54 protein-coding genes and 1 other annotated feature (1 of these 55 cut by a window edge) are annotated in these 56,140 nt (G+C 62.2%); of the genes, 18 read left to right on the forward strand and 36 right to left on the reverse strand.

Annotated features, from left to right (window positions below):
- Window positions 1–207, forward strand: a 207-nt coding sequence (locus tag ACI3KW_RS05825; protein WP_404847304.1) for a hypothetical protein, incomplete at its 5' end; no start/stop codon positions are given.
- A gap of 167 nt (window positions 208–374) precedes the next feature.
- Window positions 375–1,442 carry a glycosyltransferase family 2 protein gene (locus ACI3KW_RS05830; protein WP_404847305.1) on the forward strand — a complete coding sequence of 356 codons (1,068 nt, stop codon included), beginning with the start codon at window positions 375–377 and terminating at the stop codon, window positions 1,440–1,442.
- Here ACI3KW_RS05830 and ACI3KW_RS05835 read toward each other — a convergent pair.
- The 11 genes from ACI3KW_RS05835 to ACI3KW_RS05885 form a co-directional block, all read right to left on the reverse strand.
- Window positions 1,424–2,494 (reverse strand): NAD-dependent epimerase/dehydratase family protein, encoded by a 1,071-nt coding sequence (locus ACI3KW_RS05835; protein ID WP_404847306.1) that lies wholly within the window; start codon window positions 2,492–2,494, stop codon window positions 1,424–1,426. The two genes, ACI3KW_RS05830 and ACI3KW_RS05835, sit on opposite strands and share 19 nt — an antisense overlap.
- On the reverse strand, window positions 2,491–3,525 hold the full coding sequence (locus ACI3KW_RS05840) for a Gfo/Idh/MocA family protein (RefSeq protein WP_404847307.1): 1,035 nt from the start codon (window positions 3,523–3,525) through the stop codon (window positions 2,491–2,493). The genes ACI3KW_RS05835 and ACI3KW_RS05840 overlap by 4 nt, the downstream gene beginning before the upstream one ends.
- A complete protein-coding gene (locus ACI3KW_RS05845; protein WP_404847308.1) occupies window positions 3,522–4,520 on the reverse strand; it encodes a glycosyltransferase in 999 nt (332 codons plus the stop codon). Before ACI3KW_RS05845 ends, ACI3KW_RS05840 begins: the two co-directional genes overlap by 4 nt.
- Window positions 4,517–5,434: a glycosyltransferase gene (locus ACI3KW_RS05850; RefSeq protein ID WP_404847309.1), complete on the reverse strand. Its 918-nt coding sequence runs from the start codon at window positions 5,432–5,434 to the stop codon at window positions 4,517–4,519. The genes ACI3KW_RS05845 and ACI3KW_RS05850 overlap by 4 nt, the downstream gene beginning before the upstream one ends.
- Window positions 5,431–6,333, reverse strand: a complete 903-nt coding sequence (locus tag ACI3KW_RS05855) for a glycosyltransferase (protein WP_404847310.1) — start codon at window positions 6,331–6,333, stop codon at window positions 5,431–5,433. Before ACI3KW_RS05855 ends, ACI3KW_RS05850 begins: the two co-directional genes overlap by 4 nt.
- Entirely contained in the window at window positions 6,334–7,203 is an 870-nt protein-coding gene (locus ACI3KW_RS05860) for a glycosyltransferase family 2 protein (protein WP_404847311.1), read from the reverse strand. It abuts the gene before it with no gap.
- On the reverse strand, window positions 7,196–8,155 hold the full coding sequence (locus ACI3KW_RS05865; RefSeq protein WP_404847312.1) for a polysaccharide deacetylase family protein: 960 nt from the start codon (window positions 8,153–8,155) through the stop codon (window positions 7,196–7,198). Before ACI3KW_RS05865 ends, ACI3KW_RS05860 begins: the two co-directional genes overlap by 8 nt.
- On the reverse strand, window positions 8,152–9,732 hold the full coding sequence (locus tag ACI3KW_RS05870; RefSeq protein ID WP_404847313.1) for a glycosyltransferase: 1,581 nt from the start codon (window positions 9,730–9,732) through the stop codon (window positions 8,152–8,154). The genes ACI3KW_RS05865 and ACI3KW_RS05870 overlap by 4 nt, the downstream gene beginning before the upstream one ends.
- Before the next feature lie 169 nt (window positions 9,733–9,901).
- Entirely contained in the window at window positions 9,902–11,152 is a 1,251-nt protein-coding gene (locus ACI3KW_RS05875; protein ID WP_404847314.1) for a polysaccharide ABC transporter ATP-binding protein, read from the reverse strand.
- Between the two features lie 8 nt (window positions 11,153–11,160).
- Window positions 11,161–11,997: an ABC transporter permease gene (locus ACI3KW_RS05880; protein WP_404847315.1), complete on the reverse strand. Its 837-nt coding sequence runs from the start codon at window positions 11,995–11,997 to the stop codon at window positions 11,161–11,163.
- A 61-nt stretch (window positions 11,998–12,058) separates the two neighbouring features.
- On the reverse strand, window positions 12,059–13,009 hold the full coding sequence (locus tag ACI3KW_RS05885; protein WP_404847316.1) for an NAD-dependent epimerase/dehydratase family protein: 951 nt from the start codon (window positions 13,007–13,009) through the stop codon (window positions 12,059–12,061).
- 214 nt (window positions 13,010–13,223) lie between these two features.
- Between ACI3KW_RS05885 and ligD the strand changes: the two genes are divergently transcribed.
- Genes ligD through ACI3KW_RS05910 form a run of 5 tightly spaced genes read left to right on the forward strand, consistent with a single transcriptional unit; the run spans window position 13,224 to window position 19,090 of the window.
- Window positions 13,224–15,650, forward strand: coding sequence for a DNA ligase D (gene ligD, locus ACI3KW_RS05890; RefSeq protein ID WP_404847317.1), 2,427 nt, complete (start codon window positions 13,224–13,226; stop codon window positions 15,648–15,650).
- Between the two features lie 41 nt (window positions 15,651–15,691).
- On the forward strand, window positions 15,692–16,594 hold the full coding sequence (locus tag ACI3KW_RS05895; RefSeq protein WP_404847318.1) for a Ku protein: 903 nt from the start codon (window positions 15,692–15,694) through the stop codon (window positions 16,592–16,594).
- Between the two features lie 6 nt (window positions 16,595–16,600).
- Window positions 16,601–17,677: a tetratricopeptide repeat protein gene (locus tag ACI3KW_RS05900; RefSeq protein ID WP_404847319.1), complete on the forward strand. Its 1,077-nt coding sequence runs from the start codon at window positions 16,601–16,603 to the stop codon at window positions 17,675–17,677.
- 1 nt (window position 17,678) lies between these two features.
- Window positions 17,679–18,323, forward strand: coding sequence for an alpha/beta family hydrolase (locus ACI3KW_RS05905; RefSeq protein ID WP_404847320.1), 645 nt, complete (start codon window positions 17,679–17,681; stop codon window positions 18,321–18,323).
- Complete coding sequence (locus ACI3KW_RS05910; protein ID WP_404847540.1) at window positions 18,320–19,090, forward strand: exodeoxyribonuclease III; 771 nt, start codon at window positions 18,320–18,322, stop codon at window positions 19,088–19,090. Before ACI3KW_RS05905 ends, ACI3KW_RS05910 begins: the two co-directional genes overlap by 4 nt.
- Before the next feature lie 42 nt (window positions 19,091–19,132).
- Here the strand turns inward: ACI3KW_RS05910 and ACI3KW_RS05915 are convergent, their stop codons facing one another.
- The 10 genes from ACI3KW_RS05915 to ACI3KW_RS05960 all read right to left on the reverse strand — a co-directional run bounded on the left by ACI3KW_RS05915 (window position 19,133) and on the right by ACI3KW_RS05960 (window position 30,889).
- Complete coding sequence (locus ACI3KW_RS05915; protein ID WP_404847321.1) at window positions 19,133–19,516, reverse strand: rhodanese-like domain-containing protein; 384 nt, start codon at window positions 19,514–19,516, stop codon at window positions 19,133–19,135.
- Between the two features lie 107 nt (window positions 19,517–19,623).
- Window positions 19,624–21,237: a GMC family oxidoreductase gene (locus tag ACI3KW_RS05920; RefSeq protein ID WP_404847322.1), complete on the reverse strand. Its 1,614-nt coding sequence runs from the start codon at window positions 21,235–21,237 to the stop codon at window positions 19,624–19,626.
- Window positions 21,234–22,736: an FGGY-family carbohydrate kinase gene (locus ACI3KW_RS05925; RefSeq protein ID WP_404847323.1), complete on the reverse strand. Its 1,503-nt coding sequence runs from the start codon at window positions 22,734–22,736 to the stop codon at window positions 21,234–21,236. The genes ACI3KW_RS05920 and ACI3KW_RS05925 overlap by 4 nt, the downstream gene beginning before the upstream one ends.
- Before the next feature lie 25 nt (window positions 22,737–22,761).
- Window positions 22,762–23,601 carry a class I fructose-bisphosphate aldolase gene (locus ACI3KW_RS05930; RefSeq protein ID WP_404847324.1) on the reverse strand — a complete coding sequence of 280 codons (840 nt, stop codon included), beginning with the start codon at window positions 23,599–23,601 and terminating at the stop codon, window positions 22,762–22,764.
- Window positions 23,577–25,301, reverse strand: a complete 1,725-nt coding sequence (locus ACI3KW_RS05935) for an FAD-dependent oxidoreductase (RefSeq protein ID WP_404847325.1) — start codon at window positions 25,299–25,301, stop codon at window positions 23,577–23,579. The genes ACI3KW_RS05930 and ACI3KW_RS05935 overlap by 25 nt, the downstream gene beginning before the upstream one ends.
- Window positions 25,301–26,290 carry an aldo/keto reductase gene (locus tag ACI3KW_RS05940; RefSeq protein ID WP_404847326.1) on the reverse strand — a complete coding sequence of 330 codons (990 nt, stop codon included), beginning with the start codon at window positions 26,288–26,290 and terminating at the stop codon, window positions 25,301–25,303. Before ACI3KW_RS05940 ends, ACI3KW_RS05935 begins: the two co-directional genes overlap by 1 nt.
- Window positions 26,287–27,264 (reverse strand): sugar-binding transcriptional regulator, encoded by a 978-nt coding sequence (locus tag ACI3KW_RS05945; RefSeq protein WP_404847327.1) that lies wholly within the window; start codon window positions 27,262–27,264, stop codon window positions 26,287–26,289. Before ACI3KW_RS05945 ends, ACI3KW_RS05940 begins: the two co-directional genes overlap by 4 nt.
- Window positions 27,265–27,275: 11 nt before the next feature.
- Window positions 27,276–28,199 carry an ABC transporter permease gene (locus tag ACI3KW_RS05950; RefSeq protein ID WP_404847541.1) on the reverse strand — a complete coding sequence of 308 codons (924 nt, stop codon included), beginning with the start codon at window positions 28,197–28,199 and terminating at the stop codon, window positions 27,276–27,278.
- A gap of 73 nt (window positions 28,200–28,272) precedes the next feature.
- Window positions 28,273–29,793, reverse strand: a complete 1,521-nt coding sequence (locus ACI3KW_RS05955; RefSeq protein WP_404847328.1) for a sugar ABC transporter ATP-binding protein — start codon at window positions 29,791–29,793, stop codon at window positions 28,273–28,275.
- 64 nt (window positions 29,794–29,857) lie between these two features.
- Entirely contained in the window at window positions 29,858–30,889 is a 1,032-nt protein-coding gene (locus ACI3KW_RS05960) for a substrate-binding domain-containing protein (RefSeq protein ID WP_404847329.1), read from the reverse strand.
- 293 nt (window positions 30,890–31,182) lie between these two features.
- On the opposite strand from ACI3KW_RS05960, the gene ACI3KW_RS05965 reads away from it, so the two are divergent.
- Window positions 31,183–32,442 carry an MFS transporter gene (locus ACI3KW_RS05965; RefSeq protein WP_404847330.1) on the forward strand — a complete coding sequence of 420 codons (1,260 nt, stop codon included), beginning with the start codon at window positions 31,183–31,185 and terminating at the stop codon, window positions 32,440–32,442.
- An 11-nt stretch (window positions 32,443–32,453) separates the two neighbouring features.
- On the opposite strand, the gene ACI3KW_RS05970 is transcribed toward ACI3KW_RS05965, so the two are convergent.
- From ACI3KW_RS05970 to ACI3KW_RS05980, 3 genes are all read right to left on the reverse strand, one after another.
- Entirely contained in the window at window positions 32,454–32,822 is a 369-nt protein-coding gene (locus ACI3KW_RS05970; RefSeq protein WP_404847331.1) for a VOC family protein, read from the reverse strand.
- Window positions 32,822–36,277: a DNA polymerase III subunit alpha gene (gene dnaE / locus ACI3KW_RS05975; RefSeq protein WP_404847332.1), complete on the reverse strand. Its 3,456-nt coding sequence runs from the start codon at window positions 36,275–36,277 to the stop codon at window positions 32,822–32,824. The genes ACI3KW_RS05970 and dnaE overlap by 1 nt, the downstream gene beginning before the upstream one ends.
- 363 nt (window positions 36,278–36,640) lie before the next feature.
- Complete coding sequence (locus tag ACI3KW_RS05980) at window positions 36,641–38,122, reverse strand: SulP family inorganic anion transporter (RefSeq protein ID WP_404847333.1); 1,482 nt, start codon at window positions 38,120–38,122, stop codon at window positions 36,641–36,643.
- A gap of 57 nt (window positions 38,123–38,179) precedes the next feature.
- Window positions 38,180–38,237: a sequence feature (sul1 is cis-regulatory element that is thought to sense ions involved in sulfur or methionine metabolism; They are found in Alphaproteobacteria), on the reverse strand.
- Between the two features lie 114 nt (window positions 38,238–38,351).
- Between ACI3KW_RS05980 and ACI3KW_RS05985 the strand changes: the two genes are divergently transcribed.
- Together ACI3KW_RS05985 and ACI3KW_RS05990 are read left to right on the forward strand one after the other, a co-directional pair.
- On the forward strand, window positions 38,352–38,843 hold the full coding sequence (locus ACI3KW_RS05985; RefSeq protein ID WP_404847334.1) for a hypothetical protein: 492 nt from the start codon (window positions 38,352–38,354) through the stop codon (window positions 38,841–38,843).
- A gap of 22 nt (window positions 38,844–38,865) precedes the next feature.
- Window positions 38,866–39,519 (forward strand): YoaK family protein, encoded by a 654-nt coding sequence (locus ACI3KW_RS05990; protein ID WP_113122117.1) that lies wholly within the window; start codon window positions 38,866–38,868, stop codon window positions 39,517–39,519.
- 49 nt (window positions 39,520–39,568) lie between these two features.
- Here ACI3KW_RS05990 and ACI3KW_RS05995 read toward each other — a convergent pair whose 3' ends face one another.
- Both ACI3KW_RS05995 and ACI3KW_RS06000 read right to left on the reverse strand, forming a co-directional pair.
- Window positions 39,569–39,895: a hypothetical protein gene (locus ACI3KW_RS05995; protein ID WP_404847335.1), complete on the reverse strand. Its 327-nt coding sequence runs from the start codon at window positions 39,893–39,895 to the stop codon at window positions 39,569–39,571.
- A 318-nt stretch (window positions 39,896–40,213) separates the two neighbouring features.
- On the reverse strand, window positions 40,214–40,606 hold the full coding sequence (locus ACI3KW_RS06000) for a helix-turn-helix domain-containing protein (RefSeq protein WP_404847336.1): 393 nt from the start codon (window positions 40,604–40,606) through the stop codon (window positions 40,214–40,216).
- A 72-nt stretch (window positions 40,607–40,678) separates the two neighbouring features.
- Between ACI3KW_RS06000 and ACI3KW_RS06005 the strand changes: the two genes are divergently transcribed.
- Together ACI3KW_RS06005 and ACI3KW_RS06010 are read left to right on the forward strand one after the other, a co-directional pair.
- Window positions 40,679–41,314, forward strand: a complete 636-nt coding sequence (locus ACI3KW_RS06005) for a cation transporter (RefSeq protein ID WP_404847337.1) — start codon at window positions 40,679–40,681, stop codon at window positions 41,312–41,314.
- 236 nt (window positions 41,315–41,550) lie between these two features.
- A complete protein-coding gene (locus tag ACI3KW_RS06010; protein WP_404847338.1) occupies window positions 41,551–42,051 on the forward strand; it encodes an SRPBCC domain-containing protein in 501 nt (166 codons plus the stop codon).
- Window positions 42,052–42,198: 147 nt separating this feature from the next.
- Here the strand turns inward: ACI3KW_RS06010 and clpA are convergent, their stop codons facing one another.
- The 3 genes from clpA to maiA all read right to left on the reverse strand — a co-directional run bounded on the left by clpA (window position 42,199) and on the right by maiA (window position 45,720).
- Window positions 42,199–44,538, reverse strand: coding sequence for an ATP-dependent Clp protease ATP-binding subunit ClpA (clpA, locus tag ACI3KW_RS06015; protein ID WP_113122113.1), 2,340 nt, complete (start codon window positions 44,536–44,538; stop codon window positions 42,199–42,201).
- A 9-nt stretch (window positions 44,539–44,547) separates the two neighbouring features.
- Window positions 44,548–44,904 carry an ATP-dependent Clp protease adapter ClpS gene (gene clpS, locus ACI3KW_RS06020; RefSeq protein WP_244445810.1) on the reverse strand — a complete coding sequence of 119 codons (357 nt, stop codon included), beginning with the start codon at window positions 44,902–44,904 and terminating at the stop codon, window positions 44,548–44,550.
- A gap of 180 nt (window positions 44,905–45,084) precedes the next feature.
- Window positions 45,085–45,720, reverse strand: a complete 636-nt coding sequence (gene maiA, locus ACI3KW_RS06025) for a maleylacetoacetate isomerase (RefSeq protein ID WP_404847339.1) — start codon at window positions 45,718–45,720, stop codon at window positions 45,085–45,087.
- Window positions 45,721–45,940: 220 nt separating this feature from the next.
- Here maiA and ACI3KW_RS06030 point away from each other — a divergent pair, with 220 nt between their 5' ends.
- The 3 genes from ACI3KW_RS06030 to ACI3KW_RS06040 all read left to right on the forward strand — a co-directional run bounded on the left by ACI3KW_RS06030 (window position 45,941) and on the right by ACI3KW_RS06040 (window position 49,115).
- On the forward strand, window positions 45,941–47,527 hold the full coding sequence (locus ACI3KW_RS06030) for an SPOR domain-containing protein (protein WP_404847340.1): 1,587 nt from the start codon (window positions 45,941–45,943) through the stop codon (window positions 47,525–47,527).
- Window positions 47,528–47,606: 79 nt separating this feature from the next.
- The gene (locus ACI3KW_RS06035; protein WP_035102719.1) at window positions 47,607–47,876 is read left to right on the forward strand and encodes a hypothetical protein; all 270 of its coding nucleotides are present in this window, start codon (window positions 47,607–47,609) and stop codon (window positions 47,874–47,876) included.
- Between the two features lie 219 nt (window positions 47,877–48,095).
- Entirely contained in the window at window positions 48,096–49,115 is a 1,020-nt protein-coding gene (locus ACI3KW_RS06040; protein ID WP_404847341.1) for a serine hydrolase domain-containing protein, read from the forward strand.
- Between the two features lie 12 nt (window positions 49,116–49,127).
- On the opposite strand, the gene ACI3KW_RS06045 is transcribed toward ACI3KW_RS06040, so the two are convergent.
- Window positions 49,128–49,967: a division plane positioning ATPase MipZ gene (locus tag ACI3KW_RS06045; RefSeq protein WP_262167545.1), complete on the reverse strand. Its 840-nt coding sequence runs from the start codon at window positions 49,965–49,967 to the stop codon at window positions 49,128–49,130.
- A gap of 93 nt (window positions 49,968–50,060) precedes the next feature.
- Window positions 50,061–50,888 carry a division plane positioning ATPase MipZ gene (locus ACI3KW_RS06050; RefSeq protein WP_404847342.1) on the reverse strand — a complete coding sequence of 276 codons (828 nt, stop codon included), beginning with the start codon at window positions 50,886–50,888 and terminating at the stop codon, window positions 50,061–50,063.
- A 258-nt stretch (window positions 50,889–51,146) separates the two neighbouring features.
- Between ACI3KW_RS06050 and ACI3KW_RS06055 the strand changes: the two genes are divergently transcribed.
- Window positions 51,147–51,764, forward strand: coding sequence for a glutathione S-transferase family protein (locus tag ACI3KW_RS06055; RefSeq protein WP_404847343.1), 618 nt, complete (start codon window positions 51,147–51,149; stop codon window positions 51,762–51,764).
- On the opposite strand, the gene ACI3KW_RS06060 is transcribed toward ACI3KW_RS06055, so the two are convergent.
- From ACI3KW_RS06060 to mgtE, 4 genes are all read right to left on the reverse strand, one after another.
- Window positions 51,765–52,190: a DUF1489 family protein gene (locus ACI3KW_RS06060; RefSeq protein ID WP_262167541.1), complete on the reverse strand. Its 426-nt coding sequence runs from the start codon at window positions 52,188–52,190 to the stop codon at window positions 51,765–51,767.
- Window positions 52,187–52,864: a glutathione S-transferase family protein gene (locus tag ACI3KW_RS06065; protein ID WP_404847344.1), complete on the reverse strand. Its 678-nt coding sequence runs from the start codon at window positions 52,862–52,864 to the stop codon at window positions 52,187–52,189. The genes ACI3KW_RS06060 and ACI3KW_RS06065 overlap by 4 nt, the downstream gene beginning before the upstream one ends.
- Window positions 52,865–53,220: 356 nt before the next feature.
- On the reverse strand, window positions 53,221–53,796 hold the full coding sequence (locus ACI3KW_RS06070; protein WP_404847345.1) for a chloramphenicol phosphotransferase CPT family protein: 576 nt from the start codon (window positions 53,794–53,796) through the stop codon (window positions 53,221–53,223).
- Complete coding sequence (mgtE, locus tag ACI3KW_RS06075; protein WP_262167535.1) at window positions 53,797–55,212, reverse strand: magnesium transporter; 1,416 nt, start codon at window positions 55,210–55,212, stop codon at window positions 53,797–53,799.
- 132 nt (window positions 55,213–55,344) lie between these two features.
- Here mgtE and ACI3KW_RS06080 point away from each other — a divergent pair, with 132 nt between their 5' ends.
- Together ACI3KW_RS06080 and ACI3KW_RS06085 are read left to right on the forward strand one after the other, a co-directional pair.
- Window positions 55,345–55,716 carry an MmcQ/YjbR family DNA-binding protein gene (locus ACI3KW_RS06080; protein WP_404847346.1) on the forward strand — a complete coding sequence of 124 codons (372 nt, stop codon included), beginning with the start codon at window positions 55,345–55,347 and terminating at the stop codon, window positions 55,714–55,716.
- A 101-nt stretch (window positions 55,717–55,817) separates the two neighbouring features.
- On the forward strand, window positions 55,818–55,982 hold the full coding sequence (locus ACI3KW_RS06085) for a hypothetical protein (protein ID WP_162740262.1): 165 nt from the start codon (window positions 55,818–55,820) through the stop codon (window positions 55,980–55,982).
- A gap of 50 nt (window positions 55,983–56,032) precedes the next feature.
- Here the strand turns inward: ACI3KW_RS06085 and ACI3KW_RS06090 are convergent, their stop codons facing one another.
- Window positions 56,033–56,140, reverse strand: partial view of a LysE family translocator gene (locus ACI3KW_RS06090; protein ID WP_404847347.1) — the final stretch only. The gene runs 540 nt beyond the window's last position; 108 of the gene's 648 nt are visible here — the last part of the coding sequence; its start codon lies off the right edge, out of view; it ends in the stop codon at window positions 56,033–56,035.

Raw genomic sequence — 56,140 nt, forward strand, 5'->3', positions numbered from 1 at the left:
CAAGAATGGTACCGCCTGAACCGGACCCTGCATAAAAAGCGGATCGTGACGGGCGGCCATTGGCCCACTCTATCTGTTTCGGAAGGTCCAATGGCCGCCCGTTACCGTATAACCGCGACGCCACACCGGCCGGGCGGCATTTTTGGCTGTCCGGTCTGGAGCCTAGGCGTTGGAGGCCGTTTGTGCGTGGGCTATGCCGACCAGTGATGCGGCCGCGAGGGCCGGCGGCGGCCAATAAACCTCTGCGGGTGAGACCTGATGTATTATTCAACGCGGCGCACGCTTTTGGTCCAGCGAAATCAATATATTCGCAAGCAGATTTGAAATATTGTAGCAGCCGAAAGTGGTTCTAACGACAGCATCGTGGTTACAATTTGCACAGACCGTCAATCTCTGTAGTCATTCCTGCATACAATGCAGAATCTACTCTCCCGGAAACCGTGGAAACGGTTCGCACACAAACGCTTCCGAATATTGAGATAATCGTGGTCGATGACGGCTCGATAGACGGCACCCGTTCCCTTGCCCAACAGCTTGCGACGCGGGACCAGCGCATTAGGGTGATCTCGACACGCAATGGCGGGGTCGCCGCTGCGCGCAATGTGGGGATTGAAGCGGCGCAAGCAGCCTATATTGCTCCGGTCGATGCCGACGATCTGTGGCATCCTGACAAGCTCTCGCGCCAATTGGCAATTCTGGAAGCGCGGCCGGAAGTCACGCTGGTCTATTCCAGCCGGCGGAATATCGACGAGGCCAGTATCGTCACCAAGACGATTGCGCAGGCGACGCTCGCCGGCTGGGCTTGCCATCGCCTGACGGCATTCAATGCAGTGGGCAATGGCAGCGCCATCATGTTCCGCAGGGCGGACGCGCTGCAGGTAGGCGGCTACGATCGGCGGCTCAAGGAGCGCGGCGCGCAGGGCTGCGAGGACTTCCTGTTTCAGATCCGGCTGGCGATGCTTGGCGAGATTGCAGTGGATGAAGGTTATCTCGTCGGCTATCGAAAGCGGGCCGATGCCATGTCCAACGATGACGGCGCCATGCTGCGCTCGCGGCTGCTGGCACTCGACATTGTGGAACAGGAATTACCGGAACTGGCGACCACCGCCCGCGCGACCTACAAGAAGCACCAGTTTTTTCTGGGGCTGAAAGTGTTGGCAGAGGGCGACTGGCGCCAGGCAGGAGCATTGCTCGGCAGCTGGACAAAAGGCGCAAGCCTGGCGTCACTCGCGGACGGTCTGGGTTACGTGATGCACCGCCAGCAGACCCGCAAGGGTGTGATCGAGGCCGACAAGGAGCGTCGGCTCTTTGCGGATTACGCGGCCGGTGAGAATGCCGCGGCTGGTTTAAGCCGGCATTTGCAGCGCATTCTGAACGAAGTCGAGCCCCGCGACATTGCTTATGCCCACCTGCAAGACGCGCTTCAGCGGGCGACGGCATAGCCTGCGAACTCCAGCCAGCCTAGCGTTCGGCGCTGAGCCTCCGGGAAATCGATGATCGGCACATAGCCTAACTCGCGCGCCGCCTTATCGTGCGGCAATTTCCAGGTGCAGCGGTGCAGCAGGCTTCGTTCCAGGCTGGCGACCGGACGTCTGGGACCGGAGGCAGCCTCACCCGGCGTAGGCCGTACTTCGCGCATACCCGCTCGCAATGCTGCTTTGAGCGGACGCGGCAACGCCTTGGCAACGCGGCGCAATTGGCGAATGGTTTTCAAGCGAGCCATCAGACCGGCTCGGCGCTCCATCTGGGGCTGGGGAAGATCGTCTAGCGACAATCCCAAAGCCCCGGCGACCGGCCGCAGCAGGTCGGCCCAGCTATAGGTTTCGTCATCGCCAAGCAGATAGGCTTGGCCATCCGCGGTTGGCGTCTTGAGGGCGAGCGTCACGGCATGGATGAGATTGTCGACATAGATGCCATTGCATACCCCGGCGCCGCCATCGACCAGATAGGCCTCGCCCGCCAGCAATTCGTCTGCAAAGCCGCCGATCCAATAGGAGCGCGGCCCGTATACGATGCCGGGGCGCAGGATGGTGACCTCCACGCTCCCCTGTTGCCGCAAGCTCATCAGCAGCCGTTCAGCACGCACCTTGGCATTGTTGTATTCGATGGGTTGGCGATCCGAGAGCGGACTCTGTTCGGCCGTGCCTGGGGCCGGCGATTGCCCGTGAACGGACGCAGAGCTGAGATAGATCAACCGATTTACCCCAGCCGCCGCAGCGGCCCGGTAGACCGGCTCGATGGCCGCCACGATGGTTTGGGGATCACCAGCCATGGCATAGATAACGGCGCTGCAACCGTCAAAGGCGGCCTCAAGCGCCACTTGATCACGGCCATCCGCGATGCGGCCATCGAGTGCAAACCGGCTGGCCAATGCCAGCGATTGCGCCGCACGCACCACGGGCCGGACCTCATAACGCCCGCCAAGCGTCAGCAATTCGACGGCTCGATTGCCGATGAAGCCTCCGGCACCCAGAATGGCGACGCGCTCAGTCATGATGGCCTCGACAGCGCGCGGGCGCGGGCGAGTTCGTCTGCGCCCAACCATGGCAGGGCCATCGCGGCGCGATTGGCGTAGCAGGCCTCGATCATGGCGATGGTTGGCAAGATGTCGGCAGCACTGACGGCGTTCTTGTCGTTGTCCAGCGCGGCTTCGATCTGTCTTGCGAAGGCCTGGTGGAAGTCATCGCCCGGCGGCGCCCGCATCTGGGTGTCGGCGGTGTCGCCACCCGATAGGGCAAAGCGGAAATTGCGTGGGTCATTCACCGGCCACTCCAGCCAGCCCTTAGCCCCGACGATGCGATAGACATTGGGCTGCGCCCAATCACGGCTAAGACGAATCTTGGCCTGGAAGCCAGGGTAATCCAACGTAACAAGGCAATTTGCCTCGACGCCGCCGAACGCGTCATCCTCATAGGCAATCTGGTCTGGTTCGCCGAGCCACCAGGTCAGCAGATCCAGGCAGTGACTGCCGATATCCTGCAGCACGCCGCCACCAGAGGATGAGCGAGAGAAATATCCCGGCCCGGAAACGGGCCAGGAAAACGGGCCGCCTTCAAAGCAGGTGACAGCAGAAATTTGGCCCAACAGCCCCGACCGCACAATGTCGCGGATGGCATTGGTTGCGGGAAACTGCCGCCGGACGTGCCCAGCGAATAGAAGCCTGTCATTACGTGCTGCCGCCTCGATCATTTGCCGCGCCTGGACGCTGCCGATGGCGAGCGGCTTCTCGCACAGCACGTTCTTTCCGGCGTCCAATGCGGCAATGACCTGATCGGCATGGGCCATAGGGGGTGATGCCACGATCAGCAGGTCGCCGGGCGAGGACACTAGCGCATCGAAGCTTTGGGATACCTCTGTGCCGCTGATCAGGCCAGCAAACGCGCGAGCGCGTGCGGCGTCTGGGTCGAAGGCCACCACGCGGCCAATCCGACCCTTCTGTTGCAGAATGGCGAGGGCGGGCGCGTAATAAAGCGTACTAACGGCGCCGCATCCAGCGATGGCGATGTTTGCCTGTGGTGCGGTCATGGTTGGGACGCTCCCGCGAGCGTTCGCGCCATGATCTTGATGGCGGGCCAGACAATGGCTGGCGAGGCATCGAGGCGAATGGCCTGCCAGAGCTGGGCCCGCGCGGCCGACATGTCGCCCAGGCGCAGCATGCGGTCGGCCATGCCAAGCGAGGCACGGGCATAGATTCGCTTTGCTGCGGGTATGACGGCCTGCCGCGTCGCTGGCGGCAGATAGTCGGCAAAGATATCGATGGCCTGGCGGGTATAGGCCATGTCGTCGCCCGTGCGGACATGGCGCCCGGTATTGGATTGCAGATGCATGCGGTATTTCGCCAGCGGCCGCGGCTCGTACCAGACGGGATAGCGCGCGGCGATACGAACCCACATTTCCCAATCCTCGCTGCAGACCAGACGCTGGTCAAATCCCCCAAGCGCGACATAGGCGCTGCGGCGCACGGCAATGGAGGGCGTCATGATGCGCTGCTCGCGCGCCAGCCGCGCCAGGTGGTCAGGCAGCGGACCGGCATGGTCCTCTTCCTGCTCGGTCAAGCCGAGATCGCGGCCATCCTCATCAACGAAGCGCGCCCGGCAGAATGCCGCGCCAATTTCGGGCACAGCGTGGAAGCCATGCTCCAGCGCTTCGTAGAAGCCCGGCTCGACCAGGTCGTCGCCATGCAGCAAGTGCACCACCTGCCCGCGAGCGCGCTGCAGACAGGTGTGGAAATTGGCGATGTGGCCGACATTGCGTAACTGGCGGGTGAACTGCACGCGGCCTTTGCCAAGCTCGGCAACGATTGCGGCGGGGTCGTCGTTGTCGGAGGCGTCGTCGATAACCTCGATCTGCATCCGCTCTGGTCCCTGGTCCTGCGCCAAGACGCTGGCCAGCGTTTGCCTGAGATAATCGCCGCTGTTGAAGGTGGGGATCATCACCGACCAGAATGGAACAGATTGGTCAGGCGGAGGCCGGCTCACTGCATCGCGATAGCGCATGTCGAGGATAGAGGACCGGCTCATTGAAGCACCGAGGCTTTGGCGAGCCGCAGGCCGAGCCGGCCAAATGCGCCCCAGCGCACGGTCTGGCCTACGCCACCGCCGCGCAGGGCAAAAGCATAGGCCTGCCGTGACAATTGCGGTTGGCCCTTACTCAGATAGTCCTCGGCCCATTCGTAGAACAGCCGCGAACAGCCGGCGCGGGCCATGTCGTGGTATTGTCCCCCAAGGCATCGATCCATGCTGGTGAGGAAGGCGAAAGTACTGTCCAGCTTGCTCGCCTCCGATTGCGGGCTGAACATGCCGCCTTCATGCAGCCGGTAAAGCGCGACCGGCTCGGGATCGAACGCCAATAGGCCCGAAATGGCACAGAGTATGTAGAGCGGCCAATCGGTGCGCGGGAAGAAGCCGTGGTACCAGGCGGGTACATTGCGGATCGGGGCGAGGCGCAGCATTCCCGCGGCAGTTGCATAGGGATTGCCGTGCCAGATTTGCGCTAGATCGACACGGCGCGCCTGCGTTTGCGGCGTCCATAGGGCATCGGTCGGCGCCCAGCCCCGGACAATCGTGGCGTTGAAGAAATGGGCGGCGCAATCGGGATTGTTCAGGAGGAAATCGGCCTGTCGCTGCAGCTTGTCGGTGGCCGTCCAGCAATCGTCGCCATCAAGCAGGGCAACGAACTCGCCTTGGGCGGCGCGCAAGCCGCGGGCCACGGTTTCGTTGCTGTGCAAATTAGTCTCTGACAGCATCAGACGGATACGGCCGGGAAAGCGGGCCGCATAATCCTCGACAATTGCCCTTGTACCGTCGGTCGAGGCGTCTTCGCTGATTATGATCTCGACCTCGAAATTCGTTTGCTGGGCAAGTGCGCTATCGATGGCCGCGGCGATGAAGCCCACGTGATTGTAGGTAACAATAAGCACGGTCACGAGCGTCATTGCCGCCACCGCCGAATGGAGCGCTCAACGCGGCGCGTCGCCTGCTTGGCGCGCAGATAGACAAGGTCGGCGCTGCGTTGTAGGCCGGGCTGCGCATAGGGCGCCCGCGCGAGCCGCAAGGCCCGCCTTAGGGCTGTTTTGCCACCCAGATATTGCGCGACCCAATCGAGAAAGGCCGCGCGGGAGCGATGCTCGGCATGGCGCTGATATTGCCCAGACCTGATGGCCTCGGCGGAAACGGAGTGCTCGTGCTGGCGATATCGCGACAGGCAATGATCGTGGATGAAAACGGGATAGCGCAGGAACAGCTTGGTCCAGAGGGTCTGGTCTTCATAGAGGGTGAATTGCTCTTCGAAACCGCCGATTTCGGCAATGGCCGCGCGGCGGATCAGCACGGAACAGGTGCAGGGCACGTGCCAATCGAGTGACAGGATAACCTTGGAAACCAGTGCCGGCGGCCGATGCAGGCGATTGGCCTGGCGCTGCATCGGCTCAACCCAGCGCCAGGGCCGCTCCCCGTCGCGCCACCACAGCGTGGGACCATAAACCATCGCAGCTTCGAGATAGGCATCCAGCAGCGCCAGTTCGGTTTCGAGCTTTTGCGGCTCGTAAAGATCGTCGGCATCGAGAAAGGCAACAAACTCGCCCTTTGCCAGCGCGAGGCCTGCATTGCGCGCCGCAGCGGCACCGTGTCGCGCATTGGCGGGCCGCGACACCGTGCGGACGCGGGCATCGCTGGCGGCGGCAATCGCGGCGATTTCCGGGCTGGCATCAGTCGAGCCGTCATCGATCAGCAGGAGTTCCCAGTCGGTCTCGGTCTGGGCCAGTACGCTATCTATGGCCGCCTGCAGGAAGCGCTCAGCGTTCAGGACCGGCGTGATAATGGAGACCTTTGGCATCTAGCGGACCCTCAACCAGGAGGGGCGGCGAGGTTTGATCATGGCCCAGCATGTTTGCGCCGCGAGGCGGGCAAGCTGGGTGAGAACGCCCAATCGGGCGGGTGCCCGGCGAACGACATACGTAGCGAACCAGAAGAGGAATGCCAGATACGCCTGGCCATCGCCGCCATTGCCGGCTGATTTGGCCGAGAAGCTGTCCTTGTGCTGGCGATAGTGCGCCCAATTGTGCGAGGAAATGTAGGTCGGCGCCTCCAGCAAGGCCTTGGCGAAAAATACCTGATCCTCGAACATGCCGCGAAACCGGCTCTCAAAGCCTCCCAGGTCGCGGAGGAAGGCGCTGCGCATCAGCGCATTGCAGGTCGTGGGTGTCTGGCTCTGGTTTTCCAGCAGAATGGTCAGCAGGCGGGGCGGCAGCACCAAACGGTCCGGCGCGGTCCCGAGATCGTAGAAGAAATCGTCGGCGGTCTCGCCAGTTCGCCAGGAATGCCAGATCAGAGTGCGGCCGTAGATCATCTGGGCGTTGGGGTGGCGGTCCAGCAGGTCGACCTGTTCGGCCAGTTTGTGCGGCAGCCAGATATCGTCGCAATCGAGAAATCCGATCAGCGGGGCACGGGCGGCGGCAATGCCCAGATTGCGCGTGGCGCTCATGCCATGATTGGCGCCATCGGCGTGAGCAATGCTGCGGATGCGTCCGGGATGGCGGGCGGCATACTCACGGGCGATTTCGAGGCTACGGTCGCTCGAACCATCGTCGGCGATGATCAATTCCCAATCGAGGAAACTCTGCGCCACCACGCTGTCGATCGCCTCGGATAGGTAGCGGTCGCCATTGTAGACGATGATGATGGCACTGACCCGGGGCTCAGCCATGGCTGGCGATCAGGCGTTCGAAGCTGGCAGCATCCAGATTGCCGACGGCGACACGCGGCAGGGCAAAGCGATCGGCGCGGCGCCTTACGGCGTCCGGAACGGTGGTGCAGGCAAACTGCACGCCGCTCGATCGCGCCGCGGCCAGCGTCTCCTTGTTGTAATCGCCGAAAGGGAAGGCGAGCCCATGGGGTTGGATGCCGAGTGTTTCCACGATCCAATTGCGGCTGCGGCTGATTTCCTCGGCCTGCTCCAATGCAGAGAGCTGTGGCAACGACGGATGGTTCATGGTGTGGGCGCCGAAGTCGAGAACGCCCGGCTGAGAGAAATTCCGCAACTGCTCCTCATCCATGCAGCGATCGCTGGCGGGCGCATCAGCTGAGATGCCGGCCCATGCCACCAGGGTGGCAAGGTGCCCTGCCCGCTCCCCGTTGCCCATGAATTTGAGCACCGTCCAGACTTCGTCATGGACCTTGCGGCGTGTACCGGCTCGAAGATCCCAGACCGTGCTCCCGCCGGCGTGGTCGAGTGTCAGTTGCACAGGCAGATCCGGCGTTGCCAGAAAAATCCGTGTCAGAATATCCCACCAGAAACCGCCGGGTTGGCCGACAAAGGCAGGCGGCAGGAAAACGGTGGCCGGGCAGGTATAGCGCGCCAGCAAAGGCTTGGCATTGTCCAGCAGATCGACATAGCCATCGTCGAAAGTAATGGCGACAGCACGGGGAGCCGATTGGCCCCGCTCGAGCCGCTCCACTAACCAGGATAGGGGCACCACGTCCCGCTTGGTGCGCAAGATCTCGAGCTGAATCGCGAACCGGGTCGGCGATACGGCCAGCTCCCATGGATCGTGCTCGAGGTCGGCAATGCGGTGATACATCAGGATCAGCGGACGCTCGGTGCCCAGCAGGCGGCGGACAGTGCGCGCCATCGCGCCCAATGCGCTGCGGGCGCTCATAGGGCCTTCCTGGCACTGGCCGCGACGATGACCGGGCAAAGCGGATCATCCACGTCGAGGTCCTGGGGACGCACTTCATGCTCGGCATAGCCATAGAGGAAGGCCGACGCGGCAAGGACGTTACCATAGGCGTTGACGGCGATGTCGCTGGCGGCAAACCGCGTTTCGAGCAACTTGCGCAGCCCGGCTGGCGAGATGGCCCAATACCAAGTCGCATTCCATTCGCCCTTGTCGATCGAGGAGATCCAGGGAACGGTGACGAGGACGGAGCCGCCGGGCTTTAGTGCCTTCCAGATCGTCGCGATAGCCGCGGGCATGTCGAAGATCAGGTGCAGCGTCTGGGTGAGGACCATGCAATCGAACGTGTTGTCTGGTAGGTTATGCACGCCGGATATGTCCCCGACATAGGTCACCCCCGGCTGCCCGGCGAAGCGGTGAAACGCCTCGGCTGAAACCACGCGGTCGCCGCCGAATTGGACCGTATAGGCCGTGTCGCCGATTTCGAGCACATGCCCGTGGATCAGTTGCGCGTGGCGCGCCAGAAAATCCTCCACATAATGCCGATCCAACGGCTTGCCGCGATCATAACCAAATTCGGTGCTGACCCGTTCGGTGCCGAGGCCGGAAAAGGGACCACGCGCAGCCGGACCATCGCCCTTGGCCCTGCGCCGCATGAGGCGCTGGAGGTCGGAACCGATAAGCCGGATTGCCGGGCCGGGAAACGGCAGCATGAACGAAGCGGTCTGGGAGAGTGATCTGCCAACCTGCCGGCCCGACCGGACGGCGGCTTTGAGGCGGCCCAGCTGCGCTGTACCATAATAATCAAACCAGTAACGCAAGCCGCGCTGGCGGGCGGCTTTCCAATGTTGGTTGGTGTCGGCAATTGCCTTCTGCTTGTTCAGCACAAGGTGGACGGCCTTGTTCATACGGGCCAAGTCGGACGACATATTGCTGCCGTGCTGACGGTATTCGGCGAGCACTTCCGGCCCGCAACTGACGCCGTGCTTTTGAGCCATGCGGAGATACACGTCATAATCCTCGCAGGCTGGCAGGGTGGTGTCGAACCCGCCAATCGCGGCCAGTAATTCCCGCCGATACAACACCGTTCCATGCATGCGAATACAGTTTTGGGTGAGCAGGGTTTGATAAGGATCCCGCCCCGTCGGGCGCAGTGTGTATTCCTTGCTCCAATCGGGTTCGGTGCCGAACTGGCGATAGGCACCATAGACGAAGCCGCAACCGGGATGTGCCTTGATACGACGGAGCAGTGTGTCCAGAGCGATTTCCGTGAGGCGGTCATCCGCGTCAAGGAACAGGATATATCGACCCCGCGCCGCCCTGAGTCCGGTATTGCGCGCGGCCGAGAGCCCCTGATTGGCCTGGCGGATGAGCTCGACCCCAGTAAACTCCGCGGTCACCGTCTCGGGGTGATCGCTGGAGCCATCATCGACGACGATGATTTCGTCTGCCGGATGGCTTTGCCCCCGAATGCTCTCGATCGCGTCCCGCAAATATCTGGCGTGGTTATAGGTGGTGACAATGACGGAAATTTCCGCGCCGCCTGCCCCGCTTATCATTTCCGTCCGGGCTCCCACGCGCAGATTATCCACTAACAACGCGCCTCTGCTATTTTTCAAGTTTAAGCTTTATGATCGACCGTTTCTTCTACTCAATCTGCATTGAGCTATGAAATACTGCAATCGAAAGCCAAGATATAAGTAAATTTCACAGAGTTGATTTATACAATCAGAGGATCGCTTCGCTGGTCCATTCAAGGCGCGGCCGGACGACACCTTGCCATTTGCCGTACCAACCAAAACGTCCCTCCGGATTGTCGAGGATTTCGAAGGTGAGAAGGTCGGGAACCGATAGCAGCAGCTCGCCCTCCTCCCACACTTCGAACGTCACCCGGTAGGTGCCGTCATTCATGAGATCGCCGGGCACGACACAACGCTCACGGCGACGGCCAATTGTTGCCGCACTTGGTTCTTCAGTGGGACCGGCATTGAAGACCACGACGCCCTCTTCATTGGTGACCAGAAGGCTGGCGTTGAAAATGGCGCCATCGCGCAGATTGTCGTATTCAAAGCTCATGGCAAAGCTCTGCCGGACGTCCAGGGGGGCGCCGGGTTCAGCGCCGATCGCCTCGATACGCGCGCTACGCAGGCGCATGGCCGCATTGCCGGGGGCCTTGTCTGCGTCAGGCCAGTCGCGAGCGATACCGCCGCTGGCATGGTCCGTTCCAGCATAGCGCGCGATGACTCCGGCGGTCGGACCGTCGGCTGCTATCACACCATGGTCGAGCCATAGCGCGCGATGGCAGATAGCCTGGATGGCGATCAGACTATGGCTGATGAAAATCACGGTGCGCCCATCATGGGCGGTGGCATCCATGCGGTTGAGGCATTTTTGCTGAAACTTGTAATCGCCGACAGCGAGGACTTCGTCCACTAGCAGGATATCGGTGTCGAGATGGGCGGCCACAGCAAAAGCGAGCCGCATGTACATACCGCTGGAATAGCGTTTCACCGGCGTATCGATGAAGGCTTCCACGCCGGAGAAGTCGACGATCTCGTCAAAGCGCCGCCGCACGTCAGCCCGGGGCATGCCCAGAATGGCGCCGCTGAGATAGACATTGTCGCGTCCGCTTAGTTCGGGATGAAAGCCCGTGCCCACTTCCAGCAGTGAGCCGATGCGGCCTCGATAGGTGACCGATCCGCGCGTGGGCGGGGTAATGCGAGACAATATCTTGAGCAATGTGCTCTTGCCGGCGCCGTTCTCGCCCAAGATGCCGACGACCTCGCCAGGCGCAATTTCAAACGAGACGCCTTTGAGCGCCCAGAAATCCTGCCCGCCATTAGCCGGGGCCTTGCTGCGCCTTCCTGGCACCATCGCGCTGGCGGTGGCGCTGAGGAGTTCTGCCAAGGTCGACGCGCCGGCATTCTGGCCCAATCGATAGCGTTTTGCGATGTCATTAGCCTGGATTGCCGGCAGCATGGCTTTTCCTAAATCAGATCGGCAAAGCCGCGTTCGAGCCGCATGAAAATGACGATGCCGCAGGCGAGCAGCACTGTCGCCGTAACAGCAGACACGGCGACAAGCGACCACGGGTCGGTTGAGGAGCCCAGCAAAACCCAGCGAAAACCCTCGACGACGCCTGCCATCGGATTGAGCCCTAGCAGCGGCCGCAGCGCTTCAGGGACCAGGCTGGCGGGATAGACGACGGGGGTGGCGAACATGCCAAGTTGCAGTAGCAGGGGCACAAGATGGCGGATGTCGCGGTAACGCACGTTGAGCGAAGCAAGGATTGCCCCCAGGCCCAGAGCTGATGCGAGCGCTATCGCCGTCAATGGTATCAGGAGGGGCAGTCGCGGGCTCGGCATAATACCAGCAATGGCCAGTACCGGGATCAGGAATGCCAGAGCGATAGCCAGATCAAGCAACGGCGACAAGACTGCCGACAACGGGAGCGACAAGCGCGGAAAATACACCTTCTCGATCAGCGAGGCGTTGTTGGTGGCGCTGTTGGCGGCGTTGGTGAGCGCCTGAGAAAAATAGTTCCAGGCGGTCAGAGCGCAGATGCTGAACGCCCAATAGGGCTGGCCATCCGAGGCGACTTTCACCAGCGTGCCGAAGATGAGCGTGAAGACGACCATACTGAAGAATGGCGGCACGAGCGCCCAGGCGGCGCCGAAGAAGGTCTGGCGATAGCGCACCTTGATGTCGCGCCAGACGAGGAAAGCGACGAGATCACGATTGTCCCATACCTCGCGGAGGTAGATGACAATCGAGCCCCGGTCCGGCGTGATGATCGTTGCGTGCCGCTCAGGCTGCTCTGACATCAAGGCTCCAATAGAAAACTGCTGGCGGTGCGTGGTGGGAGCAAATGGAGCGGGGCCTTAATTATGCGGGGACCAAGACTTCCTTGCGGAACCATTCGGCGCTCAGCATCACGCCCTCTTCATAGGGAATGGCGCAGACCCAGCCCGGCAAAATCTGGTTGCACAATGTCAGGTCGGGACGACGATTGGTCGGGTCCTGCGCCACAGGCGGCAGGAACACGATCGGGGACTTGGGGAAATGGCTCTGGATGAACTCAGCCACTTCGATCACCGAAATTTCACGGTCATTGCCGATATTGAGCGGGCCGGGAAAGTCTGTGCCGTCGCGCCAGAAATAGCGTTCCAACGCCTCCACGATATCGTCGATATGCCCCCAGCTGCGGGTTTGCGAGCCGTCGCCGTAGATGGTGATCGGCTTGCCCTGCAGCGCCTGGGTGATGAAATTGGAGACGGCACGACCATCGTCGGGACGGGTGCGTGGGCCGTAGACATTGAACAGGCGCACGACTTTTACGCGTGTGCCGTGCACTCTGTGGGCCTCGAACAGCATGGCCTCGACGCATCTTTTGCTCTCGTCATAGGACGAGCGGGGGCCGGTGCAGTCAACCGAACCGCGGTAGGTCTCGGGCTGGGGCGTGATCACTGGGTCGCCATAGACTTCAGAGGTGGAAGTATATCCGATCACGCCACCTGGCTTAAGCAGGTTCAGCAAATTGAGAGCGCCGAGCACATTGGCCGAAATGGTGCGCAAAGGCTGCGTCATGTACCAGGGCGGAGACGCCGGAGACGCCAGGTGATAGATTTCATCGAACTTAGTGTCAGACGTGAAAGTTTCGACGTCCGATTGTACGAATTCTACCCGCGCATCAGAAATTGCAGCCAGATTTTCGAGCCGACCCGTCCATAGATTGTCGACTATGACCAGCCGATCGATATCGTTGCGACGGCAAAGGCGATCGGCCAGATGTGATCCGATAAACCCACAACCTCCGGCAAGAAGTACTTTCTTCATATTGCATTCCCTGCCGAACCATGTCAGCGGACTACAGTCTAAAAATAACGTTATATTACCGATGAATTGGCCGCAACTTTACTGTTGAGTTTACCTTAATCCGTGCACTTCAATGCAATTTGGCTCCCCGCTGGATGCCGATGCAGCCGCGCTAATGCTAGCGGACTGTTCACATTGAGCTGGCATTTGGGCCGTTCCGGTGTAGCTTTTCGGCATGGGCAGCGAAAAACTTCAGACCTATCGGAAGAAACGCGATTTCTCCAAAACTCCGGAGCCGACCGGCACGGTCAGCCAGACCGGCAATCGCTTCGTCGTGCATAAGCATTCCGCCACTGCCGACCATTATGACCTGCGGCTCGAGCTTGATGGCGTGCTTAAGAGCTGGGCGGTGCCCAAGGGCCCTTCCCTGAACCCGGCCGACAAGCGGCTCGCGGCGGCGACGGAAGATCACCCGCTCGACTATATCGACTTCGAGGGCGTGATCCCCGAGGGGGAATATGGCGGCGGGCCGATGATCGTGTGGGATACGGGTGTGTGGGCGCCGATGGGCGATCCGCATACGGATCTGGAAAAGGGCAGTTTCAAGTTTCGCCTGGCCGGGGAGAAGCTCAATGGCGGGTGGATGCTGACCCGCCTCAAGGGCAAGCCGGAGGACAAGGGGCGCGATAATTGGCTGCTGTTCAAGGAACGCGATCCGGCCATGGATACCGAGATCGATATCCTCATGGCACGACCGGAAAGCGTGAAAAGTGGCCGCCGCATCGAAGAGCTGGTGGCGGCCCCTGCCCCGGCAAAGCGTAACAAACTCGTTCCCGGTAAACTGCCCAACGCGATCAAGGCACCAATGCCGGACAAGATCGATCTGCAATTGGCCAGCCCCGCTGCCGCGCCGCCCAAGGACTCGGATTGGCTGCATGAAATCAAGTTCGATGGCTATCGCACCATGGCCTTTATCGAGGCCGGCAAGGCGCGCCTGATCACCCGCGGCGGTCTCGACTGGACGCGGCGCTATGGCGACCTGCCCAAGGCGTTTGCCGCGCTCGATTGCAAGCAGGCGATCATCGATGGCGAAATCGTTGTGCTGGACGGTCAGGGCATCAGCCGCTTCGGCAAATTGCAGGATGCCCTATCGGAGGGCGCGGGCAACAAGCTGGTCTTCTATGCTTTCGACCTGCTCTATCTCGACGGCTGGGATTTACGGGCCGCCCCATTGCACAAGCGCAAGGCCCTGCTCGTGCAATTGCTTGCGGGCCATATCAATGCCCGCTCGGCGCTGCATTACAGCGACCACATGGAAGGCGATGGCGGCCCGCTTTATGACCTGGCGTCGGAAAAAGGCCTTGAAGGCATCGTCTCCAAGCGGAGCAATAGCCCCTATCTCGGAGGTCGTTCATCCAGCTGGCTCAAGATCAAGGCGCTGCTGACCGGGGACTTCGTCATTGCCGGCTACAGCGATAGCGAGAAGGCCGGCGGCATTGGCGCCCTGGGCATGGCCGAATGGGTCGATGGCGAGTTGCACTATCGCGGCAAGGTCGGCACCGGGATTGACGCGACGACCATGCGCGCCCTGCTCAAGCGGCTCGAGCCGATGCGCATCCCCGGCAAGCTGGACGGCGCCCCGCCCGAAATCATGCCGGTGCGCCCCACCCTCACTGCCCGCATCCAATATGCCGTTATCACAACGGACGGCATGCTGCGCCACGCCACGTTCAAAGGCCTGCGCGAGGCGGAGCTGACCACGCCCGCCACCACGCCGCGCAAGCGCATCATTTCAGATGCCGACCTGGCCGGCATCTGGGTGACCAATCCGACGCGGCGGCTGTTCGGCAAGTCCGGCCCGACCAAACTCGATATCGCAGTCTATTACGCCGCGGTGGGCGACTACATGCTACCGCATCTGTTCAATCGGCCGGTGTCGCTGTTCCGCTGCCCCAGCGGCAGCACCAAGGATTGCTTCTTTCAGCGCCACGCCTTCACCGGCATGCCATCGACGATAAAGGTCTTCGAGACCAGGAATTCGGATGACGAAACGCGGACTTATATCGCAGTCGAAGACGCCAAGGGCTATCTGGCGCTGACGCAGTTCGGCGTGGTGGAATTCCACGTCTGGGGCACCCATGAAAGCCATCTCGACAAGCCTGACCGGGTGATTTTCGACCTCGACCCCGGCGAGGGCGTGGAATGGCGCGATGTGGTCAATGCCGCCGTGCATCTGCGCGGCGAACTTGAGCGCATGGGGCTGGTCCCCTTCGTCAAAACCTCGGGCGGACGGGGCGTCCATATCGTCGTGCCCATCACACAAAAGCTGGGCTGGAAACAAGTACACCAGGCCAGCTCCGCCATTGCCAGCCGTCTCGCTGCGACCGGCCGCGACACCTTCGTCACCCAGATGGGCGCGGACAACCGCAAAGGCCGGATTTTCATCGATTTCTATCGCAATGCGCGCAGCGCCACAGCTGTTGCCGCCTATTCGTTGCGGGCAAGGCCCCACCTGCCAGCATCGACGCCAATTGATTGGCGCGATCTGGAGTCCATCGACTCTCCGGTTGACCTCAATTATTCTTCGCTTCCGGGTCTATTAACCACATCAGGCGACCCCTGGGCCGAAATTAACGAGTCCGCACGGGATTTGCCGTCATGATTTCTTGTGGTGAGGAAGTTATTCGCGCGTAGGAGGCGAAGATGGCCGCGAGAGCAAGTTGGAAGGGCCAGTTGCGACTGAGCCTGGTGAGTTGTCAGGTGAAGCTGTTTCCGGCAACCAGTGCCTCGGAACGCATCAGTTTCAACCAGTTGCACAAGGAAACCCATAACCGCATCAATATGAAAGCGGTGGACCCCGAACTGGGCCTGGTCGAGCGGAGCGACCTGGTGCGCGGCTACGAATACGAGCCCAAGCAATACATCATCATCAATGATGCCGATATCGACGCGGTGCGCATAGAATCCAACCACACCATGAATATCGAAGCCTTTGTCGATGCCGGCGAGGTGGACGTGCTCTATCAGGACACGCCCTATTATCTGGCGCCGGACGGGGCCATGGCCGAGGAAACCTTCGTGGTGCTGCGCGAAGCTTTGCGCAAAAGCGGCAAGGTCGCCATTGCCCGGCTGGTGCTGACCAGCCGCGAGCGCGTGGTGACCATCGGCGCCCGCGAAACCGGCATGTTCGTCACCACCTTGCGCAATCCCAATGAAGTGCGCGGCACGGCCGAATATTTCGACAATATCCCGGTCGGCAAGCCTGACCCCGAAATGCTCGATCTGGCGCAAAAGTTGATCGAGCAGAAGGTCACGACCTTCAATCCCAAGGATTATGAGGATCGCTATGAGCAGGCACTGATGGCCATGATCCGCGAGAAGCTCAAGGGCCACAATCCGATCATTGCGGCAGCACCCGAACGCGGTAATGTCATCAACTTGATGGATGCGCTGAAGGCGAGCCTGGGCGAAGCCAAACCGGCGGCCAAGAGCAAGACCAAGGCTGCGCCGGCCGCAAAGGAATCCCCGGTCAAAGCCTCGCTGAAGGCGGCGCTGGACGCCTCCAAGGCCGCGGCACCCAAGGCGGCATCGAAGAAAAAGGCCTAGACGAGCATGGATTTGAGCGGGGAGAGCTTTGGCGTCGTTGGCGCCCTGCAGGCCTTCCCGCTCCGGCTGGCCGCAAAACGCGTCGCAAGTCATGGCGGGCGGCTGCACCGCAATGTCACCCGCGCCACGACGAGTGTGGTTTTCGGCCGTACTCTGCTGGCCCGGCATGACGAAGCCGAAATCGAGCGCCGGGTGCAGACCGCGCCCGCCTCGGCCAGGACGCTGAGCGAAAACGGCTTCCTGCGGCTGCTTGGCTCCCTGCCCCCGGTCCCGGCCGCCAATATCAGCAGGCATTCCATTCTCGACCAGTCGGGGCTGGCCGGACCTGTGTTCGACCTGCTCGCTCTGTTCGACGCCTTCGAGCATCCCGCCGAGCCGTTCTCATTTCGCGACGTCATTCTTGCGAAGAAATATGCGGGCCTGCTCGCTAGTGGCGCGGCTTGGAGCGCCGTGGCGCGCTCCATCCATCAGATCGGCCCGGTCGGCTCGCTGACCGCACTGACGCTACGTTCGAGCGGCACCGAAAGGATCATCACGCAGGACGCCCATTCCTTTTCCGAACTCGATGGCCAGCGCCTGCTGGCCCTGCCTGAGGGCGAGGACGAGGCCGAGGATTATTTTGGCCTGGCCGAAACCGCCGAGGCCGCGGGCCTGCTGGCCGAAGCCGCCACGCTCTACGCCCATTGTTCGGCCATCGACCCCAGCGACGCCACGGCGGCCTTCAACCTGGGCAATTGCCTGCGCGCGCTGAACCAGCCCGACGAGGCGGCTTTGGCCTATGCCACTGCCCTCAAGCGCGATTCCGGCTTTGTCGAGGCCTGGTTCAATTACGGTGGCCTGTTGCGCGACAGCGGCAAGCTCAAACCCGCGCGGCAGCATCTGGCGCGCGCCGTCGAACTGGACCCCCTCTATGCGGATGCGGTCTATAATCTGGCGGCCATCGCCTATGACACGGACGACCTCTCGGGTGCCCGGCACTATTGGCGGCGGTATCTGGAACTCGACGCCACCTCGGACTGGGCCAAGCGCGCCCGTGCCGGCATTGCCGTGGCGGATCAACATTTACGGAAATCGGCAGGCTGATATGACGACGGATTTTCTCTTTGACGGCCCCGAAGATGCTCGCGTCACGCTGTTGCTGGCGCATGGCGCGGGCGCGCCGATGGACTCCGCCTCGATGACTGCTACGGCCAAAGCGCTGGCCGATGCCGGGTTTCGCGTCGCGCGCTTCGAGTTCGCCTACATGGCCGCCCGCCGCACCGAGGCGGGCCGCAAGCCGCCGCCGCGCGCCGATAAGGTGATCCCCGAATTCATCGCCGCCGTGGACGATCTGGGCCCCACCAATGGCCCGCTGATCATTGGCGGCAAATCCATGGGCGGGCGGGTGGCCAGCATGGTGGCCGATCCGCTGTTTGCGGCCAACCGGATCGCGGGGCTGCTGTGCCTAGGCTATCCCTTCCACCCACCCGCCAAACCAGACCAGTTGCGCACCAAGCATCTGCTCGATCTCAAGACGCCAGCGCTGATCTTTCAGGGCACGCGCGACGAATTCGGCTCACCCGAAGAGATCGCGGGCTACGCGTTGTCATCCAATATCGCGGTCAAATTCCTCGAAGACGGCGACCATGATCTGAAGCCGCGCAAATCCATTTCAGGGTTCAGCGCGGCCGATCACCTCAAAACCATGGCTGGCGAGGTCGAGGCCTGGACACGGCGGATCACAAGCTGAAAATCGCCACCTACAATATCAACGGGATCAATACGCGCCTGGCCAATCTTATGGATTGGCTCGCCGACGCCGCGCCCGATGTGGTGTGTCTGCAGGAGCTCAAGGCCAATGAGCGGCAGTTTCCGGCCGGGGCGCTGGCCGATGCCGGTTATGGTTCGGTATGGCAAGGGGAATCCGCCTGGAACGGCGTCGCCATTCTCGCCAAAGGCGTCGAGCCGGTGCTGACGCGGATCGGGCTCCCGGGCGATGAGGATGACAAGCAGGCGCGCTATATCGAGGCGGCCGTCAACGGCGCCATCGTGACCTCGCTCTACGCGCCCAATGGCAATCCGCGGGGCCCGAAATTCAACTACAAGTTGGCCTGGACCCAGCGGCTGCTTACGCACGCCGAAGAGCTGTTCGCTACCGGCCTGCCAGTGGTTTTGGCGGGTGACTACAATATCGTGCCCGAGCCGCGCGACATCTACGAGACCACGTCCTATCGCGACAATGCCTTGGTGCAGCCGGAAAGCCGGGCGCTGTTTGCGCGGCTGCTGGAGCAAGGCTGGACTGACGCCATCCGCAAGATCCATCCAGACGAAACCGTCTACACATTCTGGGATTACATGCGGAACCGCTGGCCTCGCAATGCCGGGCTGCGGCTCGACCATTTGCTGTTGAGCAAGCCGCTGGTACGCAAGCTGGTGGATGCGGGCGTAGACCGCGAGGCCCGGGGCGCCGAGCATGCCAGCGACCATGCGCCGGTGTGGATTGAGTTAAAGGATTAGTGCGAAGAAAGGCGGGGACCGCCTTGCCCGCCTCGGTATTCTCTAGCTTGCTTGCTCCACCGCGCCGCCGGCCTCGGTCCAGTCCTTGAAGCCGCCCAGGTTGAACACCTCGGGATAACCCATATCCTTGAGCAACTTGCCGCTAAGAGCGGAACGGCCGCCGGACGCGCAATAGACGATGATCGGGCGGTCCTTGGTCAGTTCGGCATTGTGATAGGGCGTGTCCGGATCCGCACGGAAATCCAGCATGCCGCGGGAAATGTTCACAGCACCCGGCACCTTGCCGCTGGCCGCTACTTCTGGCGCATCGCGCACATCAATGACGAGGGCATTGCGCTCGGCGATCAATTTGCGGGCTTGCTCTGGCGAGATTTTTGGCACCACCGCATTGGCAGCAGCCATCATTTCCTTGACACTTGTCGTCATGGGTTTCCTCCATGTCGCCGCCGCAGCATTATACGCCACGTGCCGTGCTGTGCCCAGCAATCATCGCCATGACGAAAGGTGAGCACAATCGTATGCTTTTCAGGATGTTACATGCCCCTCATCTCGCGCAACATTAATTCAGCGGCTTTCTCGGCGATCATGATTACGGGGGAATTGGTGTTACCCGAAACGATGGTCGGCATGATCGAGGCGTCCACGACCCGCAGACCGCCGAGACCATGCACCTTGAGGCTCGCGTCCACCACGGCCATGTCGTCCGTCCCCATCTTGCAGGTGCCAACGGGGTGAAAGATCGTCGTGGCGATGTCGCCTGCCTTGTGCGCCAGGTCCGCCTCGGAGGTGAATTGGGGGCCGGGCAGATGCTCCTGGGGCTCGAAGCGGGCAATGGCCCTGGTTTGCATCAGCTGGCGCGCGTGCTGGATGGAGCGGGCGGCGATCTGGCGGTCGGTTTCGGCACTGAGATAATTCGGCCGGATCTTGGGCGCAGCGCCCGCATCCGGGCTTTCCATATGGATGGTCCCACGGCTGTCAGGCCGCAGATTGCAGACCGACACCGTCACCGCGCCAAACTTGTGCAGCGGCTCGCCCAACCTATCGGTCGAGAGCGGCTGCACATGATATTCCAGATCTGGCGTTTCGAGCCCCGGATGCGACTTGGCAAAAATGCCGAGCTGGCTGGGCGCCATCGACAGGGGTCCAGTGCGGCGCAGGGCATATTCTGCTCCCATGGCGGCACGGCTGAACAGGTTGTGGTAGCGCGTATTGAGCGTCACCGCATTGCTGACCTTGAAGACGGTGCGTATCTGCAAATGATCCTGCAAATTCTCGCCAACACCGGCCAGTTCATGCCGCACCGGAATACCGAGACGGCCAAGGATATCAGGCCGGCCGATGCCGCTGAGTTCGAGGATTTTGGGCGTATTGACCGCACCAGCCGACAGCACCACTTCGCGGGATGCCGTGGCGGTCTTCACCCTGCCCTCGTGCCGCAGACGCAGACCGGTGACGCGGCGGCCGTCCAGCGTCAGGGTTTCGACTTCAGCGCCGGTCATGACGGTGAGATTGGTGCGATGCAGCACCGGGCGCAAAAACGCCTTGGAGGTGTTCCAGCGCACGCCATTGCGCTGATTGACCTCGAAATAGCCGGCGCCCTCATTATTGCCGGCGTTGAAATCATCGACCTTGGGGATGCCCATTTCGGCCGCCGCATCGCGGAAGGCGTCGAGAATGGGCCAGGCGAGGCGCTGTTTCTCGACCCGCCACTCGCCGCCGCCGCCATGCAATGGCGTCTCGCCGGCATGGTGATGTTCGGATTGCCGGAAGAAGGGCAGCACGTCGTCCCAGGCCCAGCCGACATTGCCCAGCTGCCGCCAGTGACCGTAGTCGGCGGCCTGGCCGCGCATATAGATCATGCCGTTGATAGAGGAGCAGCCGCCCAGCACCTTGCCGCGCGGGTAGTTCAGCGCACGGCCATTGAGCCCGGCTTCGGGCTCGGTCTTCATCATCCAGTCGGTGCGGGGATTGCCCATGCAATAGAGATAGCCGATGGGAATATCGACCCAATGGTAGCGGTCGCTGCCACCGGCTTCGAGCAGCAACACGCGATTGGCCGGGTCGGCGCTCAGCCGATTGGCCAGCACGCAGCCGGCCGAGCCGGCGCCCACAATGATGAAATCGAAGCTCCCCAGTTGCTCAGTCACGCGGCATTGTCCTTGGCCATATTGGCCCAGATCGGCTTCATCGCCCGGCCAAGTTCGAGGAACGTGGCATAGCGCCGATCATAGACCGGTTTGAGCGCCGGACTGGGCTCGAAGCGCTTGGCGACGGCGGTCATGCGCGCGGCGCCTTCGGTGAAATCGGCAAAAAGACCAATGCCGGTGCCCGCCGCAATGGCCGCGCCAAGCGCACCAGTCTCGCGGCCGCGCGCCACGGTCACTGGAACACCCAGCAGATCGGCGAAAATCTGCGGCCAGACCGAGCTGCGTGAACCACCGCCCGACAGCACCGCTTCGGTGAAACCAGCGCCAGCCGAAGCCAGCGTTTCGATGTGACGGCGATGTTCGAACGCCACGCCCTCGAACAGCGCCCGCAGCATATGCGCCTTGGTGTGCCAGCCCAGAATGCCGTAATAGCCGGCGCGGGCCTGCCCATCCTGCTGCGCGCCGAACAGGAAGGGGTGGTAGATCGGCATTTCGTCGCGCGGATCGACCGAGGCGACCAGGGCGCTACAGCGCTCAAAGGCCGCTCCGTGATCCTCGCCGAAGAACTCGCGCACCATCCACTCGAGATTCACCGCCGAGGTGGCGCTGGATTCGATCGCCAGCCACCGCTGTCGATCGAAAGTGCAGAGCATGAAAATCGAGGGATCATCGGGCGCCTCGTCGGTCACCACCTGATTGATGCTCCAGGTGCCGGCAATGATCGAGGCGGCCCCGGTCTGCGTCACGCCGGAGCCGATGGCGCTGGCCACCACATCAAACAAGCCGGCCACCACCAGCGTGCCGGCCCGAAGGCCAGTCGCAGCCGCAACATCCGCGCTGATATGCCCGGCAATGTCGGTCGGCTCAAGCAGAGCGGGCAATAGTGGCAGGCAATCGTCCAGCCCATAGGCGGCCATGAGATCGGCCGAATAGGTCCGCTCGGGCACCTGCAGCAGGCCGCAGCCGGCCATGTCCGATGTCTCCGAAACCCGCGTGCCGGTCAGCCGCCAAACGACATAATCCTTGCACAGAAACACCGTGCCGATCTCGGCGAACAGGTCCGGTCGGTGCTGCTTGAGCCAAGCCAGCAGTGTTGGGGTCTGCGCCGCCCAGGGCTTTTGCCGACACAGCGGAAAGGTCTTTTCCCCCACGCCCTCGGCCTGCCATTCCCGCACGGTCTGGCTACCCCGTGTGTCGATCGACTGGATACCGATCAGCGGCGCACCAGCGCGGTCCAGCGCATAGAGCCCGTTGCCGTGCCCGGCGCAGCCGATGGCACGGATATCGGCCGCGTCGATCCCAGCGGCCTCGACACATCGGCGGATCACCTGCTGCGTATTGACCCAAAGTTCATCGAGGTCGCGTTCGACATGGCCCGGCTGCGGCATAGTGCTCTGACCATCCTCGGCAGCCACAGCCAACTCGTTCCCCGCCAGATCAAAAATGATCGCCTTGATGACGGTATTGCCCGCATCCAGTCCCAGAATATAGTCCGCCATAAAGTCCTCCCCGGACGTAGTGTTTTTAGCCCTGGTTGTAGCGATCCCAGGCTTGTTCGCCGCTGGCGTTGTCGTGGATGATGGCCATCAGCCCGCGCACCACCGCTGCCGGGTTGGCATGCTGGTAGATATTGCGGCCATAGACCATGCCCTGCGCGCCCTGCCCCATCAGCGCGGCCGACTTATTGAACACGGCCCGCAGATTCTCCTTGCCGCCGCCACGAACCAGCACCGGGCAACGCGCTGCCTGCACCACTTTGTGGAAATCGGCGGCATTGCTGGTCGGGTCGGCCTTGATGATATCGGCACCCATTTCTCGGGCCAGCCGGGTCAGCGTCACGATCTTTTCGGCGTCGCCGTCGACCTGATAACCGCCGCGTTCGGAATTGGGCAGCATGACTAGCGGCTCGATCATCAGCGGCATGCCGTATTTGTCGCAATCGGCACGGACGCGAGCGATGTTGTTGACGCATTGCCGGAACAGATCGGGCTCATCGGGCAACATAAAGAGGTTGACCACGACACAAGCCGCGTCCAACTGCAAAGCCCCGATCAGCGGCTCGGCCTCGTTCTGTAATTGCGCCCACATCACGCGGTGGCGCTGCTTGTTATAGGGATTGCCCATGTCGAGCCGCATCACCAAAGCCGGCTTGGCCTTGCCCTCGCGTTCCTGCAGCAGATCGGCCTGGCCGAAATTCATCTGGATCGCGTCGGGTCCCGCCGCGACCAGGCTATCGACGACAGCACCAATATCTTCGAGACCATCGAGGAAGCTGGGTTCATTGCACACGCCATGATCGATCGCGACATCGAGGCATCGCCCCTTGCCGAACAGACGATTCAGGCGGACTTTCTTGGCTCCCATAACGGGGACTCCTCACTATCTCGATGTAAAAGCGTTGCCTCGTCGAGGCCGTAATTGCGGGCCAGCAGCGCGAGGAAATCAGCACGTTCGAGCGCCCGGCGATCCGCCGGCCAGCCGCGTTCCATGCCCAGCAGATCGAGCGTGACGTCGATCACGCCTAGCGACAGCCTGCCGCTGATGCCAATGGCTGTGCGTCGCAGCAGCAGGTCGGCAAGTGTTTCGACATGTTCGACGCCGATCAGATAAAGCAGTTCCCGCCGCCAATACCCGCTCCGGCCGATCTCGACGTCGGGGCCGGCGGCCATGAAACCAGCGACGTTCTCGGCCTCGGTGCCATAGCGTTCAAAAAGGCTCTGCGTAACCGCGCGATCCAGATCATAGCGGGCGCAGAGGGCGTCGATCCAATTGTCCGCCTCGACAGGAAAGTCCCGGCCGCCACCGATGGCAAGCGTTTCGGTATCCCGAAAACGCGCGCGTCCCAGCCGATCCAGCACCAGATCGGCCGCCATGGCGCCGAAGGAGCGGAACGTCGTCCACTTGCCGCCGACCATGCAGACGACCGGCACGTCGCCCTCGATCACCTCACAGAAATGATCGCGCGGAATGCGGCCGGTCACCTTGTCGTCGCTGGCCGGCAGGGGCCGGACGCCGGCGAACTGGAAGATGATGTCTTCGTCGGCAATCTCGATCTCGGGAAAGACGAAGCCCAGCGATTGCAGGATATAGGCCCGCTCTTCGGGTTCGCAGCGCACGCTTTCGGGATCGTCGGTGCGAATATCGGTGGAGCCGACCAGCACATTGCCCAGATACGGAAAGAGGATGCAGATGCGGCCATCTTCGTTCTCGTAATAGATCATGTGCCCGTCGAGCGCTTTGAACAGAGCGCGGTTGGTGATGACCAGATGCGAGCCCTTGGTGCCACCCATGATGCGATGCTGCGCGCTGCCGATGGCGGCATTGGTCAGGTCGATCCAGCCGCCTGTCGCGTTGATGATCAACTTGGGCGCGATGGGGTACCCTTCCCCGCTGCGCTCATCGTGCAGCATGAGTCCACCGCCACCACGGTCGACGCGGGCATAGTTGATCGCCACCGCGCCGGGGCATTCCGCCACGGTGTCGCGCAACATTTCCATGCCCAGCCGCTCGGGATGGCTGACCCAGGCGTCGTAATAGGTCGCCGAATTGCAGAGCGACGGATTGATCGCCGGCCAGCGCGCCATGGTTTCGCGCCGGCTGCGGAATTCATGCCTGGGCATGGCGCGGCGTCCGCCGGTAAACAGGTCGTAGAGCACGAGCCCCGTCTTGATCACCAGCGCCCCACGCCGGCTGGGCTTTCGCGTCAGGCCGAGAAAGCGGAACGCGCTATTGGTCAGGCCGGAAAAGCGATCAAAGATCGGGACGGTGGTCGGCAGCGGCTTCACATAATGGGGCGCATTGGCCAGCAGGCGATCCCGCTCGAGCAGGCTTTCGCGCACCAGCTTGAATTCGCCATTTTCGAGATAGCGCAACCCGCCATGCACCATGCGCGACAGAGCCGCGCTGGCGCCGGAGCAGAAGTCGGATTTTTCGGCCAGCACCACGTCGACGCCATTCAGCGCCAGCTCGCGGAACACCGAAATGCCGTTGATGCCGCCGCCAATGACCAGCACGTCAATTTCAGGCCGCTCGCGCAGCCGGGCCCAGCTCTGTGCGCGGGTCATCAGCGATCGAGCCCCACCAGATGGGTTGCGATGGCGGCGTCGATATTAGCTAGGTCGTCCGCGCTCAGGGCCAGCGTGCCGGCCCGCGCATTGTCCAGCGCCTGTGCTGGATTGCGCGCACCACACAGGCCGAAGGTGATGCCGGGTTGTTGCAGCGTCCAGGCGATCACCAACTGGGCAATACTGGAGCCGTGACCATCGGCCAATGGCCGCACCGCATCGGCAAAGCGCGCGACTTTGACCCGATTGCCGGCGGAAAATAGCGGATCGGTGCGCCGCTGATCGTCGCCCTCGAATTGCCGATCTGGCCCGATCTTGCCGGTCAGCAAGCCCAGCGCCAGCGACGAATAGCTTAGTGTCGAGACGCCGTGCTGCCGGGCAATCGGCAGGAGCGTGGTTTCGACCTCCCGATCGAGCATCGAGAACCGTTCCTGGATGGAGTCGAGCTGGCCGGCGGCGATATAGGCGTTGAGGTCGTCAGCGCTGGCATTGCTGGCCCCGATGGCGCGAATTTTACCGGCGGCCTTGAGGCGGGTCAGCGCCTCCATCGTCTCGGACACCGGAGTGGTCGGGTCCTGCCAATGGGTGATGTAGAGGTCGATATAGTCGGTGCCGAGCCGTTTCAGGCTCTGTTCGACCTCATAGGCAATGCCATCAGCGCCGAGATAGCGGTGCACCGGCTTGCCGTCTGCGTCGAAGAAATGATTGCCCCTGCCGTTGTGCCAGTTGAGCCCGCATTTGGTGGCGAGCACCACCTTGTCGCGTTTCCCCGCAATGGCGGCGCCAACGATTTCCTCGCTGCGGCCCAGGCCATAGGCAGGGGCCGTATCGATCAGCGAAATCCCGGCGTCGATCGAGGCTTCGATCGCCTTGGCCGCAGCGGCCTCATCGGTGCCGCCCCACATCCAGCCGCCAATGGCCCAGGTGCCCAGACCCACGGCCGAGGCGACAATGCCGGAGTGGCCGATTTCACGAGTGAGCTGGCTCATGCTGCCACCGCGGCGGCTTCGATGACCTGGATGGCAGTTGCCTCGTCGGTCACCAGCGTATCGAGATGATTGCCGCGCATGACGCTGAGAATGGGAATGACCTTGCTCGGGCCGCTGGCCACGCCGATCTTGTTGGGGATTTCAGCGAATTCGGGCAGTGTCAGCGACACCAGCGTGTCGTTGAGCGTGTAACCGGCCAATTGGCCTTTTTTGTCGATCAGATGCGCCAGCAATTCCCCGGCAGCACCCGATTGTTCTATGGTCTTGCGATCTTGCCCCGAGGTCGGGTGCAGATCGTAATAGCTGGAGTCATCGGCCAGGATAGAGCCAATGCCGACCACGGCCAGATTGGCCTCGCGGCCACGGCGGAACACGTCGTCGACGGCGCGCATTTTCATCAGCATGGCGCGTTCCTCGGCGCTATCGGCAAATAGCGGGGCATGAATCTGGAAGGCATGGCCGCCCAGCCGCTCGGCCAGTTCGGTGGCCACGTGATTGACGTCGGTATAGTGCTTGCCCTGCACCAGCCCCGTCGCCGGAACCACCTGCACATTGAAGCCGTGCTGCCCCTTGAGGCCATTGGCGATGGCGCTGACGCCCTTGCCGCCGCTGATGCACAGCACGTCGCCGTCCCGAATGGTCTCGACCAGCAATTGCCCGGCCGCTTCGCCGACGCTTTGCAGTGTGGTCAGCGGATTGTCCGACACGGTGGGCACCACCATGGCCCGGCTGATGCCGCCTAAGGCGCGCAATTGCTCCTCGATGGCCACCAGATGTTCCACCGGCGACTTGATCTTGATCTCGACGAGCCCGGTCTGGCGACCGCGCTTGATCAGCCGGTTGACGCTGGCATGGCTGATGCCAAGCGCCTTGGCGATTTCGCCCTGGGTCTGCCCTTCGATGAAGTGCAGCACCAGCGCGCGATGCATCTGGCGGGCAATGGCAGTATCGTCGCGGAGGGTCTTGGAAGTCATGAAAATGGTCCTCAGCGCTTCTTGCTATGCAGGAAATGATCGATCGATACGGCGCCCAACAGGATGCAACCCTTGATCATGTCCTGCCAGTAAACCGACACATCGAGCAGGATCAGCGAGCTGCTCACCACCGACAGCAGCGCCATGCCCAATATGGCGCCGAAAATGGTGCCGGAGCCGCCGTTGAGCGAGGCCCCGCCGATCACCGCCGCGGCGATGATGTTGAGCTCCATGCCGACGCCGAAAGTGGGCGTGGCGGCGCCGAACCGGCTCATATAGATGACGCCGGCAACACCGGCCAAAGTCGAGCACAGCACCGTCACCCAGAATTTGACCTGGCGGGTGCGGATGCCGGAATACTGCGCCGCCTTCTCGTTGGAGCCGGTATAGAACACCTTGCGGAACGCCGTAGCGCGGCGCAGCAGGAAGTCGAAGATCACGACAACAGCCACGAAGATGATGATGACAAAGGGAATGCCGTAGAACTCGCCCTGCCCGATCGCCTTGAACTCAGGTGGCAGCGTAAAGAGCGACAGCGGCGTGCCCTTGGTGACGATCAGGCTCATGCCGCGCACGATAACCATGGCCGCCAGCGAGGTGATGAAGTGGTTGAGCCCCACCACGGTGACGAAAAAGCCCATGGCCGCGCCGATCAGCGCGCTGACGGAAATGCCGATCAGGCTGGCCGTCCAGGGGTCCAGCCCCATGAGGAACATGGCGCCGGACACGACCATGGAGAAACACACCACCGAGCCCACCGACAGGTCGATCCCGCCCACGATCAGCAGCACGGTCATGCCGACAACGACAATGCCTTCCACCGAAAAGCTCATCAGCATGGCGCGCACATTGCCCCAGGTGGCGAAATGCGGCGAGGCGAAGGTCATGGCGATGGAGAGCGCCAGGATGATGACGATCAACCCGGTTTCGCGCATGACGAAGAAGCGGCCAATGGACAATTTCTGCGGCGCCTGGCCGGGCGCAGCGAGCGCGGTCTCGCCGGTTTGATTAAGCGACATCGGCCAAATCTCCTGTGTTGGTAACGCCCGATGCTAGCCGGATCACGGCTTCCTCGGTCATAGCTCCAGACAATTCTCCCGCCACCCGCCCCTCGCGGATGACCACGACGCGGTCGCAAACCCCGATCAATTCGGGCAGCTCCGACGAGATGACGATGACGCCAACCCCGCTTTGGGCCAGCTCGCGCAGCAATTTGTGAATTTCGGTCTTGGCGCCGACATCGATGCCGCGTGTCGGCTCATCCATGATGATGATCTTGGGATTGACCGAAATCTGCTTGGCGATGGCGACCTTCTGCTGATTGCCGCCCGATAGCGAGGACACCGGCGCATCAATGCCGCCCATGCGCACGCCCATTTTCTGGGTCAGCGTTCGCGCCTGATCGGCCTCTTTCCGGCGATCGAGCAGAATGCCTGAGGTGACCTGCTTCAAATCCAGCACGGAAATATTGGCCGCAATCGACATATCGAGGAACACGCCCGACGCCTTGCGGTCTTCCGAGAGATAAACCAATCCCTTGCGCACCGCCGATGGATAATCGCGGATGTTCACGGGCTCGCCATTGAGCGCCACCTTGCCGCTACTCACCGGCGCAAGGCCGCAAAGCCCCAACGCAATTTCGGTACGGCCCGCGCCGATCAACCCGCCAAGGCCAAGGATTTCGCCGGCCTTGAGCTCAAAGGAAATGTCCGTGAAGCGCGCGCCGTCCGAAAGCCCCTCGACCGAAAGCAGCGTCTTGCCCGGCGCGCCCACGAGCTTGGCCGGATAGATCTGGGAAATCTCGCGACCGACCATGCGGCGCACCACCAGATCAGGCGTCATGTCGCTGACCTTGTCGGTGGACATGTGGCGCCCATCGCGGAACACGGTGACCCGGTCGCATAGCTCGAAAATCTCGGCCATGCGGTGGGAAATATAGATGATCGAAATGCCGCGTGCCTTGAGCCCGCGGATGATCTGAAACAGCGCCTGCGTCTCGGTTTCGGTGAGGGCGGCGGTCGGCTCGTCAAAGATCAGCACCCGGCAATCCAGCGTCAGCGCCTTGGCGATCTCCACCAATTGCTGGTTGGAGATCGACAGGTCCGCCACGCGCCGGCGCACCTGGATGGGGGCCAGCAGGTTCATGACCTTTTGGGCATCGCGATTGAGCGTGGCGTAATTCATCAAAGGCGAGCGGCGCGCATTGGTGGCGGCCATGAAGATATTCTCAGCCACGCTCGCATCCTGGCACAGCGCGATTTCCTGATGCACCAGCCCGATGCCGAGCTTCTGCGCCGTCGCCGGGGACGAAATTGTGGTCACCGCCCCATCGAGCAGGATTTCCCCTGATGTGGGCTGCAGAATACCGGCGGCAATATTCATCAAGGTGGATTTGCCCGCGCCATTCTCGCCGCACAGGGCATGGATTTCGCCAGGCTCCAGCGAGAAGTCGACGGAGGTCAATGCATGGATGGCGCCGAACTGCTTGGAGACGCCGCGCATTTCTAGAACAGGATGGTTCGGCATCATGGTCTCGTGGGTTTGGTGGGCCGGAGGGCCTTAGCCCTCCGGCGATAATCGTGGTGCTAGCGGCTTACTCTTCGATGCCCTTGGTGCCGCGGCGCTTGAGGTAATCGTCCCAATAGAAGTCGTCGGCGTTTTCAGCAGTGACGATCGAGAAACCATTGTCGACAAAGGGCACGGCCATGGCATTGTCGCCGGACCGGGCATAGTCGTTCATCGGATCGATCAGCTCGGGATGGGCCGCCATCCAGAGCAGCATGAAGCCCATATAGCCCTGCATGCCCTGGTTGGGATTGACCGAGCCGAAAATGTCGCCGGCCTTGATCATGTCGAGAATGTTCTCGTTGACGTCGGCCAGCATGACCCGAACCTTGCCACCATTTTCCTTGCTGGCCTGAGCCGCGCCGATAGCCGAATTGGCTTCGGGCATGAACACCGCGCCCAGATCGGGATTGGCCTGGATCAGGCTCAGCACGGCCTGGTACGCCTTTGCGGGATCCTGGTTGGAGGCCGCGCGGCCGACCAGTTTCATGTCAGGCCATTTGGCTTCCATGCGGGCGATGAAGGCGGCGACACGCTTGTCGTGATTGTCCTGGCCCGGATTTTCGAGCACGGCATATTCGCCCTTGCCGTCCATAGCCTCGGCCACGGCATCGGCCGCATAGGTGCCTTCAGCCAGATTATCCGAGGTGATAAAGGACGTGCGCTTGGAATTGGGCGAGTCAGCGGCAAAGGTCACCACGGCGACGCCCTGATCGACAGCGCGATTGATCGGCTCGACAAACGGGTCCGAATTCATCGGATGCACCAGGATACCGGCTGGGTTCTGCGCCAAGGCCTGGTCGAAGCTGGCGATCTGCTTGGTCACGTCATATTCGGGCGTGCCGGTATAGGCTGTTTCGCAACCGAATTGCTGGCCGGCCTGCTTGAACATTTCATAGACCGGGAACCAGTATTCGACGCCCGACACCATGACGTTCATGACGTATTTTTCACCCGGCTGGCATTTGAACGGGTTCTCGGTCTGGGCCGCAACATGGCCAGAGCCAAGCAAAGCCGTGGTGACGAACGCCGTTGCCAGCGTGCTCAGAATTTTGCGCAAGATTCCTCCCTCCGGCCGAAGCCGTCGCAATGCATCTCCCTGGCCGGCACTGCCGGTGGGGCATGGATTTTGTGAAACCGCGATCCTCCTCCGAACCGCAGCGGCCCCACAATTGTCCGCAGAGTGAGTTGATGTCAATATAATTCATTGCCTGAATTATATTTCAGGAGACTTGTGAATTGAGCTGCTGCGCATCGGGACAAAGCCCAACCGAACGCAAGTGCCACCTTCCGCACTTCTCATCGGGTGCCGCTCTGACATCATGCGGGTTCGCGAGCCGGCAGGAGGCCAGCATGGCCCATCCCTTTCTCAATCTTCTCAGCGATCGCAAGATCGGCGCCCTGTGGACCGGGCTCGCCTTCTCGGGAATCGGCAATGAGCTGAACCGGATCGCCATGGTCTGGCTTGCCATCCAGATCGCCGGCGCGAATGCCAGCTGGGTTGCAACGGCTCAATTCGCCATTGCCTTAGTCGTCAGCTTGGGTGCGTCGGCCTTTGCCGACCGGATCGCGCCGCGTTCGCTCATGATCGCCACCGACCTGTTGGCGGCGCTCGTCGCGCTCGTGCCCCTGGTTTTTGCCAGCACTATTGGGCTGAGCCTTGAAGTCTTAATCGGTACATCCATGGCCCTTGCCGCATTGGGCGCGCTGTTCCAGCCAGCCCTGCTCTCGAGCGTTCCGCTGATCGCCCAAACCCGCGAACGCGTTCAAGGCGTGAACGCACTGCTCGACGCCACCGCGCGCCTGTCGCGATTGCTGGGACCGTTTCTAGCAGGCCCGTTAAGTGCTTTCGTCCCGATGCTGCATTTCCTGACGATCAACGCGGCCAGCTTTCTGGTCTCCGCCTGCGGGATCGCGCTTGTCGGCAAATCCATCGGCACCCCCGCCCGCACGCAAGACACCGCCTCTATCCGGGAGCGGCTGGCGCGCGGCCTTATGGTTGCTCGAAAGGAACCGGAAATCCGCATAGTGCTTGCCGCAAATACCATCGTGCTGGCCGCCTGGTTCATCGCGGTCGGGCTCGGCCTGCCCTTCCTCGCGGCCAGTGCCGAAGTGGCGAGCCTGCCACTGACCGGCATCGGCGCCCTGGCGGCCTTGGCTGGCGCATACGGGGCCGGCGATTTCATCGGCAATTTGCTCGTCGCAGGCGCGCGGCCAAGACGCGTTGGCCGCTTCATGTTCACCGGCTATCTTATCCTGGGAACCGGTCTGGCCCTGGTCCCGATCCTGCTATGGATTCTGCCGCCATTCCTCGCCCTGCCCGCCATGCTGCTGGCCTGCTTTGCTGCCGGTCTGGGCGGCCCCATGTTCTTCATCTCCATGATGACCCTATTTCAGACCGGGCTGAACCGCCCCGATCTGAGCAGCCTGATCCGCTTCCGGGCGGCCCTCAGCGCCGCCGCCATGATGCTGGGTTCCGCCGTCTCGTCCCTTCTCTTCAGCGGCTTGGGCGCCGCGCCGACAATCCTGGCTGCCGGGGCCCTCATTGCGCTGGTCGGCGCCTGCGGCAGCAGTTTCTGGCCGGATTTGGGCACCGCAGCGCAAGTCAAGTAGCTTGATCCTGCCTATTGATGCACCGCCTCAAGCTTGTGCCCTTCCGGATCAACCACGAAGGTCGCGTAATAATGCGCGCCATAATGCGGCCGCAGGCCTGGTGCGCCGGCGTCCGTGCCGCCATGCGCCAAAGCTGCGGCGTGGAAGCGATCCACAGCGGCTCGGTCAGGCGCCTCGAAAGCCAGATGAAATCCCGCGCCGGGTGGCGATGCTCCGGCGCGCTCGAAGATATTGAGCTTCTCCCCGCCGCCGGCACTGCCATAGCCCAGGCCGCCTTCGCCGGTCCAAAGCCGCACATATCCTAACGCAGTGAGCACGGCGTCGTAGAACAAGGCCGCTTTGGTCAGGTCACGCACACCGAGCGAGACGTGCCCCAGCATCAGTGGAACCGTACATCCGTCACACCCTCAAGCGCCTTGATGCCGCCAGCCACTTCTGCCGTCAGCCGATAGCTGCCCGGCAGCTCGATCTCGTATTCGCGCGCGCCGCCATCGCGGATCACCACGAAATTGACCGAGCCTTCCCCGCCGCGCTTGAGCTGGCTGCTGATCGAGCCCAACGCCTTGGCGTCCGCCGCAAACACCGTCAGCCGCCGGTCGACTTTTTCGGCAATGCCGTCAATCGCCTCGGCCGATAAGAGCCGCACGCTGATCCCTTCGGCTCGCTCGTCCGCGCCAACCATCAGGATCACCGACTTGCCCGGTTGCAACAGGCTCCCGAACTCATTGATCTGCTCGGAAAAGGCGATGCATTCGTAACTGCCGCTCTGATCCGACAGGGTCAGGATCATCATCGGCGTGCCCTTGCGGGTACGCCGGTCCTGCCGCGAGGCAATGGTTCCGGCCAGTCGCCCGGCCGACGCGCCATCCTTGACCGCCCGCTCGAAATCGCTCCAGCGCTGCACGCGCATGCGCTCGAACAGGTCCGAATAAGCATCCAGCGGATGCGCCGACAGATGGAACCCGATTGCCGCCAATTCGCGGTCGGCGCGCTCGGTCGTGGTCCAGGCCGGCACCCCGGCCGGCAGCTTGAACGGCTCCGGCTCGCCGGTGTCGAACATGTTCCACTGCCCCTCATTGCGCTCGCTCGCCAAGGCCTGGGCCGTGCCGATCACCGTTTCGATGGCAGCAAAAGCCAGTTCACGCCGCGGCGCCAATTCATCGAATGCGCCAGCACTGACCAGCGTTTCCAGCGTGCGCTTGTTCATCATGCGCGGATCAACGCGACGGGCGAAATCACCCAGATCCTTGAATGGCTTATCGCCCCGCACCTCAACAATATGTTCGGCTACCTGCCGGCCCACGCCCTTGACGGCGCACAGCCCGTAGAGAACCTTCTTGTCCTTGACCGAAAACAGGACTTCCGACTTGTTGACGCAAGGGGGCACGATCTCGATGCCTTTCTTGCCCGCTTCGCGGCGGAATTCGGAAAGCTTATCGGTATTGCCCATATCGAGCGTCATCGAAGCCGCGAAGAATTCATGCGGATGATGCGCCTTGAGATAGGCAGTCTGGTAGCTCACCAGCGCATAGGTCGCTGCGTGGCTTTTGTTGAAGCCGTAATTGGCGAACTTGGCGAGCAGGTCGAAAATCGTGTCGGCCAGGTTCTTGGTCAACCCGAACTTGACCGCACCATCGCGGAAACGCTCGCGCTGCGCATCCATTTCGGCCTTGATCTTCTTGCCCATGGCGCGGCGCAGCATATCGGCTTCGCCTAGCGAATAACCCGAGAGCAGCTGGGCGATCTGCATCACCTGCTCCTGGTAAACGATGATGCCATAGGTTTCGTCGAGCACCGATTTCAGCGCATCATGGGGATATTCGATTTCCTCATCTCCGCGCTTACGGGCGCAGAACAGGGGAATATTGTCCATCGGGCCGGGGCGATAGAGCGCCACCAGCGCGATGATATCCTCGAAGCGGTCAGGCTTCATATCGACCAGCGCGCGCCGCATGCCGCCGCCTTCCACCTGGAAGACGCCGAACGTGTCCCCGCTCTGGTAGAGCTTGTAGGTCGGCACGTCATCGATCGAGATATCCTCGATCCGGAAGCTGCCGCCGTCCTGGTTGACCATGTTGACGGCATATTGGATCGTGGTCAGCGTCTTGAGGCCGAGGAAGTCGAACTTAACCAGCCCGGCCGCCTCGCTCCACTTCATATTGTATTGGCAGACCGGCATATCCGAGCGCGGATCGCGGTAGAGCGGCGCCAGATCCTGCAACGGCCGGTCGCCGATGATGATGCCGGCGGCATGGGTCGACGCGTGCCGGTACAGGCCTTCCAGGTTCTTGGCGATGGCCACCAGTTCGCCCACGGTCTCGTCATCCTCGACCATGCGGCGGAACTGGGGTTCCTCATTCATCGTCCGCTCGATCGACCACGGATCGGTTGGATTGGCCGGCACGAGCTTGCACAGCCGGTCCACCTGCCCATAGGGCATTTGCAGCACGCGCCCGACGTCGCGCAGCACGGCGCGAGCCTGCAGCGTTCCGAAGGTGATGATCTGCGATACCTGTTCGAAGCCGTATTTGCTCTGCACATAGCGGATCACCTCTTCGCGGCGGTCCTGGCAGAAGTCGATATCAAAGTCCGGCATCGACACGCGTTCCGGATTAAGGAAGCGTTCGAACAGCAGGTTGTAACGCAGCGGGTCGAGGTCCGTGATGGTGGTTGCATAGGCCACCAGCGAGCCCGCACCCGAGCCGCGGCCCGGCCCCACCGGAATGCCCTGCGACTTCGCCCATCGAATAAAATCAGCCACGATAAGGAAATAGCCGGGAAACTTCATCGACTGGATGATGTTGAGCTCGAACTCCAGCCGGTCACGATATTCCCGCTCGGTCTTGGTCGGATCGATCACCCCGGTCTTGAACCGGTTCTCCAGCCCGCTTACCGCCATTTCGCGCAAGGCCTGCGCCTCAGCGGCCACGGCCTCGTCCTCGCTCAGGTCCGGCGCGGCCGCGAATTTGGGCAGGATCGGCTTGCGCTTGAGCGGCCGATAGGAAATGCGCTGCGCGATCTCGACGGTCGAATCCAACGCCTCGGGCAAGTCCGAGAACAGCGCCACCATCTCGGCACGGGTCTTGAAATAATACTGATCGTTGAGCTTGCGCCGCTCGGTCTGGGCAATCACCGTGCCGCCGGCAATGGCCAGCAAAGCATCGTGTGCCTCGGCCTCGGCGACCGACTTGAAGAAGGGCTCATTGGTCGCTACCAGCGGAATACCCTTGCGATAAGCGTAATCCACCAGCCGTGGCTCGACGGCGGCCTCTTGCGGGCGGCCATGGCGCTGCAATTCAATATAGAAGCGATCGCCGAACAAATCCGCCAGCCGGTCCAGCCGGCGGGTGGCATTGGCGTCCTGCCCCTGGGCAAAGGCCATATCGATGGCGCCTTCCGGCCCGCCGCTGAGGCAGATCAGGCCTTCCAGCCCTTCCCGGCTCAGCCAATCGAGCCGCGCCGTCGCCGCGCCGCCTTCACCATCAAGATAGGCGCGCGACACCAGGCGGGAGAGATTTTCAAAGCCCAATTCGGTCTGCGCCATCAGCACGACGCTGGACTTGCCCGACCAGGCGACGTGGCCGCGTTCGCTGACCCGCTCTTCACTGGCGGCAAAGTCGATCGGCAGTTCCACCCCGATCAGCGGCTGAATGCCCTTGCTGCTGGCCTTTTCCGAAAACTCCAGCGCCCCGAACAGGTTACTGGTATCGGAAATGCCCAAAGCGGGCTGATGGTCCGCCTTGGCCAGCTTGAGAATCGTGTCCAGCTGCAACGCGCCTTCCAGCAGCGAATAGGCAGAATGGACGTGCAGATGGATGAAGCCGGGGCCGCTCATGAATGCTCTCCTAGCCTGCCTTTGTGACAGGCCATGGCGGACGGCGAAACCATTTGGCGCCGCAATCCACAGGGGAAGGTCACACGAGTCGGGTCAGCATATCCATCCAGGTTAGCGAGCCGATAGTGAAGGCCCCGAGCGTGACGAATGCGGCGAAGTCCTTGATGAAAGTGAGCATCTGCATCTCCCGTGTTGCTATAATGTTCTTATAAGTTCCTTGTTTGTTCTTGTCCAGTGGGAGGAGCGGGAACAGCGGGGATTGAGCACATTTGGTTAGCAAATCATTAGGAAAGGTTGCCGGACTGTTCACCTTGAGACCGCCAGCGTTGTCAGCCGGCGGCCTGATGAGCATACTGCCCCGAGCTAGTGCCCGATGACGATCTCGGCGTCCTTACGCCGATGGGTACCCAGATTGTCGACGATGGTCGCGCTGGCCCGATTCAGTCCGCGCAATTGCACATCGACACCGGCCTTGCGGAATTTGAGCACCGCCTTGTCGATGCTGGCGACGCTGGAAATATCCCAGATATGGGCATGGGTCAGATCGATGATGACGCGGGTCACCTTTTCCTTGAAATCGAACGCGGCCATGAACTGATCGGCCGAGGCGAAGAACAGCTGGCCGCTGACATGGTAGACGCGCGTGGCGCCGTCGTCGGACAGCTCCGGGCGCAAGGCGAATATCTGTGCGATCTTCCAGGCGAAGAACACGCCCGACAGCAGCACGCCGACCAACACGCCAATGGCCAGGTTATGCGTGCCTACGACAAAGGCCACAGTGGCCAGCATGACGAAGGACGAGCTGCGCGGATGATCCTTCAAATTGCGGATCGAGCGCCAGTCGAAGGTGCCGATCGACACCATGATCATGATGGCTACCAGCGCCGGCATCGGAATGATGCGCAGCAGATCGCCCAGCAGCACCATCAGCACCAATAGGTAGGCTCCGGCCAGGAAAGTGGAGAGCCGCCCTCGCCCGCCCGAGCGCACATTGATGCCCGATTGGCCGATCATGGCGCAGCCCGCCATGCCACCGAAAAACGCCGAGGCAAAATTGGCCACGCCCTGCCCGACACATTCCAGCCGCTTGTTGCTGCTGGTATCGGTCGCCTCGTCGATGATCTGCGCGGTCATCAACGATTCAAGCAGCCCCACCGCCGCGACGCCAATGGCGTAGGGCAAAATGATGATGAGCGTGTCGAGGTTTAGCGGCACTTGCGGAATCAACAGCTGAGGCAGAGCCCGCGGCAACTCGCCCATATCGCCCACGCTGTGCAGGTCCATGCCCGAGAACCAGGCCAAGGCCGTCAGCACCACGATGCACACCAGCGGCGACGGCACCGCCCGTGTCAGCCGCGGGAAGAGGTAGATAATCGCCAGTCCCGCCGCGACCATGGGATAGGTCAACCAGGGCACATCGATCAGCTCGGGCAATTGCGCCATGAAGATGAGAATGGCCAGCGCATTGACGAAGCCGGTCATCACCGATTTGGACACGAACCGCATCACCCGGTGCAGGTTGAGCCAGCCGGCGGCGATCTGCAGCAATCCAGCCAGGATCGTCGCGGCCAGCAGATATTGCAGCCCATGCTCGCGCACCAGCGAGCCCATCAGCACGGCAGTAGCGGCGGTAGCCGCTGATATCATCGCCGGCCTGCCGCCAAAAAACGAAATGACGATGGCTATCACCACCGAGGCATAGAGCCCCACCTTGGGGTCCACCCCCGCAATGATGGAAAATGCGATGGCCTCCGGCACGAGCGCCAGCGCCACGACGAGCCCGGACAGCACGTCGCCGCGAATATTGCCGAACCACTCCTGGCGGTACTGATCGAAATCAAACATGTAAAAACCCAACAGGCGTCCCGCGCGGCTGCGCACGAATAGCGGGAGGCGATAAGTTGGTGACCGGGGGATAGGCGCCCGGAGAAGCCACCCGGGTCAAAGCCCCGAGTCCGACGAAGGCCCGATAAATGTCCCGATCTCCGCCGGAAATCAAGCCGCGCAGCGCTCTCGACCAATTCTCACGCTTCAGTGATAATAAACTTGTCACCTCAGCAATTGGATTGAGTCCATGTCCGAGCCGAACACCACGCCACAAGTTACCCTGCAGCAGCTTGTTACCCTGGCCACGGGAACCGGCTTTGGCCTCGCCGTTTGCGCAGCCGTGCTGGCCCTGCTCGGCCTCCTGCTGCCCTTTACCAGCATCTCAACCAATATGGGCCTGGGCCTCGACCAATCCGGCAGTTTCAATGGCTTCGCCGCAGCCGGCTGGATCGCCTGGCTGGCACTGCTGATTTTCGTGCTCGCCGTTGCCTCGGGTCGCGTCACCCAACTGGCGCCCTATCGCAATATTCTGGCCTTGGCCGGCCTGCTCGCGAGCGTGGTCACCGTGCTCGTCGGCTGGTTCTTCTCCCCAGCCGCGGCTCAATTCGCCGAGGTCAACCGCGCCCTCGCCTCTGCCGGCTCACCGGGCAATCTCATCAATATCCGCCCGCATATCGGCATGGTCGTGCTGCTCGCCGCTGGCGCGCTGATTTACTGGTCGAGCCGCAAGCCGGCCTGAAATATAAGGTTCGGTTTCGGCCATGACGCCCATGCCCCAACTCAGCCTCGGCCTGCTGCTTACCGCGGCGGCCGGCTTTGCCGACGTCGTCGGCTTTATCGAACTAGGCGGGCACTTCACCTCATTCATGAGCGGCAACACCACCCAATTGGGTGACGCTCTGGCGCAAGGCAGCTGGCCGGTGGCGCAGCTCACCGGCTCGCTGGTGGCGCTTTTCTTCCTCGGCAGCGTTTTTGGTTCCCTGCTCGCCTTGCTGGCCGGCCCGCGTTGGGGGGCGAGCGCCGTGACTGGGCTGGTGGTGATCTGCTTTGCCGCAACGCTAGGGCTGGCCGTTACCGGCTTTCCGCCCAGCCAGTTCATGCTGATCCTGGCCACCGGGGCCGGGGCGCAGAACGCCATCTTGCCCTCCATCGGCTCGGTCCGGCTGGGCACAACTTTTGTCACCGGCACCCTGTTTGCCGCCGGCCAGGACCTGGCCCGCGCCCTATGCGGCCTCGCCCCGCCATGGCGCTGGGCGCAGCATGCGCTAGTCTGGGCCTCATTGCTGCTCGGAGGCCTACTCGGGGCGCAAGGCTATGGGTTGGTGGGGGTGAATGCGCTGATGGTGCCTGGGGTGGTGTATCTAGGGTTTCTCGTGGCGTTTTTGATCCGACGACCGGCAAAGGTGGTGCCGTAGACAAAGTGCCGTGTTCGCGGCGAATGACATTGTGGAAGGTGCCCGACGTTCAGGTCTGCGGGGGTTCGGTGAGGAAGGGCATGATATCCACGCCATCCCCAGGAAGGACCGTGAAATGAGGATGGTTCTCGAACAGGCGGGCGGCCGCTTCGATGGTGTCGGCCTCGACGACGATATAGCCGCAGAAGGGGTTGGTGGCACTGGCTATGCCGTCCTTGGTGACGCGTGTCGTCCGGCCAACCATGCCGCCGCGATCGGGGAAGGAGGCGGCATTTTTCTTCTCCCACTCCGCCCAAAGCGGCAAACCGACGGCATCAACCGCATCCTGCTCGGATTTGGGCATGCTGCGAAAGCGGGCCAAATCTTCGGGTTTCATGGTGTAAACGGCAAGGAAACGGGGCGTATTGCGCTCCTCATGCTGACAGAAGACGCGATAGCCTAGCCGCTTGGTCGGCCGAAGTCACGGCGCAGCGGATTCGCTGTGCATGCCCCCCAACTGCCCCGGAAATCCCCGCCGGCATGCGCGTCAGCAATTTCGCCGGCCAAGGCTGGTAATTGTCATGTGGCCAATATCTTCATGCACTGCGCCAAGGTTCCCCGTGCCCTTATCCATGACCGGAGAAGTCCGGGCTGGGGTGGGTAACGGACTGTCGGCGTTTGGCCCGAACGCCCACTCTGCCGCTTACGTCCAGCACTATGGACTTAGCGCTTCGATGACACGGCACTCGCCGACAATGCCATGGCTGCAACTGGCGAGCATCCGTTCCAACTCAGCTTCAAGCGACCGGAGTGCCTGTATCCGGTGGCGCACCTCGAACAGTCGCTCGGCGGCGATGGCGTCCACGCTGGCGCATGAACGATCAGGACGGTCTTGAAGGTCCAGAAGCTGGCGGATGGCTTCGATCTCGAAACCCAATTCCCGGGCATGACGGATAAAGCCAAGGCGACGGATTTCATCATCGCCGAAAAGTCGCCGATTGCTCTCGGTTCGGTCGGAAGGTCGAAGCAGACCAATTCCTTCGTAGTAACGGATGGTGGGCACCTTGACGCCGGTGCGCAGGGCAGCCTTGCCGATGGGAACACCCATGCCTTTTTCCTCTTGATCCTCTAGTCACTAGAGAATGTATGCTCCTGCCAAAATCGAAGCAAGGAGACCTCCATGAGTGCCCATTGTTGCGGACACCCGGTCGAGCCGCAAAAGCCCGAAGTGAGTAAGGGCTACCGAGCCGTCCTATGGGTCGTGCTAGCCATCAATGCCGTGATGTTTCTGGTAGAGATCGGGGCCGGTTTTCTCTCAGGCTCTGCTTCATTGCAGGCCGACTCTCTGGACTTCCTAAGTGATGCTGCCAATTACGGCGTGAGCATTTTTGTCGTTGGCATGGCGTTGCAGGCCCGTGCCCATGCGGCTCTGGCTAAGGCTGCGAGCATGCTGGTGTTCGGGGTCTGGGTACTCGGCGTCGCCGCCTGGCACCTGTGGACCGGCACCGTTCCCGCAGCCTATACGATGGGCGTCGTCGGCCTCGCTGCGCTCCTGGCCAACGCCGGGTCATTCGGTATGCTATGGCGGTTTCGGGAAGGCGATAGCAACATGCGTTCGGCCTGGATCTGCACCCGCAATGATGTGCTGGGCAACGTCGCTGTCCTGCTCGCCGCCCTTGGCGTGTTCGGCACCGGAACCGGCTGGCCAGACGTGATCGTCGCCACCATCATGGCTGGTCTGGCCATCCAGGGGGCCGCGACGGTGCTTCCGCAGGCTCTGAATGAGCTGCAGCGGGCCCGTGCTGCGACGGTGTAGCTGGCAGCCGCCGTCAGGCCGAATGCCCTGACCCGACGGCGTAAATTATGTCCGCTTCCGGTAACGACGGTGCCGAGTTCTACGACCGGATTGGGGCCGGTGGCAGCCGGCGCCTTTGGGGTGGATTGCGGAAAGGCCGCTTTCGGACGACAACAGGCAGAAGCTGACAGGCCGCACACCGTCTAGAGTACGTGCATCGTGAGTCAGCGCAGCCTGGTCAAATTCTGGGGGAATGGATGGTCGATGCAGTGGTCACCCAATCGATTGAGATCGCGGCGGCCCCTGAGGCTGTGTGGAGCGCGCTTATTGACCGCACCAAGGGGCGAATCTGGCGGAGTGCCGACTTCGATACAGATTGGCAGCCAGGATCGCCGATCAGCATCACTGCCCACATCGGATCCAAGCGCTATAAGGACAAAGGCACCATTCTTGAGTGCACCCAGCCATCGGTGCTCGCCTACGAATTCCTCCCACGAATATCTGGTCTGCCTGATGTTCCTGAAAGCTATTCGCGCGTTACACTTCGCCTAATGCCATCCGCATCAGGCGTAACGCTATCGGTTTCCCATACGGTGCCACCGTCTCCCGTCCGACGGGGTAAGACGTTCGAAATAGGACCCGAGTCCGGTGAAAGGCATGTGGCCTTTTACTGGCGTAGCACATTACCGCTGATCAAAGATCTGGTTGAGGAACGCCCGAGCATCGCCCTGCGCATGGCGATGGAAGCGACCAAATAGAGCCAGCGACCTTTGTCGTCTTGTCCGGCAAGGGCGGAGTCGGAAGCCGCCACTCGCTGGCGATGGTCGTGCCGTTGTTCAGCAAGAAAGGCGCACTCCCCTGACGCTCAATAACAAAAAGGCCCGGATCGCTCCGGGCCTTTTGCATTAGTTCTTGTCTGCCGTTGCCTTGGGCTTTTTCGGCTTGGGCAGGGCCTTGGGCTTGGCTGGGCGGGGTGGCACGGCCACCAGTTCCAGCTTGGCGTCCTGGCCTTCGCCGACCACGGCGACGGTGACCGTGCCGCCATTGATCAGTTCGCCGAACAGCACCTGGTCGGCCAGGGGCTTTTTGATGTGCTCCTGGATCACGCGGCCCAGCGGGCGCGCGCCCATGCGCTCATCATAGCCGCGTTCGGCCAGCCAATCGGCGGCTTCCGGCGTGAGGTTGATCGTGACACCACGCTCGGCCAGTTGGCCTTCAAGCTGCAGCACAAACTTCTCCACGACGCGGCGGACCACTTCGCGCGGCAGCGGTGCAAAGGAAATGATCGCATCGAGCCGGTTGCGGAATTCCGGGGTGAACAGGCGATTGATCGCCTCTTCGTCGTCCCCCTGCTCGCGCTTGCGACCAAAGCCGATCGGCGCCTTCTGCAGGTCCATGGCGCCGACATTGGACGTCATGATCAGGATGACATTGCGGAAATCCACCGACTTGCCGTTGTGGTCGGTCAGCTTGCCATGGTCCATCACCTGCAACAGGATATTGTAGAGATCGGGATGGGCCTTCTCGATTTCGTCGAGCAGCACCACGCAGTGCGGATGCTGATCCACGCCATCGGTGAGCAGGCCACCCTGGTCGAACCCGACATAGCCCGGAGGGGCGCCGATCAGGCGCGACACGGTGTGCCGCTCCATATATTCGGACATGTCGAAGCGCAGCAGTTCCACGCCGAGGGTATCGGCGAGTTGCTTGGCCACTTCGGTCTTGCCGACGCCGGTCGGGCCGGTGAACAGGTAGGAGCCGATCGGCTTTTCCGGTTCGCGCAGGCCGGCACGGGCCAGCTTGATCGCCGACGACAGCGCCGTGATGGCAATATCCTGGCCGAACACCACGGTCTTCAGACTCTGCTCGAGGCTAGACAGCAGTTCGGCATCGGACTTGGAGACCGATTTTGGCGGGATGCGCGCGATGGTGGCGATCGTTGCCTCGATATCCTCGACATCGATGACCTTCTTGCGCTTGTCCTCGGTCACCAGCATCTGGCTGGCGCCCGTCTCGTCGAGCACGTCGATCGCCTTGTCCGGCAGCTTGCGGTCATTGATGTAACGCGCGCTCAGTTCCACCGCCGCTTTAAGAGCATCGTCGGTGTACTTGATCTTGTGGAACTCTTCGAAATAGGGCCGCAGACCTTTCACGATCTCGATGGCATCGGGCACGGACGGCTCGTTGACATCGATCTTCTGGAAGCGGCGGACCAGGGCCCGGTCCTTCTCGAAGAACTGGCGATATTCCTTATAGGTGGTCGAGCCGATGCAGCGGATCGCGCCCGAAGCCAAAGCGGGCTTGAGCAGGTTCGAGGCATCGAGCGCACCGCCTGAGGTGGCGCCAGCACCGATCATGGTGTGGATTTCGTCGATGAACAGCACCGAATTGGGGAGCTTTTCCAGCTCCTTCATCACGGCCTTGAGGCGTTCCTCGAAGTCGCCGCGATAGCGGGTGCCGGCCAGCAGCGAGCCCATATCGAGCGAATAGATCACCGCTTCCTTGAGCACTTCGGGCACATCGCCCTCAACGATCTTGCGGGCCAGGCCCTCGGCAATCGCCGTTTTACCCACCCCGGCATCGCCCACATAAAGCGGGTTGTTCTTGGACCGGCGGCACAGAATCTGGATGGTGCGGCGCAGCTCGGCATCGCGGCCGATCAGCGGATCGATCTTGCCGGCCCGCGCCTTCTCATTGAGGTTGACGCAGAAATCGGCCAGGGCCGAGCTCTTCTTGGCCTCCGCTCCGCCTTCGGTATTGCCTTCGCCGTCCTCAGCACCACGCACCTTGCGCTCCTCGCTGGGACCCGATTTGGTAATCCCGTGGCTGATGAAATTGACCGCGTCCAGCCGGCTCATGTCCTGCTGTTCGAGGAAATAGGCGGCGTGGCTCTCACGCTCGGCAAAGATCGCCACCAGCACATTGGCGCCGGTAACTTCTTCGCGGCCGGAGCTCTGCACATGGATGACGGCGCGCTGGATCACGCGCTGGAAGGCAGCGGTCGGCCGCGCATCCTGGCCATTGGCCACGATGAGGCTGTCGAGCTCTTCATTGATGAAATCTTCAAGATCGCTCTTGAGCGCGTCGATATCGACATCGCAACCGGTCAGCACGGCGATCGTCTCACGGTCGTCGGTCAGGGCCAGCAAGAGGTGCTCGAGCGTTGCGAACTCGTGGTTGCGCTCGCGCGCCAGGTTCATCGCCTGATGCAGAGCCTTTTCAAGTCCGCGGGAAAATGAGGGCATATGATGTTCCTATTGCTTTTCCATCACGCATTGCAGCGGATGCTGATTTTTGCGTGCAGTGTCCATGACGCGGGTCACCTTGGTTTCGGCGACCTCGTATGGATAGACGCCGCATTCACCCACCCCCTTTTGGTGAACATGCAGCATGATGCGCATTGCCTCCTCACGCGTCTTGTTGAACACATCCTGCAGGACCAGCACGACGAACTCCATCGGAGTGTAGTCGTCATTCAGCAAAAGCACGCGATAAAGGTTTGGACGCTTGGTTTTTGGCCGGGTCTTGGTGATCGTCCCGGTTTCGGTGCCGTTCTTTCCCCCGCCATCCTTGCCGCCATCATCCTCCTTGGGCCCGGCCCAAGCGGGCATCGGCTCCAGACGCAGGGCGCCCGGGGCCTCATCGGTCATGGCGAGGAGGTCAATATCGGTCATCGGAAGACATCTGTCGTAAGAGAAACGAAGCAGCATGGTGGACCCATTATGTAGGCAAAATCAGGCCCGTGTTAAGGGGCAATGCATCGCGTTTTTGTGACAGCGAAAAAAGGCCGGTTAACCGGCGCTTTCCGGGTAATCCGGCTGCGCTTCCGGGCGAGCGGCGATGAAGGTAGGCAGGCTTTCACACCGCTCCGCTATCGCCGTAACGAGGGGGAACCGCTGCAGCGCTACGCCTAGCCGTCGCGCCGCTGCCACCTGTGGCGCCAGGTGCAGGTCGGCCCACCCCGGCGCATCGCCATAGCAATAGGCCCATGCCTGCTCCCGCCGCGCCAGCAGGGCTTCGAGCGCTGCAAAGCCCCCGCCTTGCCAATGCTGCACCCACTGGGCCACGCCGGACTCGTCCATGCCATGTCCGGCCAGATACTTGCGCACGCGGTTAACCGTCAGTGCATGCATCTCCGATGCGATGATCGCCCCAAAGGCAATCGAATGCGCCCGGCGGGAAGGATCGGCGGGCAGTAGTGGATAGTTGGGAAACCGCATTTCGAGCAGATCGAGGATAGCCGCGGACTGGGTGAAAACCTGCCCATCCAGCTCCAGTGCCGGCATCAGGCCCTGCGGGTTGATCGCCGCATAGGCCTGCGGGCCAAGGCTTCCCACGCTAACATAGTCGTAATCCAGCCCCTTGAGGTTGAGCGCAATCCGCACCCGCTCACCCGCCGAATTCTGCCACCGCGTATAGAGTTTCATGCCCGCAATCCCATCGCTGCATCCTCACCCTACACCCCACCGTGACCGGCTCTCCACACTCATGACAAATTCGGTGGCATTTTACGGAATGGTAACGGCGTCGCAGTAATCTCCAACAAGGAGAGGAAAGCCGGAGTGTTTGGGGCACACCGGAATCTCCGCCAGTCATGTGTTGCGTACGGACGCAGAAGCGTCCGAGGAATAAGAGTTGGAGTACCGGGTGGCTTCTCAGGCGAAATCCCCATGGCGTACGGTTGTTGTCCGCGCCTTTGCCGCAGTCCTCGTCCTGTTTGCAGTTACGGCTCATACCGTGGCGCCCGCACAGGCTATCGAAAATCTCCGCAAATATGCCGGCATCGTGGTCGACGCCAAATCCGGGCAGGTGATGTATGAAGAGGCCGCCGATAGCCGCCGCTATCCAGCCTCCGTCACCAAGGTCATGACGCTCTACATCCTGTTCCAGGAATTGAGCGCGGGCAATCTCAAGCTCTCCACCAAAATGACCGTGTCGCGCTTTGCTGCGGCCGCCGTGCCCACCAAGCTGGGCCTGCGCGCCGGCTCGACCATTACCGTGGAAGACGCCATCAAGGCGCTGGTGACCCTGTCGGCCAATGACATGGCCCGCGTCATCGCCGAGCATATCTCGGGCTCGGAAGCAAAGTTTGCCGAACGCATGACCGCCACGGCGCGCGCCCTGGGCATGCGCAACACCACATATCGCAACGCCTCCGGCCTGCCCGATGGCGGCCAGATCACCACCGTGCGCGACCAGGCCATCCTGGGCATTGCCGTCTACCAGCACTTCCCGAATTATTACGAATTCTTCCAGACCAAGAGCTTCAGCTACGGCAAGAACACCTATGGCAACCACAATCGCGTGCTGGGCTATATGGGCGCCGTCGACGGTATCAAGACCGGCTATATCAATGCCGCCGGCTCCAACCTGCTGACCGCCGCCCGCCGCGACAATCGCCATATCGTCGTGGTCGCCTTCGGCTTCAATTCCAGCGGCGCCCGCGATGAGAAGGTCCGCCAGCTCGTTGCCAATTACCTGCCCAAGAGCCGCCAGGGCAATTACCTGCAGACCGCAATGATCCCCCAGCCGGGCCGCCAGGGCAGCGCCACCGTTCAAGTCGCCGTCGCCCAACCGAGCCAGCCGGTGTTCGTGCAGCCCATGCCCCTGCCCGGCTTCCGCCTGGCTCAACTGGTGGCCGCCAACGGCGCCCAGGCCCAGCCACGCGCTGCCATGGCGCCGGAAGTGGCCGTGGCCAATGCCGCCCCTGTGCCGCAGCCCATGCCGGCCGATCTGGGCCTGCAGCCTGCCGTGCAGGCCGCCAATATCCTGGCGGCACCCAGCCAGGCGCCGCAGCCGGAATATCCCAGCCAGGACGTAATTGGCGCCTGGTTGAGCGATACCTATAATCTGGGTGCGCCCCCGGCCGCCCTTGGCCAGACTGCGCCCTCCGCCCCGCTCGAAATGCAGGCGCCCGCCGCCGCGCAGGAACAGCCTGTCGACCTGATGACCTCGGGCTCGGTGCAGGTTGCTGCCAGCGACGTGCCACCCGGTGGCTGGGTCGTGCAGATCGGCGCCGGCCCGTCGGAAGACAGCGCCCGCGCCATGCTCTCGGATGCTGCCGGCAAGGTCGGCACGCTCGGTGATTTCCGCTCCTATGTGGAGCGCTTCGAAAAGAACGGCCAGACCTTCTTCCGCGCTCGCTTTGTCGGCTTTGGCGATCGCGACGGAGCCACGGCCATGTGCAACCAGCTCAAGCAGCAGAACCTGTCCTGCCTGGCCATGCAGAGCTAACGAGATAACGAGAATGACCGGCGGCACGCATCGCCGGTGACCAGGGAAGCAAATTGGTGCCTGTGTTTGGAGTAGCCCAATGAGCGAACGTACTGCCCTCGCCGAGCTTGCCAGTTTCATTGGCCGCTCAGCCCTGACCTCGGACGACATGGCCGCGCGCAACCGCGTGCTGGCCGGAATGACCGGCCGCATGCTGCCCCGCCGCCGCGGCGTCGGCGACCTGCTCGGCGTCGTGCTGGCCCTCTCCGCCCGCACCCGCCGCATGGTGCAGGAGCCGGTCCATATCGACATCGATGTGTTCGCCCCCGGCGGCAAGCGCGCGCTGCGCATGAGCTTTGGCAAGCGGTAGGCTAACTGAGGTCTCCTAGCCATCTGCAATGCTGCCCCGCCCACCGTATCTCCCTCGGACTTGATCCGAGGGCCACTCTCAATCCGGCACAGGCGACGAGCGGCCCTCGGGTCGAGCCCGAGGGTGACGCGGTGGGGAGGATAGCGTGACGCGCACCACGCGCCCTTGAATTTTCCCCCGAAGTTTCACTAGGCTCCACACCCAACCGTGGAGCGCCCGATGCTGCAATCCTTCTCCCCCGACTTGCCTCGCAAGCTCGCAGCCGGCATCGAGTCCGGTCTGCTTCGCCACCTGCATGCCGTGCTTGTTGGGCACAATGGCGAATTGGCGCTCGAAACCTATTACACTGGCCGCGACGAGAACTGGGGCAAGCCGCTCGGGAACGTCGCTTTCGATGCGCAGACGCTGCATGACCTCCGCTCGGTCACCAAGAGCGTGGTTAGCCTGCTCTATGGCATAGCGCTCGACCGGAGCCTGGTGCCGCCGCCCGAGGCTTCGCTGCTTGCCCAATTCCCCGATTATCCCGACCTGCAGGCCGACACGTCCAAAGCCGGCATTACGATCGAACATGCCCTGACCATGAGCATGGGGCTGCTATGGGACGAGAACCGCCCCTATACCGACCCGCTCAATAGCGAAATTGCCATGGAAAATGTGCCGGATCGCTATCGCTTTATCCTCGAACAGCCTGTGGTCGCCGAGCCGGGCACGCGCTGGATCTATTCCGGCGGCAGCGTGGCGCTGATCGGCGCACTTATCGCCCGCGGTACTGGGCAGTCGCTGCCCGATTTTGCCCGCGAAACGCTGTTCGGCCCGCTCGGCATCGAGCAATTCGAATGGAATAGAGGCCCCGATGGCGTCGCCTCCGCCGCCTCCGGCCTAAGACTGTGCCCGCGCGACCTGCTGCGGATCGGCAATATGGTGCTCAAGGGCGGCGAGCACGAGGGACGCCGCATCGTCTCGCAGGGCTGGATCGAGGCATCGCTGAAGCCGGCCATCGAGACCGGCGACGGGCTGCATTATGGCCGGCTGTGGTTTCTCGGTGAAGCGCCCACGCCGGCTCTTTCCGGAGAGCGCAACTGGGCGGCCGGCTTCGGCAACGGCGGCCAGCGGCTGTGGCTCATGCCGGACGCTGGCGTGGCCGTCGTCATCTATTCGGGCCATTACAATGAATGGGATGCCTGGGTGACGCCCAACCGGGTGTGGCGGGAGATTGTGCTGGCGAATTTGGTGGCCTAAGCCCCACTCTCGTTACCCCTCGGCGGACACCTTGGCTCGGGCTTTGACCGGCAGATGCAGTGCCGACACCAGCGCGCGATATTCCTCGCGCGCGCCCACATGCGACAGCGATGGCGCGCCGCCCAATAGCGCCTCGTCCAGCGGGTCGAACACTGTCAGGCCCATGGGAAACAGCGAGCGGAACACCACGCGTTCGGCAATGCCCTCGGCGACGCGACAGCCGAAGCGGGCGGCGATCCGCTCCAGCATGGTCTGCACCTGGCGCATGCTGCGCGAAGACAGCATCGAGATGCGATTGCGCACCAGCACCCAATCCATGGTCTTGCCATCGATGGCCAGCCGCTCCGAGCGGGCTCGCTGCACCAGCCGGGCATAATGACTCATTTCGCGTGGGGCGCCCGTCACCGGGTCCATCTGCGCCAGCACGTTGAGATCAATCAGGCTGTCATTGACTGGGGTGACCAGCGTATCGGCCAGCGAATGCGCCAGCCGCGTCAGATTGGTGTCGAAGCCCGGTGTGTCGATCACCAGGAAATCGGTATCGTCCTCCACCTCGCCTATCGCCTGGCGGAACATCTCGAACTCGCGGCCGTGATTTTCCTTTACCGAATCCCCCTGCGCCAATGGCAGGTGGAAATGGGTCGGATGCGGCAGGCTCAAGCCGTGTGCCCTCGCCCAGTCGCGCCGATTGCGCACATAGTGGGTGAAGGTCTGCTGGCGACTATCCACATCGATCGAAGCGACCCGATAGCCCTGGTAAAGCAGGTAGATGACCAGATGAAAGGCCGTAGTCGATTTGCCCGACCCGCCCTTTTCATTGCCGACGACGATGACATGCGGGCCCTGTCGCACGGCAAATCACTCCTACTACGTCCGGCAAGTGTCAGTGTTTCGCGCCACCGGGCAAGGGTGGGCCTATTACAAATATTGCTGATCAGGCGGAGCCTATGCCGCCATCCGCTGTCTCACTGGGAGCTGAAGCGCTCCCACCAGATTGCGGTATTCCTGTCGCGCGCTGACATGGGACATTGAGGGCGCGCCGCCCAGCGCAACCTCCTCCAGCGGATCGAACACCGTCATGCCGCTGGCAAACAGCGAGCGGAAGATCACGCGCTCGGCAATGCCATCGGCCACCCTGGCGCCGAAGCGCGTGCCGATCCGCTCCAGTGTCGCATGCACCTGATTGGCATTGCGCGAGCCCAGCATGGAAATGCGATTTCGCACCAGGACCCAATCGATGTTCTTGCCATCCGCGGCCAGCCGCTCCGAGCGCGCCCGCTGCACCAGCCGTGCATAATGGCTGGTTTCGACCGGCTCGCCCGTCTCGGGATCGACCCGCGCCAGCACGTTGAGATCGATCAGGCTGTCATTGAGCGGGGTCACCAGCGTATCGGCCATGGTATGGGCCAGTCGCGTCAGATTGGTGTCAAAGCCGGGCGTGTCGATCACCAGGTAATCGACGGCCCCATCCACCTCGGCGATCGCCTTGCGGAACACCGCCAGCTCGGCCTGCTGATTGTCCTTGATGGAATCGCCCCAGGCCGTCGGCAGATGGAAATGCTTGGGATTGGGCACATCGAGGCCCCGCTCCCGCGTCCAGGCGCGGCGGTTGCGCACATAATGGGTGAAGGTCTGCTGTCGGCTGTCCACGTCGATGGTGGCAACGCGATAGCCATGGTGCATCAGGTAAATGGCGAGGTGAAACGCCGTGGTCGACTTGCCCGACCCGCCCTTCTCATTGCCCACCACAATGACATGTGCCCCCTGCCCCATCGCCGTCTCCAAATCAGGAACGATTAACTCTTGATCAACACATCGAACCCGCATGGTTAAGGGTCGGTTAACGCGGTGGTTTCTGTGTGGGAGAAGGTGCCTCTAAAGACCTCATGGTGAGCCTGTCGAACCACGAGGTCGAGCGAGTGGAGGCTTGCGTGCCACGCCCTCGTCCTTCGACAAGCTCAGGATGAGGTCTACTTGCAAGATTGCGCAGGCGCTTATCATTCTAGCGACTACTCATCAGGACCTAGCACCATGATTCTATTCGGCGGCAGGCTCTCGCCATTCGTGCGGCGCGTGGCGATCTCGCTTACGCTGCAAGGCCGCTACTTTGAGCGCCAGATCGTCAATGTGCTGCAGTCCGATTTTGGCGGCATCACCGACGCCAATCCGCTTGGCCGCGTCCCGGTGCTGCGCCTCGATGACGGCATGGACCTGATCGAGACCTCCGCCATTATCGACTATCTCGACCAGACGGCCGCGGAGGGAAAGCGCCTGTTCCCGGCCGATGGCCTTAGCAGAATCGCGCATCTCCAGATAGCCGGCTATGCCAATGGCGTGGCCGAAAAGGGCGTCGCCTTGGTCTATGAGGCTATTCGCCGGCCGCCGGAGTTTCAGTGGCCGGATTGGCGTGCGCGGCTGAGCCAGCAGATCACTGCCGGACTCGATCATCTGGAAACGCTGGCCACCAGTGCCGAGTGGCTGGCGAACGACTATCCCAGAGGGGCGATCATCGCCATGGTCTGCGCCCACGACTTCATTGCCACGGCGCATCCGGCGCTGGTGCAGCAGCCGCGGCCAGTTCTGGCTGCTCTTTCGGCCAAGGCTAACGCGCTTCCCGCCTTCGCCGCCAGCTATCCGGTCATGGCCTGATCAGATCAATCCCAGCTTCGCCAGATCCGCTGCCAAGGCCAGCGCTTCGGCATTTTCATTGGCGCCCAGGTCGGGCGGGGCGTCCTCGGGGCGGAGGTAGCGCCAGCCCTGGAAAGGGCGCTTGGGATACGGCACGGTGCGCACCATGTCGCGGCTCATGATGATGTCGCAATAATCCTTGCCCTCGGCATCGGTATAGGGCGCCAGGCGCAGGATGGGCTGGCGGCAGACGATGGCGCCGGCGATGACCCAATAGATCGAGGACACGCCCTCCATCTCCTCGGCACGCTTGGGGCGCATGCGGGTGCGGTGGACATGCACGTCCTCACCGTAATCGGCGCCCCACCAATGGGCGCGCTCGTCGCGATAGCTTTCGAGTTCCGCCAGGCTGGCCACCCCGACGCTGAGTTTGACCATGTGGATCATGCGAGCGTCCCCGGCTTGACGCGTCCCTGGATCACGTCGATTTCGTCGTCATCGACGATCCACGGCTCGCGCAGGGCCAATGCCAGCCATTGCTGGAAGGCCGGCAGGCTGTAAATGGCTTCGACATAGGCGTTCAGAAGATCGGAAACCGGCAGGGAATAAGTGCGAATGCGGGTGGCCACCGGGGCGAACATCGCGTCGGCCGCGGTGAATTCGCCGAACAGGAACGGGCCGCCCGACTGGGTCAGCGGGCCGCCTAGCAGGGTTTCTAGCCGGTGCAGGTCCTTGCTGACAGTGTCGATATTGACCTTGCCGGGGTGGGCGGCGCGCAAATTCATCGGCGCATGGTTGCGCAGCGACTGGAACGCCGAATGCATTTCCGCACTCGCTGCGCGGGCTATTGCCCGCTGCCGCAGATCGGCCGGCCAGATGGCTCTGTCGGGATAAAGATCGACCAGATATTCGATGATCGCAATCGTCTCGGGGATGACCAGATCGCCATCGACCAGCACCGGCACCTTGCCGGTGGGCGAACGCGCCGCCAGCGTTTCGCGCCAGCCTTCGCCGGAGAGTTGCAGCACTTCATCCTCGAATGGAATGTCGAAATGAGCGAGGACCAGCCAGGGCCGCAGCGACCAGGTGGAATAATTGCGATTGCCGATCAGCAGCTTCATCATTGTTTCCTAAGCAAGAAGGGCGCCCCAGTGGCTTGGGCGCCCTCCTAAATCGTGTGAGTGAAGAACTCTAGCGCCTAGACGCCAGCAATTACGGAGAAAACCAGTCCCATCGAGAGCAGGCAGACCATGGTCCAGGTCGCTGCTCGCCACATATTGGCCTTCGGTTGACTTCGCATAGATCGCTCCTTGTCAGCCGTTCACTTCCGGTTCGCGACGCCACTGACGCGCAGGGGTCACACCCGGTCATGAATCGTTAACTGCGTCATAAATGCTTTGCAAGCGGCGAAGTTGCCACAGTCCACAGGCTTGATTCCGGGCGCGGTTAAGGCGTTCCAACCCGAAATCCCGGCATTTTAGCGATATTGAGCGGCGCCTGACGCCATCGCCCGTCGGGCAAAAAATGATGGGCCGGTACGACTTTCCCAAGCCGCAATCACCCGCTCGACATTGCCCTGGGCGTCCGAGTCGGTGTGCACCTCAAAGTCATATTCCATGCCTCGGTGGATAGTATGGAAATCCTGCTCGGCACTGCCCAGCGGCCGGTCGCCTCGGGCCTTTTCCCGCTCGATCAGCAGCGGCAATGGGCAATGCACGCCCATGAAAAATACCTCGAAGGGAGCGAATAGCGTAACCAGCTCGTCCAGCCAGCCCGGTGTATCCAGAATATGCTCGAGCACCAGATTATTGCCCGCCGCCGCATAGGCCACAAGCGAGCGGTGAAACCCGTCAAAAAACGGCGCTCGTGCCGCTTTCCAGTCGAATTCGCGGCTCTTGAAGCGGGCCATGGGCAGCACGCCCGCATCCCGCAGGTGATCGATGGAAATGTGCCAGAACGGCAGCCCGATCTGCGCCTGGATGCCCCGCGCAATGGTGGATTTACCGCTGCTCGAGGCGCCATGCACAAAGATGATCTTGCCGGGCTCAACCATTTAGAACAGCCCGAACCACAGCCCCGCAATACCGAGGAATGCGAAGAACCCCACTGTGTCGGTAATCGTAGTCACAAACACCGCCGAGGCAATCGCCGGGTCCGCCTTGAGCTTGTCCAGCGCCAGCGGGATCAAAATGCCGGCCGTGCCGGCCACGATCAGATTGATCACCATGGCCAGCCCAATCACGCCGCCCAGTTCGATATTGCCGAAGCGCAGCCAGGTGACCAGGCCGATCAGCACGGCAAAGATCACACCATTGGCCAGGCCCACGACCATTTCGCGGGTGATCAGCCGGCGCAGGCGCCGCCCATCCAGCTCGCGCATGGCCAGCGCCCGCACGGTCACCGTCATGGTCTGGGTGCCGGCATTACCGCCCATCGAGGCGACGATGGGCATCAGCACGGCCAGGGCCACCATCTGCTCGATCGTGCCATCGAACAGGCCGATGACGTAGGAGACGGCCACTGCGGTAAACAGGTTGACCACCAGCCAAGGCACGCGGCTGCGCACCGTATCGATCGTCGTGTCGGAAATATCCTCGTCGCCCACGCCGGCCAGCAGCTTGATGTCTTCGTCGGCCTCTTCGTGGATGACGTCGACGATATCGTCGATGGTCAACACGCCGACCAGCCGCTTGCTCTCGTCCACCACGCCCACTTCGACCAGATCGTAGCGCTCGAAATCGCGCGCCGCTTCTTCCTGGTCCTCATTGGCGTCAACCAGGACGAAATTGGTGTTCATCAGAGTCTCGATGGAGACCACCCGTGCCGCACGCAGGAACTTGTCGAGCGGAATGGTGCCCAGCACCTGATAGGACGCGTCGACCACGTAGATCTGGTAGAATTCGTCGGGCAGATCGGGCTCGGTGCGCAGATAGTCGATGGTCTGCCCCACCGTCCAGAATGGCGGAATGGCGATGAAATCGGTCTGCATCCGCCGGCCGGCGGATTCCTCGGGGAAATCGAGGCTGCGCTTGAGGCTCAGCCGCTCGAAGGTTGGCAGTTGCGAGAGAACCTCGTCGCGGTCGACCTGCTCGAGATCTTCGAGAATGGCGACGGCGTCGTCATTGTCCAATCCCGTCACGCCGCGCGCAATATCGGCGTTGGAAAGCTCGTCCATCAGCTCGACGCGGACACTCTCGTCCACCTCGGTCAGTGCCGAATAGTCGAACCGGTCGCCCAGCATGCGCACCAGCGCCAGCCGCTCCTCGGCATCGAGCGATTCGAGCACGTCGCCGACATCGGCGGCATGCAGCGGCTCCATCACCGCGGCGACATCATCCCCCCGCCCCGCATCCAAATAGGCGCGCAGACGTTCCAGCCACAGCGGACTGATGCGGTCCTCCGCATCGCGCAGCGCATCGGGATCAATCCCGACCTCTGGGCCGGGCACGGTTTCACTATCTGTGCTCACTGGAGGCCCTTTGTGTCGCTGGTGTCGGGGGCAGGCCCACCTGTAGCCAATCGGCTCACAATGCGCCAGACTGGGGGCGGCGTTTTTCGGTCAACAAGTACCGAAAAATCAGAGCATTGGGAGGAAAGTCCGATGAGCGACGCCAGTGACCTCGATACCGTCTTCGAGCGCGTGCATGCCTTGGCCCAGGCCCGCCAGTTGCCGGGCATCACCCGCTCCACCAGCTATGGCACGCCGGCACTCAAGGTGCGCGGCAAGCTCATCGTCCGCCTCAAGGACGCCGATACCCTCGTGCTGCTGTGTCCGGCCGAGCAGAAGACCCTGTTGATGGAAATCTCGCCGCAAATCTATTTCGAGACGCCCCATTATATCGGCTATGCGGCCGTACTGATCCGCCTGCCCGCCATAGCCGATGAAGAACTTTCGTTGCGGCTGGAAGATGCCTGGCGCTTCAAGGCGCCCAAATCGCTGATTGCTCAGCGTCCGGCGCCAGGCGGAGCGTAAGTCGCCACGGCAAAAACACCTTGGGTCCCAACTTTTGCCCGATTATGCCGCTTAGCTCACTGATGTGTGAACGACCAAGATCAAACAACAAAGGTGATCCCATGTCCAAATTCCTCATCGCCCCGGCAGCCCTGATGATGGCGCTCGCCCTGGCGGCCTGTGGCGGCGACGCCCCTGCCGGTGGTGGTACGCCCCCGGCCGACACCAGCACGCCGGCGACCACGCCGCCGCCTGCTGAACCGGCGCCCGCGACGCCTTCCCCATAATGCAAAAGGCCGCCTCAACAGGCGGCCTTTTTCCTTTCCGGTGCTTTCCGTCAGGACGGGCGCCGGGCCAACACCAGCACACCCGCCAGCGCGATCATCGCGCCGCCCGAAGCCTCGCGCAGCCGCCGCACCAGCGAGGGATTAGCCGCCGCCCCGGC

Source organism: Devosia sp. ZW T5_3 (genome assembly GCF_044987315.1).
Classification (GTDB): domain Bacteria; phylum Pseudomonadota; class Alphaproteobacteria; order Rhizobiales; family Devosiaceae; genus Devosia.

Excerpts from the sequence above, each read along its gene's own strand:
- ACI3KW_RS05905 (WP_404847320.1), top strand. The coding sequence starts at position 17,679 with ATGACGACGGATTTTCTCTTTGACGGCCCCGAAGATGCTCGCGTCACG.
- ACI3KW_RS05965 (WP_404847330.1), top strand. The coding sequence starts at position 31,183 with ATGGCCCATCCCTTTCTCAATCTTCTCAGCGATCGCAAGATCGGCGCC.
- dnaE (WP_404847332.1), bottom strand. The coding sequence starts at position 36,277 with ATGAGCGGCCCCGGCTTCATCCATCTGCACGTCCATTCTGCCTATTCG.
- ACI3KW_RS06080 (WP_404847346.1), top strand. The coding sequence starts at position 55,345 with ATGAGCGACGCCAGTGACCTCGATACCGTCTTCGAGCGCGTGCATGCC.
- ACI3KW_RS05895 (WP_404847318.1), top strand. The coding sequence starts at position 15,692 with ATGGCCGCGAGAGCAAGTTGGAAGGGCCAGTTGCGACTGAGCCTGGTG.
- ACI3KW_RS05985 (WP_404847334.1), top strand. The coding sequence starts at position 38,352 with ATGTCCGAGCCGAACACCACGCCACAAGTTACCCTGCAGCAGCTTGTT.
- ACI3KW_RS05850 (WP_404847309.1), bottom strand. The coding sequence starts at position 5,434 with ATGACGCTCGTGACCGTGCTTATTGTTACCTACAATCACGTGGGCTTC.
- ACI3KW_RS05900 (WP_404847319.1), top strand. The coding sequence starts at position 16,601 with ATGGATTTGAGCGGGGAGAGCTTTGGCGTCGTTGGCGCCCTGCAGGCC.
- ACI3KW_RS05950 (WP_404847541.1), bottom strand. The coding sequence starts at position 28,199 with ATGCGCGAAACCGGGTTGATCGTCATCATCCTGGCGCTCTCCATCGCC.
- ACI3KW_RS05930 (WP_404847324.1), bottom strand. The coding sequence starts at position 23,601 with ATGGGAGCCAAGAAAGTCCGCCTGAATCGTCTGTTCGGCAAGGGGCGA.
- ACI3KW_RS05935 (WP_404847325.1), bottom strand. The coding sequence starts at position 25,301 with ATGACCCGCGCACAGAGCTGGGCCCGGCTGCGCGAGCGGCCTGAAATT.
- ACI3KW_RS05925 (WP_404847323.1), bottom strand. The coding sequence starts at position 22,736 with ATGGCGGACTATATTCTGGGACTGGATGCGGGCAATACCGTCATCAAG.
- ACI3KW_RS06010 (WP_404847338.1), top strand. The coding sequence starts at position 41,551 with ATGGTCGATGCAGTGGTCACCCAATCGATTGAGATCGCGGCGGCCCCT.
- ACI3KW_RS05995 (WP_404847335.1), bottom strand. The coding sequence starts at position 39,895 with ATGAAACCCGAAGATTTGGCCCGCTTTCGCAGCATGCCCAAATCCGAG.
- ACI3KW_RS06070 (WP_404847345.1), bottom strand. The coding sequence starts at position 53,796 with ATGGTTGAGCCCGGCAAGATCATCTTTGTGCATGGCGCCTCGAGCAGC.
- ACI3KW_RS05880 (WP_404847315.1), bottom strand. The coding sequence starts at position 11,997 with ATGTCAGAGCAGCCTGAGCGGCACGCAACGATCATCACGCCGGACCGG.
- ACI3KW_RS05875 (WP_404847314.1), bottom strand. The coding sequence starts at position 11,152 with ATGCTGCCGGCAATCCAGGCTAATGACATCGCAAAACGCTATCGATTG.
- ACI3KW_RS05945 (WP_404847327.1), bottom strand. The coding sequence starts at position 27,264 with ATGACTTCCAAGACCCTCCGCGACGATACTGCCATTGCCCGCCAGATG.
- ACI3KW_RS06040 (WP_404847341.1), top strand. The coding sequence starts at position 48,096 with ATGCTGCAATCCTTCTCCCCCGACTTGCCTCGCAAGCTCGCAGCCGGC.
- ACI3KW_RS06005 (WP_404847337.1), top strand. The coding sequence starts at position 40,679 with ATGAGTGCCCATTGTTGCGGACACCCGGTCGAGCCGCAAAAGCCCGAA.
- ACI3KW_RS06000 (WP_404847336.1), bottom strand. The coding sequence starts at position 40,606 with ATGGGTGTTCCCATCGGCAAGGCTGCCCTGCGCACCGGCGTCAAGGTG.
- ACI3KW_RS05980 (WP_404847333.1), bottom strand. The coding sequence starts at position 38,122 with ATGTTTGATTTCGATCAGTACCGCCAGGAGTGGTTCGGCAATATTCGC.
- ACI3KW_RS06055 (WP_404847343.1), top strand. The coding sequence starts at position 51,147 with ATGATTCTATTCGGCGGCAGGCTCTCGCCATTCGTGCGGCGCGTGGCG.
- ACI3KW_RS06050 (WP_404847342.1), bottom strand. The coding sequence starts at position 50,888 with ATGGGGCAGGGGGCACATGTCATTGTGGTGGGCAATGAGAAGGGCGGG.
- ACI3KW_RS05855 (WP_404847310.1), bottom strand. The coding sequence starts at position 6,333 with ATGCCAAAGGTCTCCATTATCACGCCGGTCCTGAACGCTGAGCGCTTC.
- ACI3KW_RS06035 (WP_035102719.1), top strand. The coding sequence starts at position 47,607 with ATGAGCGAACGTACTGCCCTCGCCGAGCTTGCCAGTTTCATTGGCCGC.
- ACI3KW_RS05940 (WP_404847326.1), bottom strand. The coding sequence starts at position 26,290 with ATGAGCCAGCTCACTCGTGAAATCGGCCACTCCGGCATTGTCGCCTCG.
- maiA (WP_404847339.1), bottom strand. The coding sequence starts at position 45,720 with ATGAAACTCTATACGCGGTGGCAGAATTCGGCGGGTGAGCGGGTGCGG.
- ACI3KW_RS06065 (WP_404847344.1), bottom strand. The coding sequence starts at position 52,864 with ATGAAGCTGCTGATCGGCAATCGCAATTATTCCACCTGGTCGCTGCGG.
- ACI3KW_RS05970 (WP_404847331.1), bottom strand. The coding sequence starts at position 32,822 with ATGCTGGGGCACGTCTCGCTCGGTGTGCGTGACCTGACCAAAGCGGCC.
- ACI3KW_RS05865 (WP_404847312.1), bottom strand. The coding sequence starts at position 8,155 with ATGAGCGCCCGCAGCGCATTGGGCGCGATGGCGCGCACTGTCCGCCGC.
- clpS (WP_244445810.1), bottom strand. The coding sequence starts at position 44,904 with ATGCCCGCTTGGGCCGGGCCCAAGGAGGATGATGGCGGCAAGGATGGC.
- ACI3KW_RS05870 (WP_404847313.1), bottom strand. The coding sequence starts at position 9,732 with ATGATAAGCGGGGCAGGCGGCGCGGAAATTTCCGTCATTGTCACCACC.
- ACI3KW_RS05990 (WP_113122117.1), top strand. The coding sequence starts at position 38,866 with ATGACGCCCATGCCCCAACTCAGCCTCGGCCTGCTGCTTACCGCGGCG.
- ACI3KW_RS05885 (WP_404847316.1), bottom strand. The coding sequence starts at position 13,009 with ATGAAGAAAGTACTTCTTGCCGGAGGTTGTGGGTTTATCGGATCACAT.
- ACI3KW_RS05845 (WP_404847308.1), bottom strand. The coding sequence starts at position 4,520 with ATGAGCCGGTCCTCTATCCTCGACATGCGCTATCGCGATGCAGTGAGC.
- ligD (WP_404847317.1), top strand. The coding sequence starts at position 13,224 with ATGGGCAGCGAAAAACTTCAGACCTATCGGAAGAAACGCGATTTCTCC.
- ACI3KW_RS06060 (WP_262167541.1), bottom strand. The coding sequence starts at position 52,190 with ATGATCCACATGGTCAAACTCAGCGTCGGGGTGGCCAGCCTGGCGGAA.
- clpA (WP_113122113.1), bottom strand. The coding sequence starts at position 44,538 with ATGCCCTCATTTTCCCGCGGACTTGAAAAGGCTCTGCATCAGGCGATG.
- ACI3KW_RS06085 (WP_162740262.1), top strand. The coding sequence starts at position 55,818 with ATGTCCAAATTCCTCATCGCCCCGGCAGCCCTGATGATGGCGCTCGCC.
- ACI3KW_RS05915 (WP_404847321.1), bottom strand. The coding sequence starts at position 19,516 with ATGACGACAAGTGTCAAGGAAATGATGGCTGCTGCCAATGCGGTGGTG.
- ACI3KW_RS05955 (WP_404847328.1), bottom strand. The coding sequence starts at position 29,793 with ATGATGCCGAACCATCCTGTTCTAGAAATGCGCGGCGTCTCCAAGCAG.
- ACI3KW_RS05860 (WP_404847311.1), bottom strand. The coding sequence starts at position 7,203 with ATGGCTGAGCCCCGGGTCAGTGCCATCATCATCGTCTACAATGGCGAC.
- ACI3KW_RS05840 (WP_404847307.1), bottom strand. The coding sequence starts at position 3,525 with ATGACCGCACCACAGGCAAACATCGCCATCGCTGGATGCGGCGCCGTT.
- ACI3KW_RS05835 (WP_404847306.1), bottom strand. The coding sequence starts at position 2,494 with ATGACTGAGCGCGTCGCCATTCTGGGTGCCGGAGGCTTCATCGGCAAT.